At 70.3% G+C, this 57,671-nt stretch carries 46 protein-coding genes and 2 pseudogenes (2 of these 48 cut by a window edge); 21 read left to right on the forward strand and 27 right to left on the reverse strand.

Annotation, left to right across the window (positions count from 1 at the left end):
• Together V6U86_RS15745 and V6U86_RS15750 are read right to left on the reverse strand one after the other, a co-directional pair.
• Positions 1–629, reverse strand: the 5' portion of a protein-coding gene (locus V6U86_RS15745) for an ABC transporter permease (RefSeq protein ID WP_334503749.1). It extends 277 nt beyond the left edge of the window; only the first 629 of its 906 coding nucleotides appear in the window; its start codon is at positions 627–629; the stop codon falls past the left edge of the window.
• Complete coding sequence (locus V6U86_RS15750; RefSeq protein WP_334503751.1) at positions 622–1,536, reverse strand: ABC transporter ATP-binding protein; 915 nt, start codon at positions 1,534–1,536, stop codon at positions 622–624. The genes V6U86_RS15745 and V6U86_RS15750 overlap by 8 nt, the downstream gene beginning before the upstream one ends.
• A 238-nt stretch (positions 1,537–1,774) precedes the next feature.
• On the opposite strand from V6U86_RS15750, the gene V6U86_RS15755 reads away from it, so the two are divergent.
• From V6U86_RS15755 to galT, 4 genes are all read left to right on the forward strand, one after another.
• Positions 1,775–3,289, forward strand: coding sequence for a glycosyltransferase family 2 protein (locus tag V6U86_RS15755; RefSeq protein ID WP_334503752.1), 1,515 nt, complete (start codon positions 1,775–1,777; stop codon positions 3,287–3,289).
• A gap of 88 nt (positions 3,290–3,377) precedes the next feature.
• Positions 3,378–4,907 carry an adenylyl-sulfate kinase gene (gene cysC / locus V6U86_RS15760; protein ID WP_334503753.1) on the forward strand — a complete coding sequence of 510 codons (1,530 nt, stop codon included), beginning with the start codon at positions 3,378–3,380 and terminating at the stop codon, positions 4,905–4,907.
• A 111-nt stretch (positions 4,908–5,018) separates the two neighbouring features.
• Entirely contained in the window at positions 5,019–5,828 is an 810-nt protein-coding gene (locus V6U86_RS15765) for a DeoR/GlpR family DNA-binding transcription regulator (protein WP_334503755.1), read from the forward strand.
• A gap of 12 nt (positions 5,829–5,840) precedes the next feature.
• Entirely contained in the window at positions 5,841–6,917 is a 1,077-nt protein-coding gene (gene galT / locus V6U86_RS15770; RefSeq protein WP_334503757.1) for a galactose-1-phosphate uridylyltransferase, read from the forward strand.
• 315 nt (positions 6,918–7,232) lie between these two features.
• On the opposite strand, the gene V6U86_RS15775 is transcribed toward galT, so the two are convergent.
• Positions 7,233–8,450 (reverse strand): NADP-dependent isocitrate dehydrogenase, encoded by a 1,218-nt coding sequence (locus tag V6U86_RS15775; RefSeq protein ID WP_124773753.1) that lies wholly within the window; start codon positions 8,448–8,450, stop codon positions 7,233–7,235.
• 137 nt (positions 8,451–8,587) lie between these two features.
• Here V6U86_RS15775 and V6U86_RS15780 point away from each other — a divergent pair.
• Positions 8,588–9,379 (forward strand): annotated as a pseudogene (locus V6U86_RS15780) (MBL fold metallo-hydrolase); the annotation flags it as partial.
• A 496-nt stretch (positions 9,380–9,875) separates the two neighbouring features.
• Here V6U86_RS15780 and V6U86_RS15785 read toward each other — a convergent pair.
• Both V6U86_RS15785 and V6U86_RS15790 read right to left on the reverse strand, forming a co-directional pair.
• Positions 9,876–10,826: a malate dehydrogenase gene (locus V6U86_RS15785; protein WP_334503762.1), complete on the reverse strand. Its 951-nt coding sequence runs from the start codon at positions 10,824–10,826 to the stop codon at positions 9,876–9,878.
• Between the two features lie 126 nt (positions 10,827–10,952).
• Entirely contained in the window at positions 10,953–11,813 is an 861-nt protein-coding gene (locus tag V6U86_RS15790; protein ID WP_334503765.1) for a bifunctional methylenetetrahydrofolate dehydrogenase/methenyltetrahydrofolate cyclohydrolase, read from the reverse strand.
• A 483-nt stretch (positions 11,814–12,296) separates the two neighbouring features.
• Here V6U86_RS15790 and V6U86_RS15795 point away from each other — a divergent pair, with 483 nt between their 5' ends.
• From V6U86_RS15795 to V6U86_RS15815, 5 genes are all read left to right on the forward strand, one after another.
• On the forward strand, positions 12,297–13,898 hold the full coding sequence (locus tag V6U86_RS15795; RefSeq protein ID WP_334503767.1) for a peptide ABC transporter substrate-binding protein: 1,602 nt from the start codon (positions 12,297–12,299) through the stop codon (positions 13,896–13,898).
• 197 nt (positions 13,899–14,095) lie between these two features.
• A complete protein-coding gene (locus V6U86_RS15800) occupies positions 14,096–15,034 on the forward strand; it encodes an ABC transporter permease (RefSeq protein WP_334503770.1) in 939 nt (312 codons plus the stop codon).
• Positions 15,035–15,040: 6 nt separating this feature from the next.
• On the forward strand, positions 15,041–15,997 hold the full coding sequence (locus V6U86_RS15805) for an ABC transporter permease (RefSeq protein ID WP_334503772.1): 957 nt from the start codon (positions 15,041–15,043) through the stop codon (positions 15,995–15,997).
• 70 nt (positions 15,998–16,067) lie between these two features.
• Positions 16,068–17,099: an ABC transporter ATP-binding protein gene (locus tag V6U86_RS15810; RefSeq protein WP_334503774.1), complete on the forward strand. Its 1,032-nt coding sequence runs from the start codon at positions 16,068–16,070 to the stop codon at positions 17,097–17,099.
• Positions 17,080–18,114: an ABC transporter ATP-binding protein gene (locus tag V6U86_RS15815; RefSeq protein ID WP_334503776.1), complete on the forward strand. Its 1,035-nt coding sequence runs from the start codon at positions 17,080–17,082 to the stop codon at positions 18,112–18,114. The genes V6U86_RS15810 and V6U86_RS15815 overlap by 20 nt, the downstream gene beginning before the upstream one ends.
• Before the next feature lie 152 nt (positions 18,115–18,266).
• Here V6U86_RS15815 and purH read toward each other — a convergent pair whose 3' ends face one another.
• On the reverse strand, positions 18,267–19,838 hold the full coding sequence (purH, locus tag V6U86_RS15820) for a bifunctional phosphoribosylaminoimidazolecarboxamide formyltransferase/IMP cyclohydrolase (protein WP_334503778.1): 1,572 nt from the start codon (positions 19,836–19,838) through the stop codon (positions 18,267–18,269).
• Positions 19,835–20,455, reverse strand: a complete 621-nt coding sequence (gene purN / locus V6U86_RS15825) for a phosphoribosylglycinamide formyltransferase (RefSeq protein WP_334503781.1) — start codon at positions 20,453–20,455, stop codon at positions 19,835–19,837. The genes purH and purN overlap by 4 nt, the downstream gene beginning before the upstream one ends.
• A 289-nt stretch (positions 20,456–20,744) precedes the next feature.
• Here purN and V6U86_RS15830 point away from each other — a divergent pair, with 289 nt between their 5' ends.
• Complete coding sequence (locus V6U86_RS15830; protein WP_334503783.1) at positions 20,745–21,299, forward strand: DUF4190 domain-containing protein; 555 nt, start codon at positions 20,745–20,747, stop codon at positions 21,297–21,299.
• Between the two features lie 60 nt (positions 21,300–21,359).
• On the opposite strand, the gene V6U86_RS15835 is transcribed toward V6U86_RS15830, so the two are convergent.
• The gene (locus V6U86_RS15835) at positions 21,360–22,643 is read right to left on the reverse strand and encodes a cell division protein PerM (RefSeq protein WP_334503785.1); all 1,284 of its coding nucleotides are present in this window, start codon (positions 22,641–22,643) and stop codon (positions 21,360–21,362) included.
• Positions 22,644–22,843: 200 nt separating this feature from the next.
• On the opposite strand from V6U86_RS15835, the gene V6U86_RS15840 reads away from it, so the two are divergent.
• The gene (locus tag V6U86_RS15840; protein ID WP_110563003.1) at positions 22,844–23,110 is read left to right on the forward strand and encodes a DUF4190 domain-containing protein; all 267 of its coding nucleotides are present in this window, start codon (positions 22,844–22,846) and stop codon (positions 23,108–23,110) included.
• Between the two features lie 73 nt (positions 23,111–23,183).
• Here the strand turns inward: V6U86_RS15840 and sucD are convergent, their stop codons facing one another.
• The 3 genes from sucD to V6U86_RS15855 all read right to left on the reverse strand — a co-directional run bounded on the left by sucD (position 23,184) and on the right by V6U86_RS15855 (position 26,091).
• Positions 23,184–24,071: a succinate--CoA ligase subunit alpha gene (gene sucD / locus V6U86_RS15845; RefSeq protein WP_334503790.1), complete on the reverse strand. Its 888-nt coding sequence runs from the start codon at positions 24,069–24,071 to the stop codon at positions 23,184–23,186.
• A 2-nt stretch (positions 24,072–24,073) separates the two neighbouring features.
• The gene (sucC, locus tag V6U86_RS15850; RefSeq protein ID WP_124777605.1) at positions 24,074–25,252 is read right to left on the reverse strand and encodes an ADP-forming succinate--CoA ligase subunit beta; all 1,179 of its coding nucleotides are present in this window, start codon (positions 25,250–25,252) and stop codon (positions 24,074–24,076) included.
• Positions 25,253–25,686: 434 nt separating this feature from the next.
• Complete coding sequence (locus V6U86_RS15855; protein ID WP_124777603.1) at positions 25,687–26,091, reverse strand: cobalamin B12-binding domain-containing protein; 405 nt, start codon at positions 26,089–26,091, stop codon at positions 25,687–25,689.
• Between the two features lie 484 nt (positions 26,092–26,575).
• Here V6U86_RS15855 and V6U86_RS15860 point away from each other — a divergent pair, with 484 nt between their 5' ends.
• Positions 26,576–27,283 carry a M23 family metallopeptidase gene (locus tag V6U86_RS15860; RefSeq protein ID WP_334503798.1) on the forward strand — a complete coding sequence of 236 codons (708 nt, stop codon included), beginning with the start codon at positions 26,576–26,578 and terminating at the stop codon, positions 27,281–27,283.
• Between the two features lie 273 nt (positions 27,284–27,556).
• Entirely contained in the window at positions 27,557–28,327 is a 771-nt protein-coding gene (locus V6U86_RS15865) for a M23 family metallopeptidase (RefSeq protein WP_334503800.1), read from the forward strand.
• 103 nt (positions 28,328–28,430) lie between these two features.
• Here V6U86_RS15865 and pcrA read toward each other — a convergent pair whose 3' ends face one another.
• Complete coding sequence (gene pcrA, locus V6U86_RS15870; protein ID WP_334503802.1) at positions 28,431–30,836, reverse strand: DNA helicase PcrA; 2,406 nt, start codon at positions 30,834–30,836, stop codon at positions 28,431–28,433.
• A 326-nt stretch (positions 30,837–31,162) separates the two neighbouring features.
• Here pcrA and V6U86_RS15875 point away from each other — a divergent pair, with 326 nt between their 5' ends.
• A complete protein-coding gene (locus V6U86_RS15875) occupies positions 31,163–31,552 on the forward strand; it encodes a chorismate mutase (RefSeq protein ID WP_334503805.1) in 390 nt (129 codons plus the stop codon).
• Between the two features lie 138 nt (positions 31,553–31,690).
• Here the strand turns inward: V6U86_RS15875 and V6U86_RS15880 are convergent, their stop codons facing one another.
• The 7 genes from V6U86_RS15880 to V6U86_RS15910 all read right to left on the reverse strand — a co-directional run bounded on the left by V6U86_RS15880 (position 31,691) and on the right by V6U86_RS15910 (position 39,961).
• Positions 31,691–32,704, reverse strand: a complete 1,014-nt coding sequence (locus tag V6U86_RS15880) for an ABC transporter ATP-binding protein (RefSeq protein WP_334503808.1) — start codon at positions 32,702–32,704, stop codon at positions 31,691–31,693.
• A complete protein-coding gene (locus tag V6U86_RS15885; RefSeq protein WP_334503876.1) occupies positions 32,697–33,725 on the reverse strand; it encodes an ABC transporter ATP-binding protein in 1,029 nt (342 codons plus the stop codon). Before V6U86_RS15885 ends, V6U86_RS15880 begins: the two co-directional genes overlap by 8 nt.
• Positions 33,726–33,750: 25 nt before the next feature.
• Positions 33,751–34,719 carry an ABC transporter permease gene (locus V6U86_RS15890; RefSeq protein WP_334503810.1) on the reverse strand — a complete coding sequence of 323 codons (969 nt, stop codon included), beginning with the start codon at positions 34,717–34,719 and terminating at the stop codon, positions 33,751–33,753.
• Positions 34,712–35,638 carry an ABC transporter permease gene (locus V6U86_RS15895; RefSeq protein ID WP_334503812.1) on the reverse strand — a complete coding sequence of 309 codons (927 nt, stop codon included), beginning with the start codon at positions 35,636–35,638 and terminating at the stop codon, positions 34,712–34,714. Before V6U86_RS15895 ends, V6U86_RS15890 begins: the two co-directional genes overlap by 8 nt.
• A gap of 149 nt (positions 35,639–35,787) precedes the next feature.
• Complete coding sequence (locus tag V6U86_RS15900; RefSeq protein ID WP_334503814.1) at positions 35,788–37,425, reverse strand: peptide ABC transporter substrate-binding protein; 1,638 nt, start codon at positions 37,423–37,425, stop codon at positions 35,788–35,790.
• Between the two features lie 578 nt (positions 37,426–38,003).
• Complete coding sequence (locus V6U86_RS15905; protein ID WP_030337843.1) at positions 38,004–38,690, reverse strand: response regulator; 687 nt, start codon at positions 38,688–38,690, stop codon at positions 38,004–38,006.
• Positions 38,691–38,692: 2 nt separating this feature from the next.
• Positions 38,693–39,961, reverse strand: a complete 1,269-nt coding sequence (locus V6U86_RS15910; protein ID WP_334503880.1) for a PspC domain-containing protein — start codon at positions 39,959–39,961, stop codon at positions 38,693–38,695.
• Between the two features lie 155 nt (positions 39,962–40,116).
• Between V6U86_RS15910 and V6U86_RS15915 the strand changes: the two genes are divergently transcribed.
• The 3 genes and pseudogenes from V6U86_RS15915 (at position 40,117) to V6U86_RS15925 (ending at position 44,037) form a co-directional block, all read left to right on the forward strand.
• Positions 40,117–41,922 (forward strand): PspC domain-containing protein, encoded by a 1,806-nt coding sequence (locus tag V6U86_RS15915; RefSeq protein ID WP_334503816.1) that lies wholly within the window; start codon positions 40,117–40,119, stop codon positions 41,920–41,922.
• Positions 41,919–42,158, forward strand: a pseudogene (locus tag V6U86_RS15920) (hypothetical protein); the annotation flags it as partial. The gene V6U86_RS15915 and the pseudogene V6U86_RS15920, both read left to right, overlap by 4 nt.
• A 625-nt stretch (positions 42,159–42,783) precedes the next feature.
• Entirely contained in the window at positions 42,784–44,037 is a 1,254-nt protein-coding gene (locus V6U86_RS15925; RefSeq protein WP_334503818.1) for a phosphatidylserine decarboxylase, read from the forward strand.
• Between the two features lie 57 nt (positions 44,038–44,094).
• Here the strand turns inward: V6U86_RS15925 and V6U86_RS15930 are convergent, their stop codons facing one another.
• The 3 genes from V6U86_RS15930 to V6U86_RS15940 form a co-directional block, all read right to left on the reverse strand.
• A complete protein-coding gene (locus V6U86_RS15930; RefSeq protein ID WP_334503820.1) occupies positions 44,095–45,045 on the reverse strand; it encodes a CDP-alcohol phosphatidyltransferase family protein in 951 nt (316 codons plus the stop codon).
• 344 nt (positions 45,046–45,389) lie between these two features.
• Entirely contained in the window at positions 45,390–46,310 is a 921-nt protein-coding gene (locus tag V6U86_RS15935) for an NUDIX hydrolase (RefSeq protein ID WP_334503822.1), read from the reverse strand.
• 231 nt (positions 46,311–46,541) lie between these two features.
• On the reverse strand, positions 46,542–47,492 hold the full coding sequence (locus tag V6U86_RS15940) for an NUDIX domain-containing protein (protein ID WP_334503824.1): 951 nt from the start codon (positions 47,490–47,492) through the stop codon (positions 46,542–46,544).
• 143 nt (positions 47,493–47,635) lie between these two features.
• On the opposite strand from V6U86_RS15940, the gene V6U86_RS15945 reads away from it, so the two are divergent.
• Positions 47,636–48,004 (forward strand): PspC domain-containing protein, encoded by a 369-nt coding sequence (locus tag V6U86_RS15945; RefSeq protein WP_334503826.1) that lies wholly within the window; start codon positions 47,636–47,638, stop codon positions 48,002–48,004.
• 7 nt (positions 48,005–48,011) lie between these two features.
• On the opposite strand, the gene guaA is transcribed toward V6U86_RS15945, so the two are convergent.
• Both guaA and V6U86_RS15955 read right to left on the reverse strand, forming a co-directional pair.
• Positions 48,012–49,568, reverse strand: coding sequence for a glutamine-hydrolyzing GMP synthase (gene guaA / locus V6U86_RS15950; RefSeq protein WP_334503828.1), 1,557 nt, complete (start codon positions 49,566–49,568; stop codon positions 48,012–48,014).
• A 151-nt stretch (positions 49,569–49,719) separates the two neighbouring features.
• On the reverse strand, positions 49,720–51,417 hold the full coding sequence (locus V6U86_RS15955; RefSeq protein WP_334503830.1) for a GMC family oxidoreductase: 1,698 nt from the start codon (positions 51,415–51,417) through the stop codon (positions 49,720–49,722).
• Between the two features lie 144 nt (positions 51,418–51,561).
• On the opposite strand from V6U86_RS15955, the gene V6U86_RS15960 reads away from it, so the two are divergent.
• Positions 51,562–52,680: an LCP family protein gene (locus V6U86_RS15960; protein ID WP_334503832.1), complete on the forward strand. Its 1,119-nt coding sequence runs from the start codon at positions 51,562–51,564 to the stop codon at positions 52,678–52,680.
• Between the two features lie 7 nt (positions 52,681–52,687).
• On the opposite strand, the gene V6U86_RS15965 is transcribed toward V6U86_RS15960, so the two are convergent.
• Positions 52,688–54,145: a M1 family metallopeptidase gene (locus V6U86_RS15965; protein ID WP_334503834.1), complete on the reverse strand. Its 1,458-nt coding sequence runs from the start codon at positions 54,143–54,145 to the stop codon at positions 52,688–52,690.
• Positions 54,146–54,255: 110 nt separating this feature from the next.
• Entirely contained in the window at positions 54,256–55,662 is a 1,407-nt protein-coding gene (locus V6U86_RS15970) for a M1 family metallopeptidase (protein WP_334503836.1), read from the reverse strand.
• Positions 55,663–55,865: 203 nt separating this feature from the next.
• Between V6U86_RS15970 and V6U86_RS15975 the strand changes: the two genes are divergently transcribed.
• On the forward strand, positions 55,866–56,981 hold the full coding sequence (locus tag V6U86_RS15975; protein ID WP_334503839.1) for a sugar phosphate isomerase/epimerase family protein: 1,116 nt from the start codon (positions 55,866–55,868) through the stop codon (positions 56,979–56,981).
• Between the two features lie 72 nt (positions 56,982–57,053).
• Here the strand turns inward: V6U86_RS15975 and V6U86_RS15980 are convergent, their stop codons facing one another.
• Positions 57,054–57,671 carry the 3' portion of a GuaB3 family IMP dehydrogenase-related protein gene (locus tag V6U86_RS15980; protein ID WP_124778268.1) on the reverse strand. The gene runs 501 nt beyond the window's last position, so only the last 618 of its 1,119 coding nucleotides appear in the window; its start codon lies beyond the right edge, outside the window; its stop codon occupies positions 57,054–57,056.

Here is a 57,671-nt window from a genome sequence, read left to right on the forward strand (position 1 = left end):
GCGGCGAAGGCGCGCTTGCCGGTCAGCGAGGCGACCAGCAGCCCGACCGAGGCGAAGACCACCGCCCACAGCCCGGCGTAGAGCAGCCCGGGCAGCAGGTCGAGCAGCTCGTTCCACACCCCACGCAGGCCCTGCTTGGTGGTGAACGCGGCACCCAGGAACATCAGCAGCTGCGGCCCACCGAGCAGCAGCCAGAGGGCGGTGACCAGCGCGAGCAACTTGGCCAACGCGTAGTCGGCGCGCGGCAGCGGCCGGGAGAAGTACAGCGGCAGCACACCGCTGCGCAGGTCCCGGGAGACCAACTCCGGAGCGACGACCGCGACGAAGAAGATGACCAGCCAGCTCATCGCGTCGGCGAACTGGGCGTACGTGGCGACCGGCTCACCGATCTGGCTGCGTACGGCGGCCAGGACCACCGCGACCAGGGTGACGATGCCGACCACCAGCCACGGGAAGATCTTGGCCTTGGCGCTGCGCCCGAACCCGAACGCGGTGCGCAGACCGTGCAGGTAGAGCGCGCCGAAGACCTGTCGACGGCCCAGCCTCGGACCCTCGTAGCGCTGGTAGCCGATGTCGTGGATGACGCCGGACGGCGTGGGGCGCACGGCGGCGGTGGACGGCTCAGGCATGAGCGAGCTCCCTCGTGGCGAAGAGTTCGGCCACCCGGTGCCGGCGCTGGTCCAGTCGGTGCAGTGGCAGGTCCAGTTCGGCGACCGCACCGAGGATCAGGTCGTAGGTGCCGTCGTCGGCTAGCGGCACGAGCAGCAGCCGCCCGTCCCGGGCGACCGGCAGTTTCAGCTCGGCGAGTCGGGCGGCGAGCTCCTCGGTGCCCTCGCTGACCTCCACGGCGAGCACGTCGGTGGCCGTGGTCATCGCGGAGATGTTGTCGGCGCGCAGCAACCGGCCGCCGTCGATGGCGATCAGCGTGTCGCAGATCCGCTCGACCTCGCCGAGCAGGTGCGAGCAGACCAGCACGGAGATGCCGAACTCGGTGCCGATCCGGTGTACCAGGGCCAGCATGGCGTCGCGGCCGGCCGGGTCCAGGCCGTTGGTCGGCTCGTCCAGCAACAGCAGATCCGGGTCGTGCACGAGAGCCTGGGCCAGCTTGACGCGCTGCTTCATGCCGGTCGAGTAGCCACCGACCGGACGATAGCGCTCCTCGTAGAGCCCCACGTGCCGCAGCGCCTCGGAGGCCCGCTCCCGAGCCGCGGTACGGGGCAGGCCGCTCATCCGGCCGAGGTGGGTCACCAGCTCGGCGGCGGACAGGTCCGGTGGGAGGCAGTCGTGCTCCGGCATGTAGCCAACCCGGTTGCGGACAGCCGCCGGGTTTGCGGTCGGGTCGATGCCCAGCACCGACACCTGACCACTGGTTGGTGCGATCAGGCCGAGCAGGATCTTGATCAAGGTGGATTTGCCGGCGCCGTTCGCGCCCACCAAGCCGATGATCCCGGGCTCGACGGCGACGGTGAGGTCGGCCAGCGCGGTGACCCGACCTCCGTACGTCTTGGTGAGCGACTGGGTCGCGATCAGTGTCACTCGCCCAGAGTAGGGAGTCGATGCCCAGCATGGACACCGGCGCGCCCCCGGCGCTCCCCTGATCCTTTGTCAGCTGGACCCCTAAGGTGCGCGTCGGGGCCCGCGCGGCGTTTTCGCCTGTCCTGCGTTCGGCCGGACCCCGCTTCCGGAAAGCCCCATCCGGGGTGACACCATTCACCTCTCGTTCATCAGGCAGCGACCCGCCGGGTGATCGACCGATGACGCGGGAGGAATCCTGATGGCCGAGGTCAGCGTCCCCAAGGTGAGCGTCGTGGTGCCGGCGTACAACTGCGGCCCGCACATCGAGAAGCTCGTCGCCTCGCTGCTACGCCAGTCACTGCCCGCCGACGAATTCGAAACGATCTTCGTCGATGACGGCTCGACCGACGAGACGGCCGAGCGGCTGGATCGGCTGGCCGCTGAGCACCCACACATCACTGTGCTGCACATCGAGAACTCCGGCTGGCCGTCGCGTCCCCGCAACCTCGGTATCGAGCAGGCCCGCGGCGAGTACGTCTTCTTCGCCGACGACGACGACTGGTTCGCCCACGAGGCGCTGGAGCGGCTGCACGCCTGCGCAAAGGTGAACGACGCCGACATCGTGATCGGGAAGATGGCCGGGTACGGGCGCCCCGTCCCGCGGGAGCTGTTTCGGAAGAACCGCTTCGACGCCACCCTGGGCAACTCCCCCCTGATCGACAGCCTGACCTGCCACAAGCTGTTCCGACGGTCGTTCCTCAACGAGCACGGTCTGCGGTTCCCGGAGGGCGGCAAGCGTCGGCTGGAGGACCATTCGCTGGTCGTCCGGGCCTACTTCCTGTCCCGGCGCACCTCCGTTTTGTCCGACTACACCTGCTACCACCACGTTCAACGGGGCGACGCACGCAACGTCACCGCAGGCCCGCTGGACCCGTCGAGCTACTTCGCCAGCGTGCGGGAGGCGCTGGACGTCGTGGACGCCAACACCGAGCCGGGCCCGCTGCGGGACCGGCTGCATCGACGCTGGCTGCGCAACGAGATGCTCAGCAAGCTGCGCGGCAAGCGGCTGCTGAACGTCCCCGAGGCATGGCTGGAGCAGGTTGCGCTGGAGACCCAGAAGATCATCCAGGACCGCTTCGCCCCTGGCGTCGCCGGCGGGCTGCCGCCTCTGCTCCGAGCCGTGGCGTACCTGGCGGAGCGGGGTCGCGTCGCGGACCTGCGCAGACTCGCCCACTGGGAGGCGGGCATCGCCGCACACGGCACCATCGACGAACTTCGGCAGGCCGACCACGCCGTCACGGTGACCGTCGCCGCCGAGCTGCGCTCCGCGGACCAGCCGGTCGGCTTCCGCGCCGACGGTGACCGCGACGTGCTGATACTCCCGATGGAGGAGATCGCCCCCGAGGTGCTCGATGCCACCGCGCAGGTGCGCAAGGCCCGCCTGGACCTGGTGGCCCGCCACCGGGAGACCGGCATCGAGATCTTCCTGCCGAACACCTTCCAGACCGAGCGGATCACCGGTACGACCGGAGCGGACACCGTCCACCTGGTGCACCGGGCCACCGCCACCATCGACTTCGCCGCCCTCAACGGCGGCCGGACCAAGGGCAGGTGGCTGCTCAAGGCCCGGATCACCAATGTGGGCTGGACCGAGGACGCGCGACTGCCGCTGGTGCTCATCTGCCGGGCCGACGGCTCACGGCCCCGGATCCGCGACGAGCGGAAGGTGTGGAACCGGCTGCGGTCGGCGGTAGGCCGGCGGATCAGACGCTGATCCGCCCGCGGGGGTCCTAGAGTGGCACCCTCGACCGATCGGCGGTCGGCTGCGAAACTGTGTGCCGGTCAGCGAGTGGGGAGCGTGGATGAGCAACGGCTGGGTGCTGCCCGACGAGGTGCTACGGGACGCGCCGGCGTACACGCCACGTCCCGGTGAGCTCGCGGATCTGGAGCTGCTGCTGACCGGTGCGTACGCTCCTCTGACCGGCTTCATGACCCGCGCCGACCTGGTCTCGGTGAGCCGACGCGCCCGACTGGCCGACGGCACACCGTGGCAGGTCGCGGTGGTGCTCCAGGTGCCGGCCGCACTGGCACAGAGCTTCGACCCGCGCGACCCGGCCCGCCGGGCGCTCGTGCTGACCGACGGGGAGGGCGCGCCGGCGGCCGCCCTGGACGTGGCCGACGTCTGGCCGATCCGCGACGGCGTGGCGGGGGTGGGCGGCCAGGTCCGGCGACTGGGCGACGGTGGGCACGGCCCGTTCCAGCGACTGCGTCGTACCCCGGAGGAGGTCCGCGCGCTGCTGCCCCCGGGCCGGGTGCTCGGGGTGATCGCCGATCGGCCGCTGCATCGTCCGCAGCTCGCCCAGATCGCCCATGCCGCCCGCACTCTGGCCGCGCATCTGCTCGTGATGATCCCGGTCGGCGAGGGCGGCGTCGGCGGGCTCCCGCCGGAGGCGTTGGTCCGTACGATCTTCGCCGCCCGGGACCGGATGCCGCCCGCCACCCTGGTCGCGGTGCCGCTGTCGCACCGAAACGAGGAGATCAGCGACGCGTTGCTGCGCGCCCGGGTCTCCGCCGCGTACGGGGTCACCCACCTGCTCTCCACCGGGGAGATGCTCTCCGGCGCCGGGCTGCGGGTGCTGGTGCCGCGCGAGCTCGCCTACGACAACCGCGACGGGCAGTGGCGCTGGCGGGAGGACATCCCACCGCGCAACCGCCGGCTCGCGCTGACCCAGGCAGAGATCGACGACCTGCTCGACCGGGGTTTTCCGCTACCGGAGTGGCACACACCGCCCGCCGTGGCACGGGAGTTGGCCCGGGCCCGGCCACCACGTCGGCAGCGAGGGCTGGTGGTCTTCCTGACCGGCCTCTCCGGTTCCGGCAAGTCGACGGTCGCCCGAGGGCTGGCGGACGCGTTGCGGGAGAGCGGCGACCGCACGGTGACCCTGCTCGACGGCGACGTGGTGCGCCGGGAGCTCTCCGCCGGGCTGAGCTTCAGCAAGGCCGACCGGGATCTCAACGTCCGGCGGATCGGCTGGGTGGCCGCCGAGATCGCCCGGCACCGTGGGGTGAGCATCTGCTGCCCGATCGCCCCGTACGCCGCGGCCCGCGCCACCGCCCGGGAGATGGCACTCGCCGCCGGGGCGGGTTTCGTGCTGGTGCACGTGGCCACCCCGTTGGAGGTGTGCGAGCGGAGGGACCGCAAGGGCCTGTACGCGCGAGCGCGGGCCGGTCTGCTCACCGGGATGACCGGCATCGACGACCCGTACGAGGAGCCGACGGACGCTGATCTGGTTCTCGACACCAGCGACGTGAGCGTGGCGGACGCGGTGCAGGCCGTGCTGCACCACCTGACCGAGACCGGCTGGGTGGAGCTGACGATCGCGTCCACCTGAGGCGTCGCTGTACCCGTTCCTTCCACCGCTGACCCGCACGCGCTAGTGTTCATCTTTGTTGGAACACGTTCGACCACGTGAGAGTACGTGGACCCCGGGGAGGCACGGCGGATGCTCGCTCAGCAGCGGCAGGCGGCCATCCTGGAGCGGGTCCGCTCGACCGGCGGCGTCCGGGTCAGCGAGTTGGCAGGCGAGTTCGGCGTGTCCGACATGACCATCCGGCGTGACCTGGATGCGCTGCACGAGCGCGGCCTGCTGGCCAAGGTGCACGGCGGTGCCACCACGACCGGGCCGAGCTCGACCGACGAGCCGGGCTTCCACGCCAAGTCGGTCCGCCAACTGTCGGAGAAGGCGGCCATCGCCGACCGGGCCGCTCAGCTGGTCCGGCCGGGCGCGGCGGTCGCGCTCTCCGCGGGCACCACCACGGCCGAGCTGGCCCGCCGCCTGCTGGACGTGCCCGAGCTGACCGTGGTGACCAACTCGCTGCCGGTGGCCGAGATCATGCACGCCGGCGGCCGCCCGGACCAGACGGTGGTGCTCACCGGCGGCGTACGCACACCGTCGGACGCGCTGGTCGGTCCACTCGCGGTGGGAGCCGTCCGGTCGCTGCACCTGGATCTGCTCTTCCTGGGCGTCCACGGCATCACCGAGCGGGCCGGCTTCACCACCCCGAACCTCATGGAGGCGGAGACCGATCGGGCGCTCGTGGCCGCGGCGGACCAACTGGTGGTGCTCGCCGACCACACCAAGTGGGGCACGGTGGGCATCTCCTCGATCGTCGAGCTGGCGGCGGCCCACGTACTGGTCAGCGACGACCGGTTGCCCCCACCCGCGCGACGGGTACTCGGCGAACGGGTGGGCGAACTGATCATGGTGAAGGCAACAAGGGGCGGGCCGCGTGACGCGCACGCCGACAACTGAGGGGAAAGCGCCGTGAAGCGCACCGCGATCGACCTGGCCGACGGCCGGGAGCTGATCTACTTCGACGAGCGCGACGACGCGGTCCGCGACCAGCCGGACCGCCGGGACCTGCCGCCGCCTCCCCCCGCGTCCCAGCTGCGCTACGACCCGCTGACCGACGAGTGGGTGGCGGTCGCCGTGCACCGGCAGACCCGCACCTTCCTCCCGCCGGCGAACGAGTGCCCCCTCGACCCGTCGGTGGGCGACCGGCTGACCGAGATCCCCGCACCCGACTACGACGTGGTGGTCTTCGAGAACCGGTTCCCGTCGCTGAGCGGTCGGGTGGCCGAGGAGCCCGGGGAGATCACCCCGTTCACACCCGTCCGGCCGGGCCTCGGCCGGTGCGAGGTGGTCTGCTTCACCTCCGACCACAACGCCTCCTTCGCGAGCCTGCCGCCGAGCCGGGTTCGCACCGTGCTGGACGCGCTCGCCGACCGCACCGAGGTGCTCGGCGACCTACCCGGTGTGGAGCAGGTCTTCTGCTTCGAGAACCGCGGCGTCGAGATCGGTGTCACGCTGCACCACCCACACGGGCAGATCTACGCGTACCCCTTCGTGACGCCGCGCACCCGCGCGATGCTGGCCGCGGCACGCCGGCACGCCGAGCGGACCGGCGGGGGCAACCTGTACGCGGACGTGCTGGCCGCCGAGCGCGCCACCGGTGACCGGGTGGTGGCCGAGAACGAGCACTGGACGGCGTTCGTCCCGGCGGCGGCCCGGTGGCCGTTCGAGGTGCACGTCGCGCCGCACCGGGTGGTGCCGGACATCCCGGCGCTCAGCGACAGCGAACGGGACTCGTTCGGGCCGCTCTACCTGGATCTGCTGCGCCGCTTCGACGGCCTGTTCGACATGCCGATGCCGTACATCTCGGCCTGGCATCAGGCACCGGTACGGATCGATCGCGAGCTGGGTTATCTGCACCTGCAGCTGTTCAGCATCCGGCGGGCCCCGGACAAGCTGAAGTACCTGGCCGGCTCCGAGTCCGGGATGGGCGTCTTCATCAACGACATCGCGCCGGAACGCGCCGCCGACCTGCTGCGTGCCGCCTGAGCAGGCCTGCTCTGGCAGGTGTCTGAGCTCGGCCGGGCCCGAGCGGTGGGAAACAGGGCGCGGGGGGCCCGGGACAGGGCCCCCCGCAGGGAAGGGACGGCTGGCTGTGCACGGCACAGCCGGGAAGGCTGGCTGATCGGCGCACGGGTGCCGCGGGTCGACCGAAGTCAACCTTCCTGGACTCGACTGGCATCTCGTCCATCCTGGTCAACGAGGCGCGCCGGGGGCAGTGACGCCGATCGGCGCGGCGGCGCCGGACACGCCGAAGCCCGCCGGCAGAGTGCCGGCGGGCTCCGATGACGCGGTACGCCTGGGTCAGGCGGCGATCTTGCGGGCCAGGTTCTCGTCGAGCGCGTTCATGAACTCGTCGGTGGTCAGCCACGGGGCGTCGCGCGAGATGAGCAGCGCGAGGTCCTTGGTCATCTGGCCGCCCTCGACGGTGTCGACGATGACCTGCTCCAGGGTGTTGGCGAACTCGGTGACCGCCGGGGTGCCGTCCAGCTTGCCCCGGTGGGCCAGGCCCCGGGTCCAGGCGTAGATCGACGCGATCGGGTTGGTCGAGGTCTTCTCGCCCTTCTGGTACTGCCGGTAGTGCCGGGTGACCGTGCCGTGCGCGGCCTCGGCCTCGACGGTCCGGCCGTCCGGGGAGAGCAGGACGGAGGTCATCAGACCCAGCGAGCCGAAGCCCTGCGCGACGGTGTCGGACTGCACGTCACCGTCGTAGTTCTTGCAGGCCCAGACGTAGCCGCCCTCCCACTTGAGCGCGGCGGCGACCATGTCGTCGATGAGCCGGTGCTCGTAGGTGATGCCGGCGGCGGCGAACTCGGCCTTGAACTCGGTCTCGAACACCTCGGCGAAGATGTCCTTGAACCGGCCGTCGTACGCCTTGAGGATGGTGTTCTTGGTGGACAGGTAGACCGGGTAGTTGCGGTCCAGCCCGTACCGGAAAGACGCCCGGGCGAAGTCCCGGATCGACTCGTCGTAGTTGTACATGCCCATGGCGATGCCGCCGCCGGGGAAGTTGGCGACCTCCATCTCCATCGGCGCGCCGCCGTCGGCCGGGGTGTAGGTGATGGTCACCGTGCCCGGGCCGGGGACGACGAAGTCGGTGGCCTTGTACTGGTCACCGTGGGCGTGCCGGCCGATGATGATCGGCTTGGTCCAGCCGGGGACCAGCCGCGGCACGTTGGACATGATGATCGGCTCACGGAAGACGACGCCGCCGAGGATGTTGCGGATGGTGCCGTTGGGCGACCGCCACATCTTCTTCAGGCCGAACTCCTCGACCCGGGCCTCGTCTGGGGTGATGGTCGCGCACTTGACGCCGACGCCGTGCTCCTTGATGGCGTTGGCGGCGTCGATCGTGACCTGGTCGTCGGTCTCGTCGCGGTGCTGGATCGACAGGTCGTAGTAGTGCAGGTCGACGTCGAGGTAGGGCAGGATCAGCTGCTCCCGGATCTGCTTCCAGATGATCCGGGTCATCTCGTCGCCGTCGAGTTCTACGACCGGGTTGTTTACCTTGATCTTCGCCATCGGCCGGCGCTCCTCTCGGGGGACACGTGCTCAAGCAGTACGAGCGTACTGCAATTGGGCCGGCAGCCCCCAGCCGGCCTCGGCCGGCCGGCGGAACCGGACAACGCGGAACAGGAACGCCCTGGGATCATCGCCCGATGCCACTGAGCCGCACCCTCGGGTCTATCACGGTCACCGCGCTCACCGACGGTGAGGGTGCCTTCTTCCAGCCTCGCGCGGATGCGTTTCCGCAGGCAACGGCAGCGCACTGGGCGGAGGCCGACCGGCGCGACCCCGGCGCGGTGACCGCCGACGGCCGGTGGTGGCTGCCGTTCCGCAGCTTCGCGATCCGCGCTGGCGATGGCCCGGTCACACTCGTCGACGCCGGGATCGGCCCGGCCGACTCACCCGCCGCGAGCTGGGCGCCGGTCCCCGGCCGGATGCCCGCCGAGTTGGCCGCCGCGGGCATCGACCCGGCCGACGTCGACACTGTCGTCCTGACCCACCTGCACAGCGACCACATCGGGTGGGCGGTCACCGGCACGGCCGGGCGGCCGTACTTTCCGAACGCGAGCTACCTGGTGCAGCGCGCCGAGATCGACGCGGCGGAGTCGCTCAACCCTGGGCTACCGGCCGGCCTCATCGCGCCCCTGCGCGCCGCCGGCCAGCTCCGGGTGGTCGACGGCGAGACCGCTCTCACCCCGGCGGTACGCCTGCTGCCCACCCCCGGCCACACCCCCGGTCACCAGTCGGTGCTCCTGACCTCGGCCGACGATCGGATGCTGCTCACCGGCGACCTGCTGGTGCACATGGTGCAACTCGTCGACCCCGACCTGGCGTACGCCCACGAGGAAGACCCGGACGAGGCCCGCACCTCCCGCCGAACCACCCTGCAAACCCACTCACCCACCGTCCTGGCCACCCCCCACCTCGGAACCCCCTTCACCCCCCGCCCCCCAGTCCCCCGCCCCCCTGCCCCCCAGTCCCCCGGGCCTCACAGCCCGTTGATCATGAAGTTATTGCCACGACACGCCGATCCGGAGGGCAATAACTTCATGATCGAAGGGGTGCCGCGAAGGGATCACCCATCGGAGCGGTCGAGCAAGCCCCTCGATCCTGGATAGAGGGGTAACGCGAGCCCGGGAGACCACTACAACCAGGATCGAGCACGATCTCGATGGAAGATCCGCGCAACATCACCGACGCTGCGCCCACCCCGTCCGCCGACCCACCAACCGACGCCCTCCCTCGCCACCCACCCCATCCTCGTGATCAAGAGGTTCGCGTCACCAGGGCCGCGGTTCCTGACGCAAACCTCTTGATCAACTGGCGAACGGCGGGGATGGACGGCGGGGATGGACGGCGGGGATGGACGGTGGGGATGGACGGCGAAGGGCGCGCCGGGTTTGCCGGCGCGCCCTTCGCTGATGCTGTGGTTCGGGGGAACTACATGCTGGAGATGTCGGCCTGCTTGGCGCGGACGGCCTCGGCGGCCTCCAGGAGGCTGGCGCGCTCGTCGGCGTCCAGGTCGGTCTCGACGACCCGCTTGACGCCCTCGGCGCCGATCTGGGCCTCGACACCCAGGTAGACACCGGAGATGCCGTACTCGCCGTCGACCCAGGCGCAGACCGGCATGACGTCGCCGGAGTCCTCGGCCACAGCCTTCGCCATCCGGGCAGCCGCGGCGGACGGGGCGTAGTACGCCGAGCCGGTCTTCAGCAGCGCGACGACCTCCGCGCCACCGTTACGGGTCTTGACGACCAGTTCCTCGATCTGCTCGGCCGGCATCACGTCACGCAGCGGCTTGCCGTTGACGGTGCTCTTCGACGGCACCGGGACCATGGTGTCGCCGTGCGAGCCCAGGGTCAGCGTGCGTACCGACGCAACCGGCACGTTCAGCGCCTCGGCGACGAAGTTGCTGAACCGGGCGGTGTCGAGCATGCCGGCCTGGCCGAGCACCCGGTTCTTCGGGAACTGGGTGGCGAGCTGGGCCAGCGCGGTCATCTCGTCCAGCGGGTTGGAGACCACGATGACGACGGCGTTCGGGGCGTACTTGGCGACGTTCTCGGCGACCTGACGGACGATCTTGGCGTTGGTCTCCAGCAGGTCCATCCGGCTCATGCCGGGCTTCCGCGGCAGACCAGCGGTGATCACGACGACGTCGGAGCCCTCGATGCCCTCGTAGCCCTCACCGTTGGGGCCGGTCGTCACGCCGACGACCTTGGTCTCGAAGCCCTCGATGGCGCGGGACTGGTTGAGGTCGAGCGCGAGACCCGCGGGCTTACCTTCCACGATGTCGGTGATCACTACGGTGTCGAAGACGTCGTACTCGGCCAGGCGCTGTGCGGTGGTGGAGCCGTAGAAGCCAGCCCCGACGACAGTGACCTTCTTACCCATGGTCGTCCCACTCCCTGATACCAGTCGGTTTTCCGGACCGTATCAGTCATCCTGGCACCGATCAGGCCAGGGGCGGCGGCCATCGCCGGGATGGGGCGAACGTCACCGGTGTCGCCGGCGCACGCTTCAGCCGCGTTCGGCGCGCTCCACGACGTTGGTGAGCAGCATGGCCCGGGTCATCGGGCCCACGCCGCCGGGCATGGGGACCAGCGCGCCGGCCGTCTCCACCACCTCCGGGTCCACGTCGCCGGTGTAGCGGCCCTTGCCGTCGGCGCCGATCACGCGGGTGATGCCGACATCCACCACCACCGCACCCGGATTGATCATGTCGGCGGTGAGCAGACCCGGCACGCCGGCCGCGACGATGACGATGTCGGCGGCGCGGGTGTGCGAGGCGAGGTCCAGGGTGCCGGTGTGGCACAGGGTGACAGTGGCGTTCTCGCTGCGCCTGGTGAGCAGGAGGCCGAGCGGACGGCCGACGGTGTTGCCCCGACCGACCACCGCGACGGTGGCCCCGCGCAGCGCCACGTCGTGTCGGCGGAGCAGCTCGACGATGCCGCGCGGGGTGCACGGCAGCGGGCCGTCGTAGCCGAGCACCAGCCGACCCAGGTTGACCGGGTGCAGGCCGTCGGCGTCCTTGTCCGGGTCGATCAGCTCCAGCACGCGCTGGGTGTCGAGGTGGGCCGGCAGCGGCAACTGGACGATGTAGCCGTGGCACGCCGGGTCGGCGTTCAACTCGGCCAACACGTCGTCGACCTGCTGCTGGATGGCGTCGGCCGGCAGTTCGCGGCGGATCGAGGCGATGCCCACCTCGGCGCAGTCGCGGTGCTTGCCGTTGACGTACGCCTGGCTGCCCGGATCCGCCCCGACCAGGACCGTGCCGAGCCCGGGGATGATGCCGCGTTCCGCGAGCGCCTTCACCCGTATGCGCAGCTCGTCCTTGATCTCCGCTGCGGTTGCCTTGCCGTCCAGAAGCGTCGCCGTCACGACCAGATCGTCTCACGGCGGGCCCCCACGGTTCGGATGACCTCAGCTCAGGGCCGTCCGCCGCCACTGGCGGGCGCCGCTCGCCGAACGGCCGGGCCGAGTTGAGCCGGTCGCCGCCAGAGTGACCGTGTGTGACGTGTTGCTAGTCACCCTCGGTCACCATTCGTGGATTCGATCACAGGCAGACCGGACAGACCGCGCCGGCACTGCGGAAACCCGACTCCCAACCCAGGCGGCATCAAGCCCATCCAGCCGGGCTCAATCAGCCCATCACTCAACCAGATATTCGCAGGGTATGCCGACAAGTCCGGTTTGGGGTAGCAGCACTTCTCGTCTGCGACAACTGAAGCGACCCCAGACCGTTACCCATCCGCGACCGCGTCGTTGTCGAAGGCTCGCCGCCGACCTACCGTTACCGCTTGTTGCGCAGCGTAAACCCAGCGTCGGGCCTGACTGCGCAGCGTGAGGAGATGAGGAGGCTCAATGCGAGTTCGTAGACTCGCCGCCTGGACCGCCCTCCCGCTCGCGGTGACGCTGGGCCTCGCGGCCTGCGGCAGCGGCGGAGACGGTGGATCCGGCGGCAGCAACAGTTCGGCGGTCAGCATCCAGATCGCCGAGCCGAAGCACCTGGTTCCCACCAACACCACCGAGACGTCCGGGGCGCAGGTGCTCACCGGCCTGTTCAGCCCGCTCGTCGACTACGACGCCCAGAACAAGCCGTACGAGGTCGCAGCGCAGTCGGTGACCTCGTCCGACAACAAGGTCTGGACGATCAAGCTCAAGGACGGCTTCACCTTCCACAACGGTGAGAAGGCCAAGTCCGACAACTACATCAACGCCTGGAACTACGGCGCGTACGCCCCCAACGGTCAGGACAGCAACTACTTCTTCGAGAAGATCGCTGGTTACGCCGACCTGCAGGGCAAGGCGCCGAAGGCCAAGGAGATGTCCGGTCTGAAGAAGGTCGACGACCTCACCTTCACCGTGACGCTGTCCGACCCGTACATCGACTTCAAGACGGTGCTCGGCTACACCGCGTTCTACCCGATGCCGGACGCCGCGTTCTCGGCCCCGGGCGTGCTCAAGGACTCCTACGAGCAGGCGCCGATCGGGCAGGGCCCCTTCAAGATGAAGGGCACCTGGCAGCACGACAGCAAGATCGACGTCGAGCGCTACGACGCGTACCCGGGCGAGAAGCCCAAGGTCAAGAACATCGAGTTCCGGATCTACCAGCAGCTGACCGCGGCCTACGCGGACGTCCTGGCGGACAACCTGGATGTGCTGCCCACGATCCCGTCCGAGAGCCTGAGCACCGCGCCGAGCGACCTGGGCGACCGGTACAAGACCAGCCCGATGTCGTCGTTCCAGTTCCTGGCGTTCCCGACGTTCGACAAGGACTACAGCAACCCGGACGTGCGTAAGGCCATCTCGATGGCGATCGACCGTGACGAGATCACCAAGTCGGTCTTCAAGGGCTCGCAGACGCCGGCGCGCTCCTTTGTCTCGCCGGTCCTGCCGGGCTACCGGGACAACACCGCGGGCAAGGCCGCCGAGTTCAACCCGACCGAGGCCAAGAAGCTCTACCAGGCCGCCGGTGGTCCGTCGAAGATCGTCATCTCCTACAACGGCGACGGCGGTCACAAGGACTGGGTCGACGCCACGGTCAACCAGCTCAAGGCCAATCTGGGTGTCGACGCCGTCGGTTCGGCCGAGCCGAAGTTCGCCGACCTGCTGACCAAGGTCGAGAAGAAGACGCCGGTGGGTATGTTCCGGATGGCCTGGGTCATGGACTACCCGACCATGGAGGACTACCTCGGCCCGCTGTACACCACGAACGGCTCGTCGAACTATTACGGCTACAGCAACCCGGACTTCGACCGGCTGGTCAAGGAGGGTTCCGCTGCCAAGACGCAGGAAGAGGCGATCGCCAAGTACCAGCAGGCGGAGGACATCCTGGCCAAGGACATGCCGGTGATCCCGCTCCGCTTCGGCGAGAACGTGTTCGGCACCTCGTCCAAGGTCAAGAACGTGGAGATGGACCTGTTCCAGCGGGTCAACCTCGTCAAGATCGAAGCAGCCAGCTGAGCTGACCATGGTGCGGGCCACCTGGGCGACGACGCCCGGGTGGCCCGGACCGCACCACCGGGGCCGGGCCGCAGCAGCGCGCCCGGCGTCGGTGGTGCCGGCTCCCCCGGGCCGGACGGCACGTCTCGGATATTTCGGGTACGACCAGAGATGCCGTCCTGCGACCCTTTCGCACATTTCCGGAGAGACTGCTAAGCATGTTCCGCTACATCCTGCGGCGCCTACTGCAGATGGTCCTGGCGTTCTTCGGGACCACCCTGATCGTCTACGCGCTGACATTCGCCGGGCAGGGCGACCCCATCCAGGCGCTCGCCGGCGAACGGCCGGTCACGCCAGCCCAACGGGCCTACCTGACCGAGAAGTACCACCTGGACGCCACGGGCGTCGGCGGCTTCTTCTACCGCTACTTCGACTACGTGAAGAACCTGCTCCAGGGCAACCTGGGCGAGTCACTCACCGGTCGGAGCATCGGTGACATCCTCCAGCAGGCCTGGCCGGTCACCGTGCGGCTCGCGCTCATCGCGCTCGCAGTGGCGATCATCTTCGGCGTCACCGCCGGGGTTCTCGCCGGCATCCGCCGGGCCAGCATCTTCGACAACTCGACGCTGGTGCTGACCCTGCTGGTGCTGGGCGTCCCGACCATCGTGCTGGCGCCGCTGGCGCAGTATTTCCTGGGCGTCAAGTGGCAGCTCTTCCCGCCCACCGCCGGCTCCGACCCGACGTTCTACGCGCTGCTGCTGCCGGGCATCGTGCTCGGCTCGCTGTCGCTGGCCACCGCCCTACGCCTCACCCGGGCCTCGGTGGCGGAGAACCTGCGCGCCGACTACGTCCGGACCGCCCGGTCCAAGGGCCTCGTCAAGCGGCGCATCGTCATCGTCCACGTGCTGCGCAACTCACTGATCCCGGTGGTCACCTTCCTCGGTGTGGAACTGGGCAACCTGATGAGCGGCGCGATCATCACCGAGGGCGTCTTCAACATCCCCGGCGTGGGCTTCAACCTCTTCCGCGGCATCCGCACCGAGGACGGCCCCCTGGTGGTGGGCATCGTCAGCGTGCTCGTCGTGGTCTACCTGGTCTCGAACCTGGTGGTGGACGTCCTGTACGCCGTACTCGACCCGAGGATCCGCTATGAGTGAGCAGGCATGAGCGACTTTGAGACTGTGGCGGCCACCGAGAACCAGGCCGCGCGACGTGGCCCCTCGGGCGAACCGGGCACACCCAACCAGATCGGCGCCGCGAACAAGCCGCGCAGCCTGGCCGGGGACGCCTGGCGCGACCTGCGCCGCAACCCGATCTTCTGGATCTCGCTGGCGCTGGTCGTCATCTTCACCCTGATGGCGCTGCTCCCCGGGGTGTTCACCGCGAACGACCCGAACGACTGCGTGCTCTCCCGGCAGCACGCCGGGCCGTCCGGCGGCGCGATCTTCGGGTACGACTTCCAGGGCTGCGACACGTACTCGCGGGCGGTCTACGGCACCCGGGCTTCGCTGCTGGTCGGCGCGCTGGCCGCGTTCGGCACCGGAATCATCGCGCTGGTGGTCGGCATGTTGGCCGGTTACTTCGGCCGCTGGGTCGACGCGGTGCTCTCCCGGGTGATCGACGTGGTGCTCGGCATCCCGCTGCTGCTGGCCGCGATCGTGCTGCTCAAGCGGGTGTCCAGTGACAACCAGTGGGCTCGGGTCGGCGCTGTCGTCTTCGTGCTGGCTCTCCTCGGCTGGACCACCGCCGCCCGGGTGGTCCGCTCCTCGGTGATCACCGCCAAGGAGCAGGACTACGTCGCCGCGGCCCGGATGCTCGGCGCCGGCAACAGCCGGATCATGTGGCGGCACATCCTGCCGAACTCGCTGGCCCCGGCGATCGTCGTGCTGACCATCGCGCTCGGCTCGTTCATCGCGACCGAGGCGACCCTCTCCTTCCTGGGCATCGGCCTGAAGGCGCCCACCATCTCGTGGGGCCAGGACATCGACACCGGCCGGATCCACATGCGGGAGGCCGCCACCCCGTTGATCGTCCCGTCGGCCTTCCTGGCACTGACCGTGCTGGCGTTCATCATGCTCGGCGACGCGATTCGTGACGCCTTCGACCCGAAGCTGCGGTGAGAACCTCCATGCCAGCGCGAGGAGTGAGCGAAACGAGCCCCGCAGTCGCGAGCGAAAGGCAGGCACAGTCATGACGGTTCAACCCACGCCCGCCTCCGCCACACCCGAGGGCGGTCACCTGCTGGACTTGCGGGACCTGCACGTCGAGTTCCGCACCAACGAGGGTGTCGCCCGGGTGCTCAACGGCGTGTCGTACCACCTGGACGCCGGCGAGACCCTGGCCGTGCTCGGCGAATCCGGCTCGGGCAAGTCGGTCACCGCCCAGGCGATCATGGGCATCCTGGACAGCCCGCCCGCGTTCGTCCGCTCCGGCCAGATCCTCTACCAGGGTAAGGACCTGCTCACCCGCTCCGAGGAGCAGCGCCGGCAGGTACGCGGCAAGGAGATCGCGATGATCTTCCAGGACGCGCTCTCCGCCCTCAACCCGGTCTTTCCGGTGGGTTGGCAGATCGGTGAGACGCTGCGCCAGCGCGCCGGAATGTCCCGAGCCGACGCTCGACGTCGGGCCATCGAGCTGATGGATCTGGTCAAGATCCCGGGTGCCGCCAAGCGGATCGGTGACTACCCGCACCAGTTCTCCGGTGGTATGCGTCAGCGCGTCATGATCGCCATGGCGTTGGCCCTGGATCCGAAGGTGCTGATCGCCGACGAGCCCACCACCGCACTCGACGTGACAGTGCAGGCCCAGATCATGGACCTGCTGGCCGACCTGCGCCGGGAACTCAACATGGCGATGATCCTGATCACCCACGACCTGGGTGTGGTCGCCGGTGTCGCGGACCGGATCGCGGTCATGTACGCCGGCCGGATCGTCGAGCACGCCGACGTGCGCTCGCTCTACAAGGCGCCCGCCCACCCGTACACCAAGGGGTTGTTGGAGTCGATCCCGCGCCTGGACGTCCGCGGCCAGGAACTGTCGACGATCAAGGGGTTGCCGCCGAACCTGATGCGCATCCCGTCCGGCTGCCCGTTCCACCCCCGGTGCCCGTACGCGCAGCAGGTCTGCGTGGACGAGTTTCCGCACGACCTGGTCCTTGGCGACGGCCGGACCAGCGCTTGCCACTTCGCGCAGGAGGTCCGTGATGACAGCGTCGCCCGCTAACCCCACCAAGGTCCGCGGCGAGACCATCCTCTCCGTCGACAACCTGGTGAAGCATTTCCCGATCACTCAGGGCGTGCTGTTCCAGCGTCAGATCGGGGCGGTGAAGGCCGTCGACGGGGTGAGCTTCGAGCTGCGTCGGGGCGAGACGCTCGGCGTGGTCGGCGAGTCCGGCTGCGGCAAGTCCACCCTCGCCCGGCTGCTGATGCGGCTGGAGACGCCCACCTCCGGACGCGCCACCCTGGAGGGCAAGGATCTGTTCAAGGCTTCCGGAGGCGCGCTGCGCCGGTTGCGCCGCAACATGCAGATGGTGATGCAGGACCCGTACACCTCGCTGAACCCGCGGATGACCGTCGGCGACATCATCGGCGAGCCGTTCGACATCCACCCGGACGCGGCGCCGAAGGGCAGCAAGCAGAAGCGGGTCCAGGAGCTGTTGGACCTGGTCGGGCTCAACCCGGAGCACATCAACCGGTACCCGCACCAGTTCTCCGGCGGTCAGCGTCAGCGCATCGGCATCGCCCGCGCGCTCGCGTTGAAGCCCGAGGTGATCGTCTGCGACGAGCCGGTGTCGGCGCTGGACGTCTCCATCCAGGCCCAGGTGATCAACCTGCTCAAGCAGCTACAGGGCGAGCTCGGGCTCTCGTACATCTTCATCGCGCACGACCTGTCCGTGGTACGGCACATCGCCGACCGCGTCGCGGTGATGTATCTCGGCCGGATCGTCGAGATCGGCACCGAGGACGAGATCTACGAGCGGGCCACCCACCCGTACACCCAGGCTCTGCTCTCTGCGGTGCCGGTGCCGGACCCGGAGGCCCGCGACCAGCGCAACATGATCCGGCTGGTCGGCGATGTGCCCAGCCCGGCCGACCCGCCGAGCGGGTGCCACTTCCGGACCCGCTGCTGGAAGGCCCAGGACATCTGCGCCGTGGAGGACCCGCAGACGGTCCCCCGGGCAGCGGACCCCCACCCGTCCGCCTGCCACTTCGCCGAACTCCGCCCCACCCCGGCCTGACCCCGCCCCACCCCGGCCTGACCCCGGCCCACCCCGGCCGGGGCCGGCCCCGGACCGGCCCTGGCCGTTGATCATGAAGTTATTGCCCTGACACGCCGACGCGCAGGGCAATAACTTCATGATCGACCGGATTTCGCGGCCCCGGCGGTGGGTCAGTGGAAGAAGTGGCGGGTTCCGGTCAGGTACATCGTCACGTTGGCCTTCTTTGCCGCTTCGATGACCTCTTCGTCGCGGATCGAGCCGCCCGGCTGCACGATGGCGCGGACCCCGGCGTCGATCAGGATCTGCGGGCCGTCGGCGAACGGGAAGAACGCGTCCGAGGCGGCGACCGACCCCCGGGCGCGGTCGGCACCGGCGCGGGTGACCGCGAGCTGCGCCGAGTCGACCCGGTTGACCTGCCCCATGCCGACCCCGACGGTGGCACCGTCCTTGGCGAGCAGGATCGCGTTGCTCTTCACCGCGCGGACCGCCCGCCACGCGAACGCGAGGTCCCGCAGCAGCTCCTCGTCGGCGGCCTCGCCGGTCGCCAACTGCCAGGTCGCCGGGTCGTCGCCGGGGGCGTTCACCCGGTCGGCGACCTGGGCCAGCACGCCACCGGTCACCGACCGCAACTCCACCAGCGCCGGCGTCCAGGCCGGTGCCCGCAGCAGCCGGATGTTCTTCTTGCCCTGCAGCACCTCGACCGCGCCCTCGTCGAAGCCGGGGGCGACCACCACCTCGGTGAAGATGTCGGCGACCTGCCGGGCCAGCTCGACCGATACCGGCTGGTTGACAGCGATCACACCACCGTATGCCGACACCGGGTCGCAGGCGTGCGCCTTACGGTGCGCCTCGGCCACGTCCGCGCCGACAGCGATGCCGCACGGGTTGGCGTGCTTGATGATGGCCACCGCCGGCTGGTCGGCGAAGTCGTTGGCGGCCCGCCAGGCGGCGTCCGCGTCGACGTAGTTGTTGTACGACATCTCCTTGCCGTGCAACTGCTCGGCCTGGGCCAGCCCCGCCGGGGCGTTCGGGTCGGTGTAGAGCGCGGCCGGCTGGTGCGGGTTCTCGCCGTAGCGCAGCGCTGTCGACTTGCGCAGCGTCAGCCCCGCGAACTGCGGCCACCAGTCGTCGGCCGGGGCCAGCTCCTGGGCGCACCACTGGGCCACCGCGACGTCGTACTCGGCGATGTCGGCGAACGCCCGGGCAGCCAGCGCGCGACGCTGGGCCAGGGTGAAGCCACCCTCGCTGAGCGCGCCGATCAGCGCCGGGTAACCGGCCGGGTCGGTGAGCACGGCGACCGAGGCGTGGTTCTTGGCGGCGGCCCGCACCATGGCCGGGCCACCGATGTCGATCTGCTCCACGCACTCCTCGACGCCCGCGCCGGACGCGACGGTCGCCTGGAACGGGTAGAGGTTGGAGACCAGCAGGTCGAACGCCGCCACGCCCAGCTCGTCGAGCTGCGTGACGTGGGTGTCCTTCCGCAGGTCCGCGAGGAGACCCGCGTGCACCTTCGGGTGCAGGGTCTTCACCCGGCCGTCGAGCACCTCGGGGAACCCGGTCACCGTCTCCACCGGCGTCACCGGCACCCCGGCGGCGGCGATGGTGCCCGCCGTGCTGCCGGTGGAGACGATCTCCACACCGGCCGCGTGCAGGGCCTGAGCCAGCTCGACCAACCCGGTCTTGTCGTAGACGCTGACCAGCGCCCGCCTGATCGGGCGGCGCCCGTCCTGAGTGGGACTCACGGAACCGTGACCTTCCTTCCGGTGATGGTCCAGCCTTCGCGGACCAGGCGACCGACCTGCTCGACGAGCTGGCGCCGCTCAGCTTCCTTGATGCGCTCGGTGAGCGCGTCCACGTCGTCGTCGTCCAGCACCGGCACCGCGACCTGCGCGACGATCGGCCCGGTGTCCATGCCGGCGTCGACGAAGAAGAGGGTGGCTCCGGTGAGCTTCACGCCGTAGGCGAGGGCGTCACGCGGGCCGTGGATGCCGGGGAACGCCGGCAGCAGCGTGTTGTGGGTGTTCAGGTAGCGGTCGCCGAAGGCGGCGAGGAAGTGCGGGCCGACCAGCTTGAGGAAACCGGCGGAGATGACCAGGTCGGGTTGGTGCTTCGCGACGTGCGCGGTGAGCGCGCGGTCCCAGTCTTCCCGGGTGTCGTGGTCGCGGACCCGCTCGACGAACGTCGGCACCCCCGCCGCGTCGGCCCGGTCCAGGCCCGCGATGCCGTCGCGGTCCGCGCCGACCGCGACGACCTGTGCGCCGTACGCGGGGTCGGCGGCGGCATCCAGCAGCGACTGAAGGTTGCTCCCGGAGCCGGAGATGAGGACGACGATGCGGGCGACAGACGCAGGCTCGGTCACCGGGCCACCCTATCGGCAGGTCAGCGGCGCCCTTCGGCTGGGCGGCACGCCGATCTTCGGCGTGCACAGGTGCATCGACCCGGTACGCTGCCGCTCGCTCGGGCCGAACATCGCAGCGGCCCACACACCGCCGCTGATCGGGCACGTGAAGCGGTCGATATGTTGCAGTTCACGTGCTTTGGCGGACATGTCCTCCCGCTGCTCTACTGGGCTTTAGGAGGACTGACCGCGATCATGGATGGAAACAAAGAGCACCAACTGACAGAACCCACTGCAAGGAGCTTCTCGAATGCAGCCCGGTAACCCCGGTCAGGACCCGTACGGCCAGCAGCCCAACCAGGACCCGACCGCTCCCCCGCCGCCGGCCGCCCCGTACGGCCAGCAGCCCACCTCCGGCCAGCCGTACGGCCAGCCGTCGCAGGATCCGTACGCCGCACCGCAGGCCCCGTACGGTCAGCAGCCCACCTCGGGGCAGCCGTACGGCCAGCAGTCGCCGTACCAGGACCCGTACGCCCAGCAGCAGCCCTCGTACACCGCCGGCCCGACCTACCCGAACGCCGGGTACCCGCAGGCGCAGGGGCAGAACAACACCCTCGGCCTGGTGTCGATGATCCTCGGTATCGCGTCGATCCCGCTGCTCTGCTGCCTGTACCTGGGCATCCCGGTCGGCATCGCCGCCATCGTGACCGGCTACCTCGCCAAGCAGAAGGTGGCCCAGGGGCAGGCCAACAACGCCGGCCAGGCCAAGGCCGGTCTGATCTGCGGCGCGGTCGGCGTCGGGCTGGGCATCCTGCTGCTCATCCTGAGCGTCGTGGCGCAGGTCAACCTGCCCACCCAGCCCTGACGGGCTCGGATTCAACGGGGCGCTCCGGGTTCACCCGGGGCGCCCCGCGCTCGTCTAGGTCTAGGACCGACGGGTCAGCACCCGGGTGGCTGCGGCACCGAGGAGTGCGCCGGCCGCGATGACACCGGCCGCCACCGCCCCGACCTGCCAACCCACCGGCCCGACCTGCGTCAACCGACCGGCACCAAGCGGCCCACCGGAGACCGCGGCCGCCGCACCGAGCACCACCCCGGCCACCGGCCCGGCCAGCGCCGCCGGGGCCAACAACTCGGCCCAGCGCTGCGCAGCCCGCTCCGGCCCGGCAAGTCGAGCCACCCGACGGGCGAGCAGCCAGCCGGCGACCATCCCGGCCAGCACCGGCACCGCGAGCAGCAGAGCGCCGAAGCCGTCCACCGGGCCGCGCGGCAGGCCAGCGAGCAGCGGCACGGCCGGCAGCGCACCGACCGACACCTCGCTGGTGCGGACCGCGGTGTCGGTTCCGACCGCGAAGCCCGGCCCGAGCAGGTAACTGGTCGACCAGACCGCGGCGTTGGGCGCGTACGCGACGCTGACCAGGGTGATGCCGGCCTGCCCGGCGACCCCGGTCCGGTACGCCCCGATCATGTCGGCCGCGTCGCCGCCACCGGTGGCCACCGCCAGGCCGGCTGCGCCCGCGCCCGCGCCGAGCAACAGCAGCCCGGCCACCAGGCCGGTGCGCACGCCGTCGCGCACCGGGCCCGGCAGCCACACGATGAGCAGCCGGGTCACGGCAGTGATCCGGACCGCGCCGACCAGCGCGGCAAGGGCGCCGACCGCCGCGAACGTGACACCCGCCCGGATCACTGACACATCCGGCCCGCCGGTGCCGACCAGCACCGCCGCGAGCACGCCGAGCAGCGCGTACGCGATGCCGACCGCAGCCGCGGCGAGCAGTGCCCGGCGCGGTGAGCGGGTGTCGCGAGCGCCGATCGCACGGCTGACGTGCACGCCGGCGCGGGTCAGCCGCCAGAGCGCGAGCACGCTCAGCGCGAGCGGGGCGAGCCCGAGCGGACCGGACTCGGTGTGCAGTGGCACGCCGTGCCCGAGCAGCCAGCCGGCCAGCGCGGTGCGCAGGGTGCCGGTCAGGGTGGTGGAGTCCGCGCCGAGCTGCACCAACCCGAGCACGACGGCGACCGGCAGGTACGAGGTGAGGGCGGCCCCGCAGGCGGCCACCCCGGCGGCGACGGGCAGCGGCGCACGCCCGCGCGGCGACCCACCCGCGCGGGGCGCGGGCACCCGCCGGGCCGATGCGGCACGGTCGACCGGCCGGTCGTTGGCGCTCACACCGCCGGGACGGCTGGGACGGTCAGGGGTGACGGGGGACATCAGCTCTACTCTGGCACGTCGCGCGGGCGGTGGCAGTCCGTTAACCCCTCCTAAGGACGACGAGTTCACCGAACCCGCGTCCTGCCCACCCGGGCCGGTCTAGCCTCGGCCCAGAGGGGGCGCGAGTCGCCGCCACCCGGGACGGGTCCGCCAGTCGCCGTCCGGGCCGGCACGTCGCCCATGACCGCTCGGAGGAAGCCGTGACGACGCCATATCCGCCTCCCCCACCACCACCGGCCCAGGGACGCGACCGAACCACCCTCTGGGGCGTGCTGGGCATCGTGCTGGGACTGATCTGCTGCGGCATCCTCGGCATCATCTTCGGCTACCTGTCCATCCGCGACGCCCGGCGGTACGGGCAGTCGCCGCTGCTCGGTTACCTCGCCATCGTGTTCGGCGTGATCAACATCATCGGCGGGGCGATCCTGCGCGCGACCGGCAACTATCCGTTCTGGAACAACGACTGACCGGCCGGGAGCGCGCGTACGCCGAAGGGGGTCGACCGTGACCGGTCGACCCCCTTCGTGTTGCCTGACCGGCTCAGCTGCCGGACATGATCTCCCGCATCAGCTTCGCCGTCTCGGTCGGCGTCTTGCCGACCTTGACACCGACAGCCTCCAGCGCCGCCTGCTTCGCCTCGGCGGTGCCGGCCGAGCCGGAGATGATCGCCCCGGCGTGACCCATGGTCTTGCCGGGAGGAGCGGTGAAGCCGGCGATGTAGCCGACCACCGGCTTGGTGACGTTGGCCTTGATGAACTCGGCGGCCCGCTCCTCGGCGTCGCCACCGATCTCACCGATCATGACGATGGCGTCGGTCTCCGGGTCGGCCTCGAACGCCGCGAGCGCGTCGATGTGGGTGGTCCCGATGATCGGGTCACCGCCGATGCCGACGCAGGTGGAGAAGCCGATGTCGCGCAGCTCGTACATCATCTGGTAGGTCAGCGTGCCGCTCTTGCTGACCAGGCCGATCCGGCCGGAGCCGGTGATGTCGGCCGGGATGATGCCGGCGTTGGACGCGCCCGGCGAGGCGATGCCCGGGCAGTTCGGCCCGATGATCCGGGTCCGCTCGCCCTGCGCCACGTTGTACGCCCAGAACGACGCGGTGTCGTGCACCGGGACGCCCTCGGTGATCACCACGGCCAGGTCGATCGCGGCGTCGATCGCCTCGACCACGGCGGCCTTGGTGAACTGCGGCGGCACGAAGATGACGGTGACGTCGGCCCCGGTCTCGGCCATCGCGTCCGCGACGGACGCGAAGACCGGCAGCTCGGTGCCGTCGAAGTCGACCTTCTGGCCCGCCTTGCGCGGGTTGACGCCACCCACCACGTTGGTGCCGGCGGCAAGCATCCGCCGGGTGTGCTTGGAACCTTCGGAACCGGTCATCCCCTGGACGATGACCTTCGAGTCCTTGGTCAGCCAGATAGCCATGATCAGACCCCCGCAGCTGCCAGCTCGGCGGCCCGCTCGGCCGCACCGTCCATGGTGTCCACCCGCTGCACGAGCGGGTTGTTCGCGCTGTCCAGGATCGCCCGGCCAGCCTCGGCGTTGTTGCCGTCGAGCCGGACGACGAGCGGCTTGGTCACCTGCTCGCCGCGCTGCTCCAGCAGGGCCAGCGCCTGGATGATGCCGTTGGCGACCTCGTCGCAGGCGGTGATGCCGCCGAAGACGTTGACGAAGACGCTCTTCACGGCCGGGTCGGAGAGCACGATCTCCAGACCGTTCGCCATCACCGCGGCGCTCGCGCCGCCGCCGATGTCGAGGAAGTTGGCCGGCTTGACGTTGCCGTGCCGCTCACCGGCGTACGCGACCACGTCGAGGGTCGACATGACGAGACCCGCGCCGTTGCCGATGATGCCGACCTCGCCGTCGAGCTTGACGTAGTTGAGGTCCTTGGCCTTGGCGGCCTGCTCCAGCGGGTCCACCGCGGCCTGGTCGACCAGGGCCTCGTGGTCCGGGTGCCGGAACGCCGCGTTCTCGTCCAGGCTGATCTTGGCGTCGAGCAGCAGCATCCGCCCGTCGCCGTTCTTGGCGAGCGGGTTGACCTCGACCAGGGTGGCGTCCTCGGCGACGAACGCCTGCCACAGGCCAACGGCGATCTCGACCACCTGGTCGGCGACCTCGGTCGGGAAGCCGGCAGCGGTCACGATCTCGCGCGCCTTGGCCTCGTCCACGCCCTTCACGGCGTCGATCGGGGCCTTCACGACCTTGTCCGGGGTCTCGGCGGCGACCTGCTCGATGTCCATGCCGCCGGCGACGCTGGCGATGCAGAGGAAGGTGCGGTTCGCCCGGTCGAGCAGGTACGAGAAGTAGTACTCCTCGGCCACGTCCGCGGTCACCGTGATCATGACCTTGTGGACGGTGTGACCCTTGATGTCCATGCCGAGGATGTCCGTGGCCCGGGCCACCGCCTCATCCGGGCCCTCGGCCAGCTTGACGCCGCCGGCCTTACCTCGGCCGCCGACCTTTACCTGCGCCTTGACGACCACACGGCCGCCGAGGCGTTCGGCGATCGCGCGGGCCTCTTCCGGGGTAGTGGCGACGCCGCCGGCCAGCACGGGCAAGCCGTGCCGCTCGAACAGGTCCCGCCCCTGGTACTCGTACAGGTCCACGATTGCGCGTCCCGTCCCGTCTCCGCGGCGCGCCGTCGCGCCGCCACCAGCGTTCAGAAAACAGTTTGACGCCTGTCATCACTTGAAACAGGCCATTGGCCGCAGCCTAGCGAGGTCGGCACCGCCGGCAACCGAGCGGGTGCACGGTGTGCGGTAATGCACAACCGGACATCAGATGTGGCTGGTTTTCGGCCATGACTCGGGTGACATCCACCGTCCGGGCGATGTTGCCAGGCTTGCGTAACCCCGCCGTGGGGGCGTCGTTGAGTCAGGTGTCGGAGCGCTGAACAGCGCAAAGACGGGATACGGCCGATGCCCTGTCGGTCGAGGGGTGGCGGCGGGGCATCGTGCATAGAGGGGCCGGACGTGTGAGGGGTGCGTCCGGCCCCTCCCCCGTGCCCGGATCCGGTCGTCGCAGCAGACCGGCGGGTGTTTCAGGAAACCGGCTGGGCCACGTTCTGTCGGACCCACTCGACAATCGCCTGAGTGGTGGCGCCCGGCGTGAAGATCTTCGCGACGCCCAGCTTCTCCAACTCGGGAATGTCGCCGTTCGGAATGATGCCGCCACCGAACACGACGATGTCGCGGGCGTCCCGCTCGGCGAGCAGTTCCAGCACCCGCCGGAAGAGCGTCATGTGCGCGCCGGAGAGAACGGACAGGCCGACCGCGTCGGCGTCCTCCTGGATGGCGGTCTCCACGATCTGCTCGGGGGTCTGGTGCAGGCCGGTGTAGACGACCTCCATCCCGGCGTCCCGCAGGGCACGCGCGACGACCTTCGCGCCCCGGTCGTGGCCGTCCAGGCCGGGCTTGGCGACGACGACCCGAATACGAGAGCTCATCAGCGCACACCTTTCACCGGCTTGACCGCCTTCACCTTAACGAACGGTAACCCGCCGGGCCCGGCCCGAGAAATCCGGGCTCCGTCACCGGCCGTTACCCGGTGTGTCCGCCTCGCAACCCGGAGGTATCCGGCCCGGCGTCGTCCCAGCATCGCGAGAGCCACGCCGCCGGCAGGGCCGGGACACCATCCCGGCGCCGTCCGGAGTCAAGCCGGACGACTCCGCCGGAACGGTCACGCTCGGCGACGAACGGGCAGCGACGGGGGCACCGTTCGGCGTCGCGATGCGTGACAATAATGGACGCAAACGGACAGATCGACACGCCAATTTTCCGCTCTAGCTTGTGACTCGCCTGACGGTTGGCTAACGTGTCCACGGTTGTCATCAGGTCCATGGACGGGTGACGACGCGGTCAGCGGAGGTTCACTGGAGCTTCAGGGGACGCCCGCCGGCCGCTTCGGAACCCCGACAACGGAGGGTGTGCGTGCGCCAGCGCCTGTCGTCTGAGCCCGATCGATATCGCGGTCGCCGCCGCGTACCCACCCCACCCCGCAGCCGCTACGCCGCTGTCGTCACCACCGCGTTCGTCGGTGCCGGCATCGTGGCCCTCGGCGCGAGCGCCCTACCGGACGCCAAGGACGTCAGCCCGACGGTCCTCGACGAGCTCAAGCAGGCGTCGGTCACCAGTCAGGACGTCCAGGCCCGTTCGGAGAACGCCGACCGCCCCTCCCGGGACAGCCGCAGCAAGGACAACGCTGAGCCCGAGGTCTGGCTGCTGCCGCTGCAGGGTTACGACTTCAACTCCCCGTACGGGATGCGCTGGGGCAAGCTGCACGGCGGCGTGGACCTGGTCGCCGGCGAGGGCACTCCCTATGTGGCGATCCACGACGGCCTGGTCACCAAGGCTGGTTGGTTCGGCGGGTACGGCAACGCGGTGATCGTCCAGCACGCCGACGGCAGCGAGGCCATCTACGGCCACTCCTCCGCGGTGAGCGTCAAGGAAGGCCAGCAGGTCAAGGCGGGCGACCAGCTCGGCCTCGTGGGCCAGACCGGCCACGCGTACGGCACCCACCTGCACCTGGAGATCCATGTCAAGGGGCAGCCGATCGACCCGGTGCCGTTCCTCCAGGAGCGCGGAGTGGACATCAAGATGCAAATCGAAGCAATCTACAACGAGGTAGCCGCCTCCTGACGGTGCGCAACGATCGTTGACCGCCCGGATCTGTCGATCCGGGCGGTTTTGCGTTGGGCGGTCCCGGCCGATGTATCCCGGGTCACAGCGGCGACTGTGACCGACGACTCCAGCCAGCATGATCACTTTTCCGGAAGTAGCGGCACACAGCTGGTCATATCCGGACAGCCGACCGTCCGCTCGCGGTCCGGTCGTTCGGTCCCCGCGCCTGCGTCAACTCGGCCCGACACCAGTATTTCGAGGTCAAGTGCCCCTCGACTGTGAAGGTCCGCCGTGCAGGAAGACAGCCCCGTCCAGAACGAGAACACCCCCGACACCAGCCAGACCACGCAGCCGCAGCGCACCGGCCGGCGGAACCGCCTCATCGTGCTCGGGGCCGCCGCCCTGGTAGCCCTCGGCCTCGGTGGTGTCGCCGTCGCCACCAGCGGCACCGACCGCCCGGCACCCGCCGCCGTCTCCCTCGACGCCCAGTCCCGGGCCGAGGCCGCGAGCCGGGCCGACCGCTCGGTGCGCGAGTCGAGCACGCCGGTCACCCCCTCGCTCAGCCCGACGCCGAGCCCGTCCGCGGTCAGCGCCAGCCCGACCCCCACCAGGACGGCCGTCGCGAAGGTCAAGCCGAAGCCGAAGAAGACCACCAAGCCCACGCCCGCCTGGGTCGACCCGATGCCGGGCGCAGCCGTCACGTCCTGCTATGGGCAGCGCTGGGGCACCCTGCACGCCGGTATCGACCTGGCGCTGCCCTCGGGTACGCCGATCCGCGCCGCGGCCGCAGGGACCGTGACGCAGGCCGGCGACGCATCCGACGGGTACGGCAACTCCGTCTTCATCGACCACGGGAACGGCTACCTCACCCACTACGCCCACCAGAGCCGCATCGCGGTCACGGTCGGCCAGAAGGTCAAGGCCGGCCAGGTCATCGGCTACGAAGGCGCCACCGGCGACGCCACCGGCCCGCACCTGCACTTCGAGGTGCACCAGGGCATGTGGAACCAGATCGACCCGGCACCGTTCATGCGGGCGCGCGGCGTCGACCTGGGCTGCTGAGGCGACATCCCTGCGCGATCCGGAACAACATCAAGGAAAGAGTGGCCTCAGGCACCGCTGAGACCACTCTTTCCTTGATTTAGTGCGATCTTGGGGCGACGGGTCAGAGCTTGTCGACCGGCGCGTGCCGGAGCACCAACCACATGGTCTGGTCGCCGAAGTCGATCTGCGCGCGGGCACCCGGGCCGTGCCCCTCGACGGCGAGCACCCGTCCCAACCCGTACCGCTGGTGATTGACCCGGTCGCCCGCCGACACCTTCGGCCCCTGCGGCAGCTCGCTGGCCGTGGTCAGCCGGCTGGCGTCCACGCCGAGCCGCTGGGCCAGCTGGGCCGCCTTCGGCGTGCCACCGGTGAAGGTGCCACGGCCGCCGGGCACGCGGTCCGCACGACCGCCGACACCGCCGCCCCCGCCAGCCCACGAGGTGTACGACCCTTCGGTGCGCTCCCAGTGCACCAACTCGGTCGGCAGCTCCTCCAGGAAGCGCGACGGCGGGTTGTAGGACGGCTGCCCCCAGGCCGAGCGGGTCACCGCCCGGGAGAGGTAGAGCCGCTGTCGGGCGCGGGTGATGCCGACGTACGCCAGCCGGCGTTCCTCCTCCAACTCGCGGGTGTCGCCGAGCGAGCGCAGGTGCGGGAAGACGCCGTCCTCCAGCCCGGTCAGGAAGACCACCGGGAATTCCAGCCCTTTGGCGGTGTGCAGGGTCATCAGGGTGACCACGCCCTGATGGTCGGGGTCGTCGGAGGGAATCTGGTCGGCGTCGGCGACCAGCGCCACCTGCTCCAGGAAACCGGCCAGGGTGGCCCGTTCCCCCTCCTCGCCCAGCGCCTCGATCCGCTCGGTGTACTCGCGGGCGACACTGACCAGCTCCTGGAGATTGTCCACCCGGCCGGCGTCCTGCGGGTCCAGGCTCTCCTCCAGCTCGGTGAGGTAGCCGGAGCGGGTCAGCAGCGCCTCCAGCACCTCCTCCGGGGTGCCGGTCTCGGCCAGCTCACGGGCGCCGTCGAGCAGCGCCACGAAGTCGGCGATGCCGTTGGCCGCCCGGCTTGAGATGCCCGGCGCCTCCCGGGCCCGCCGCAACGCCGCGCCGAACGAGATCCGGTCACGGCTGGAGAGCGCCTCGACACACGCCTCGGCGCGGTCGCCGATCCCCCGTCGCGGGGTGTTGAGCACTCGCCGCAGGCTCACCGTGTCGTCGTCGTTGACCACCGAACGCAGGTACGCCAGGGCGTCGCGGACCTCCTTGCGCTCGTAGAAGCGCACCCCACCGACCACCTTGTAGGGCAGGCCGACGCGGATGAACACCTCCTCGAAGACGCGGGACTGGGCGTTGGTGCGGTAGAAGACCGCGACGTCGCCGGGGCGGGTCTCGTCGGCGTCGACCAGCCGGTCGATCTCCCGGGCCACCCAGTCGGCCTCGGCGTGCTCGGTGTCGGCCACGTAGCCGACGATCTGCTCGCCGGCGCCGGCCTCGCTCCACAGCCGCTTGGGTTTGCGGGAGGTGTTGCGGTCGATCACCGCGTTGGCCGCGTTGAGGATGGTCTGGGTGGAGCGGTAGTTCTGCTCCAGCAGGATCGTCCGGGCGTCGGTGAAGTCCCGTTCGAACTCCAGGATGTTGCGGATCGTCGCACCCCGGAAGGCGTAGATCGACTGGTCGGCGTCGCCGACGACGCACAGCTCGGCGGGCTCCAGCCCGTCGGTGCCGGAGACCAGCTCCTTGATCAGGACGTACTGGGCGTGGTTGGTGTCCTGGTATTCGTCGACCAGCACGTGCCGGAACCGCCGGCGGTAGCTCTCCGCGACGTGCGGGTGGGACTGGAGCAGGTGCACCGTGGTCATGATCAGGTCGTCGAAGTCCAGGGCGTGTGCCTCACGCAACCGACGCTGGTAGAGCGTGTAGGCCTCGGCCAGCGCCCGCTCGTTGGGCCCGGTGGCCCGCGCCGCGAACTGCTCCGGGTCGACCAGCTCGTTCTTGAGGTTGGAGACCTGGGCGGCGAGCCCTCGCGCCGGGTAGCGCTTCGGGTCGAGATCCAGCTCGCGGGTCACCAACTGCATCAACCGGCGGGAGTCGTCCGCGTCGTAGATCGAGAACGTCGACTTGAGCCCGGCGTGCTCGTGCTCGGCGCGCAGGATCCGCACGCAGGCCGAGTGGAACGTCGACACCCACATCAGGCGGGCCCGGGGGCCCACCAGCGCGGCGACGCGCTCCTTCATCTCACCGGCGGCCTTGTTGGTGAAGGTGATCGCGATGATCTCACCGGGGTGCACGTCGCGAGCAGCGAGCAGATAGGCGATCCGGTGCGTGAGCACCCTGGTCTTGCCGGACCCGGCGCCGGCCACGATCAGTAGCGGCGAGCCGGCATGGCTGACCGCGTCGCGCTGCGGCCCGTTCAGCCCGTCGAGCAGCTGCTGCGGATCGAGACGCGCGGCGGCTGCCCCGGGTCGGTGCGGGCGGGCCGGCGCGGACTCCGGCGCAGGCGGGGACGCGGGGATGTCGAAGAGAGGATGCATCGCCCGACAAGTCTATGCCGCCGGTCGGACACTGCGCCTTTGGCGCTCAGCAGCTCGTGCCCGACGGCGAGCACCACCACCCGGCACGCCCACCGCCGAGAAAGCCGCCCTTCACGATGCGGAATGCTTGCGCACCCGGCAACGACGTGGGCATACTCGACGGCGTGATCACTGCGCGCTACTACTTTTACTATGGCACCGGGAGTCCGGCTGCCGTAGGTCGCGCCTGATCGATTCAGACCTGCTAAAGCCCCGGGCTCCTGGAGTCCGGGGCTTTTTCCGTCCCAGGTTCCGGGCACCGGGCACCACAGTGCGAGAGGTACCCGATGATGGCAGACGTGATGGAGCAGAGCGGCAGCCCGACCCGACCGGGGCAGCCCGCAGCGCAGGGGGCCGAGACGGCGGCGGCCACACCGCCGACGGGTGGGAACACCGAGCCGGCCGAGCAGCAGACCGGCACCGAGGAGCCGTCCGCCTCCGCGCGGATCGTGCAGATCAGGGAACGGATCGACGAGATCGACAATGCGTTGATCACGCTCTGGCAGGAGCGGGCCGCGTTGTCCCAGGAGGTCGGGGCGACCCGGATGGCGTCCGGTGGGACCCGCCTGGTGCTCTCCCGGGAACGCGAGATCCTGGAGCGGTTCCGGGTCGCGCTCGGCGCCGATGGCACCCAGCTGGCCCTGCTGCTGCTCCGCGCGGGCCGCGGCCCGCTGTGAGCCGTACCGGCCCCACCGCCGATTCACCCGGCCCGCTGACGCTGCGTGGATTTGTACGGCACGTGGTCGATCCGGGTCGTTGACACACGAAAACCGCCTGCCGTCATCGTGGCGACGACGGCAGGCGGTTTCGGTGACTCACGCCTCGTGGGTGGCGACGATCTCGCGCTTCTCCGCGAAGTGGCAGGCGCTCGGGTGGTCCGAGCCCTGCCGGATCTCCAGCAGCGGGAGCTGCTCGGCGCAGACGTCCTGCGCCTTCCAGCAGCGGGTCCGGAACCGGCAACCCGAGGGCGGGCTGATCGGCGACGGCACGTCACCCGAGAGCCGGATGATCGCCTTGTTGTTCCGCTGCGTCGGGTCCGGCACCGGCACCGCAGAGAGCAGAGCCTGGGTGTACGGGTGGGTCGGCCGCTCGTAGATCTCGTCCTCGGTGCCGATCTCCACGATCTTGCCGAGGTACATCACCGCGACCCGGTCCGAGAGGTGGCGAACCACCGACAGGTCGTGCGCGATGAAGACGTACGAGAGCCCGAACTCGCCCTGCAACTGCTCCAGCAGGTTCATGACCTGGGCCTGGATCGAGACGTCCAGCGCCGACACCGGCTCGTCACAGACGATGATCTCGGGCCGCAGCGCGAGCGCGCGGGCGATGCCGATGCGCTGACGCTGACCGCCGGAGAACTGGTGCGGGTACCGGTTGATGTGCTCCGGGTTGAGCCCCACCAGGTCGAGCAGCTCCCTGACCTTGGCCCGGCGGCTGCCCTTCGGCGCCACCTCCGGGTGGATCTCGAACGGCTCACCGAGCAGGTCACCCACGGTCATTCGCGGGTTCAGCGAGGTGTACGGATCCTGCATCACCAGCTGGATCTGCCGGCGCAGGCGTCGCAGCGCCCCACCGGACAGCTTGGAGATGTCCTGACCCTTGTAGACGACGCTGCCTTCGGTCGGCTTCTCCAGGTTCATCAGCACCCGGGCGAGGGTCGACTTGCCGCAGCCGGACTCGCCGACCACGCCGAGCGTCTCGCCGGCACGCAGCCCGAACGAGACCCCGTCGACCGCCTTGACCTGACCGACGGTCTTCTTGAACACCACACCCTGCGTCACGGGGTAGTGCTTGACCAGGTCACGGACCTCGAGGATGTTCTCAGACACGGTTCACCAGCTCCTCGGCGAAGTGGCAGGCGCTGGCCCGGGCGGTGCCCACCTGCAACAGCGGCGGGACCTTCTCGCGGCACACCGGCTGAGCCATGGGGCAGCGCGGGTTGAACGGGCAGCCCGGCGGGATGTTCATCAGGTTCGGCGGGAGGCCCTTGATCGTCCGGAGCTGCTGCCCCTTCTCGTCCATCCGCGGGATCGAGTCGATCAGACCCAACGTGTACGGGTGCGCCGGCTTGGCGTACAGGTCGTACACGTTCGCTTCCTCGACGATCCGGCCCGCGTACATGACCGCGATCCGGTCCGCGACGTCGGCGACCACGCCGAGGTCGTGGGTGATCAGGATCATGCCCATCTGCCGCTCACGCTGAAGCTCGGCCAGCAGGTCCATGATCTGGGCCTGCACCGTCACGTCGAGGGCGGTGGTCGGCTCGTCCGCGATCAGCACCTCCGGGTCGAGCGCCAGCGACATCGCGATCATCGCGCGCTGCCGCATACCGCCGGAGAACTGGTGCGGGTAGTTGTTGAACCGGCCCTTGGCGTTCGGGATCTTGACCTGGTCGAGCATGTCGATCGCGCGCTTCTTGGCCTCCGCGCGGCCCATGCCCCGCCGGACCCGGAACTGCTCGGCGATCTGGAACCCGACGGTGAAGACGGGGTTCAGCGCGGAGAGCGCGTCCTGGAAGATCATCGCGATGCCCTCGCCGCGAATGCGGCGGCGCTCCTCGTCGGACATGCGGAGCATGTCCTTGCCGTGGAAGCGGACCTGCCCACCGGTGACGAAGCCGGGCGGCGTGTCGAGGATGCCCATGATGGTCTGCGCCGTGACGCTCTTACCGGAGCCGGACTCGCCGAGCACGGCGAGGGTCTCCCCCGCGTCGACGTGGTACGTGACTCCGTTGATGACCTTTGCGACGCCGTCCCGGGTACGGAACTCCACCCGCAGGTCGTCGACCTCGAGCAGCCGGCCGGAGGGACGCCCGGACCCGCCGGATCCCGGCGCTGACTGCTCGGACACGAGAATGTCGGACACTGGATCTCCCCTAGCGGAGTTTCGGATCGAGGGCCTCGCGGACCGACTCACCGAGCATCACGAAGCTCAGCACTGCGGTGACGAGGAACGCGGCGGGGAAGAACACCAGCCCTGGCGCGACCCGGACAAAATTCTGCCCATCACTGATCATGATGCCCCAGGACACCACCGGCGACTTCAGACCGACGCCCAGGAAGGACAGGGTGGCCTCGGCGCCAATGAACGAGCCGACCATGATCGTGCCGTAGACCAGCAGCGGGGCCAGGCAGTTCGGCAGCAGGTGCTTGAGGATGATCCGGCCGGTGCCGGCACCCAGCGCGCGGGCCGCCACGATGTAGTCGGCCTCCTTGGTGGCGAGCACCGAGGAGCGCATCAGCCGCATCACGACCGGCCAGCTCAGCACGATCAGTGACGCGATCACCAGGCCCATGATCTGGGCCTTGCTGTTGCCGGAGCCCGACCCGTTGAAGGTGGTCAGGATGACGATCGCGCCGAGCACGAACGGCAGACCGAAGAAGACGTCGGCGATCCGGCTGAGCAGCGCGTCGACCCAGCCGCCGCGGTAGCCGGCGATGATGCCCATGGTGCCGCCGATGAGCAGGGTGCCCAGCACGGAGAGCACGGCGACCACGATGGAGGCCCGTGCGCCGTAGATGACCCGGGCGTAGACGTCGCGACCCTGCACGTCGTAGCCGAACCAGCCATTGGCGGACGGCTTGTCGAGGCTGCGGGAGAGCGAACCGTTGACCGCGTCGCCCGGGGCGAACAGCGACGGGAAGGCCGCCATCAGCAGGAAGATCAGGATCAGCGTGGCCGAGATCCAGAACAGCGGCTTGCGCCGCAGGTCCCGCCAGGCGTCACCGAGCAGACCGCGCGGCTTGTCGTTGCTCTGCGGCTGGCCCGCGGTGGCGGGGGCGGCGGAGTCGGTCGGGTGTGCGCCAGGGGTGCTGACGACAGATGCGGTACTCGGGTCACTCATAACGGATCCTCGGGTCCAGGGCGGCGTAGAGCAGGTCAACCAGCAGGTTCATCACGAGATAGACCAGCACCAGGACGACCACGATTCCTACCACCGTGGCGCTTTCCTTGGTGATGATCGCCCGGAACACCTGGCGGCCGATTCCGTTGATGCCGAAGATTCCCTCGGTGACGATGGCGCCACCCATCAGGGCACCGAGGTCGGTGCCGAGCAGGGTCACCACCGGGATGAGCGAGTTGCGCAGCAGGTGCACGCCCACGACTCGACGCATCGGCAGGCCCTTGGCGATCGCGGTACGCACGTAGTCCGCGCGACGGTTCTCCGCGATGCTCGTTCGTGCCACCCGGGCGATGTACGCCACTGACGCGCTACCGAGCACGAAGCCCGGCACGATCAGCTCGGACCACCGCATCTCGGAGGAGACGGTCGGCTTGATGATGCCCCACTGCACGCCCAGCAGCCACTGCAGCACGAAGCCGACCACGAAGACCGGCAGCGCGATCAGGAAGAGGGTGGAGACCAGGACCAGGTTGTCCAGGAAGCCGTTACGCCGCAGGCCGCTCAGCACACCAGCGCCGAGACCGATGATCGCCTCGATGGCGAGCGCCACGACGGCCAGCTTCAGGGTGTTCGGGTAGGCAGTCGCGATGATGTCGCTGATCTCGCGTTGCTGGAACGTCTGACCGAAGTCGCCCTGGAGCAGGTTCTTCATGTAGTTGCCGTACTGCACGAAGACGTTCTGGTCGAGGTGGTACTTCTCGGTCATGAAGGCGATGTACTGGTCCGGGCAGCGACGCTCACCGCACTTGCCGGCGAACGGATCGCCCGGGACGGCCCAGACGAGCCAGTAGATCAGGAACGTCGTACCGATGAAGACCGGCACGAGTTGGAGCAGCCGTCTCAACAGATAACGGCCCATGGGGTGGTCCTCCAGACAGGGGGCGCGTCGGACGGCCGACACGGTGGTGACAACGTGGCGAGTGGAGTGTTGTAACACCCACTCGCGGAACGGCCCCGGGTCGGGCTCACCGGATGTGGCGAGCCCGACCCGGGGTCAGACCGTTCGGATCAGAGCTCGACCGAGGTGATGTCGATCTCGCCGACGTTGTTCAGCTCGAGCTTCTTGATCTTCTCCGAGTGGCCGGACTGCTGACCGTAGAAGTAGACCGGGATGCTCGGGACGTCCTGGTCGATCTTCTCGACGGCCTTGGCGAACGCCTCGTGCGAGGCCTCCAGGCTCGGCGCGCCGCTGGCCTGCTTGGCCAGTGCGTCGACCTCGGGGTTGCTGTAGAGGCCGTCGTTGGAGGAACCGCCAGTGATGAAGAGCGGGTTGACCCAGTTCTCCACGTCCGGGTAGTCCTGCTGCCAGGCAGCACGGTACGGGCCGTTCATCTTGTAGGCGTTGACGTTCTGGCGGAACACCGCGAACGTCGGCACACCCTCAGCCCGGGCGTTGATGTTGAGGTTGGTCTTGACCTGCTGCGCGACGGCGTCCATCCAGTCCTTGTGGGCGGAGTCCGAGTTGTAGTAGAAGACCATCTCACCGGTGAAGCCGCCGGCCTCAGCGAGCAGCGTCTTGGCCGTCTCCGGGTCGAACTTGCAGGCGGTGCAGTTGCCCGGCTTGGCGCCCGGGGTCAGCGGGTTCGCCCAACTGTCGGCCGGCTTGCGGGTACCGAAGAAGATCTTGTCAGAGATCTCCTGCCGGTTGACCGCCAGCGACACGGCACGACGCAGCCTGGCGTCCTTGAAGCGCTTGTCGTAGATCGGGAACGCGATGAACGCGGTCGACGGCGTCACCGTGTTACGGCCCCGGTCACCGAGGTCGGTCTTCCACTTGTCACCGGCGAGCGCCGCAGTGGGGACAGTCTCCATGAAGTCGAGGTTGTTGGCCAGCAGGTCGGCGTAGGCGGCGTTGTCGTCCTGGTACAGCTTGACGTCGACGTCCTTGACCTTCATCTTGTCGCGAAGGTTGTAGTCGTCGAAGCGCGTCAGCTTGATGAGGGCGTTGTCGTCCCACGACACGAAACTCACCGGGCCGTTGCCGACCGGCTTGCGGCCGAACTCTTCCGGCTTCTGGGTGAAGAACACGTCCGGCAGCGGCATGAAGGCGCTGTAGCCGAGCTTGGTCGGGAAGACCGCGGTCGGCGCTGCCAGGGTGACCTCGAAGGTCTGCTCGTCGATGATCTTCAAGCCGGACAGCTTGTCGGTCGTCGGCGTCGGGGCCTTCTTCGGGCCGTCCGGGCCATCCGGGTCCGAGGTGTAGGTCTGGTCGAAGCCCGCGATGTCCGCGAAGAAGCTGCCGTTCTGCGCGCCGTTCGGCGAGTAGGCGGCCCAGTTCCAGGCGTCGACGAAGTTCTTCGACTTGACCTCGGTACCGTCGTGGAACTTGGTACCGCTCTTGATCTTGATCGTGAAGACCTTGGAGTCCGTGGTGTTGATGGACTCCGCCAGCGCGTTACGCGGGGCCCCACCGTCGTTCGGGTACTCGACCAGGCCGGTCCACAACCAGTCGACGATCTTGCCGCCACCGGTCTCCGTGGTGTTCGACGGGACCAGCGGGTTCTCCGGCTGGACACCGTGAACAACGATCGAGCCATCCGCGCTCGCGGCAGTATCGCCGTCGCCGCCGCTCGAGCAACCGCTCGCGACAAGCGCGGCAGCCGCGCTGAGCGCGATGGCGCTCGTCGCCCGCTTCGAGACTCTCATTCCGAGGGGCCTCCTCTTTCTAACCAGGTTCCGTCGTGGGTTTCACGCACGTTTGGGGGTGACACCGCCCGACCACCCCGGGGCGCGGGTCGCCGGGACCACAGGGAAGTTGGGGACACCCCTGATGTTCCGATCCGCCGGGCTCCCCCACCAACGAGGCGCGACACGACGCAACCGACACAGCCACGGGCCGCCGTGATCGGCAGAATCGTGGTCGTGGGGCGTACGGAGTGCCACACACCGATGGTGAGGTGCTGCCACTGTGACACCCACTGGCCGCTTCCGTGAAGGTGCCGTTATCAAGCCGTTAGTTGCCCGCCACGTTGCCGATACTTGAAAAATGATCATAAAACGGTCGAGTCTGGCGGCAATGAGCAGGAAATACGTTGCGCCACCCGAACACCGGCCTCGACCCCGTGCGTGAGCAGCGGGGTCACCCCGGCCCGGGTGGGACCTCCGTCACCGCAAACGTTTCGACCCATCCGGATGAGGGCGCCCAGGGCTACCCGGACACGATCACCGGCCGGGTGTACGAGGGCGCGCCGGACGTTTCTCTGATCCTCGCCGCCGACCCACCGTCACACCAGCCGGCGATCAGCCGCCCAACGGGAGAGTTCGTAGCGGTTGGACATCTGAAGCTTGCGCAGCACGTTCGACACGTGCGTCTCCACCGTCTTGATGGAGATGAAGAGCTCCTTGGCGATCTCCTTGTACGCGTACCCCCGGGCCAGCAGCCGCAGCACCTCCCGCTCACGGTTGGTGAGCTGGTCCAGCTCCGGGTCGGCCACCGGCGCGTCCGGCCGGGCCGCGAAGGCGTCCAGCACGAAACCGGCCAGCCGTGGGCTGAACACCGCGTCCCCGTCGGCCACCCGACGGATCGCGGCAGCCAGCTCGTCCGGGGAGATGGTCTTGGTGACGTACCCCCGGGCGCCGGCCCGGATCAGCCCGATCACGTCCTCCGCCGCGTCGGAGACGCTCAACGCGAGGAACTTGACCTGCGGATGCGTACGCCGCATCGCCTCCAGCACCGCGCGACCGCCACCGTCGGGCATGTGCACGTCGAGCAGCACCACGTCCGGGCCGACGGCGGCGATCCGGGTGACCGCCTCGGCCACCGTGCTCGCCTCGCCCACCACCTCCACGTGGGCGCCCAACTCCGCGCGCACCCCGGCCCGGAACATGGCGTGATCGTCCACCAGGAACACCCGCAGCCGCTCGGGGCGGGCATCCGCCGGGTCGAGGTGCTCGGTCGACTGCTCGGCCATGGTCATCTGTTCCTCTCCGCTGCGGACGAGTCCCGGGAGATCGGCAGGATCAACCGGACCTCGGTCCCCTCCCCCGGGCCGGACCGGATTTCGGCCCGTCCGCCGTGCCGCTTCATCCGCCCGATGATCGAGCCGCGAACGCCGTGCCGGTGGTCCTCCACGGTATCCGGATCGAAGCCCTTCCCCCGGTCCCGAACGAAGACGCTGACCTGATCCGGCTCCACCTCGGCGTAGAGCGACACGGTCTGCACCCCGGCGTGCCGAGCCGCGTTGACCAGAGCCTCGCGTGCGGCCGCGACCAGCGCCCCGACCTTCTCGTCGGTCTCCCGGTCCCCCACCACCACCGTCTCCACGCTGATCGCGAAGGTGTCCTCGACCTCGGCTGCGGCCTGCTCCAGTGCAGCGGCGAAGCGCTCGCTCGGCGAGGCGGTCGGCTTGTAGAGCCAGTTGCGCAGCGAGCGTTCCTGCCCTCGGGCCAGCCGCTGCACGGTCTTGACGTCGCCGGCGTTGCGCTGGATCAGGGCCAACGTGTGCAGCACCTGGTCGTGCACCATGGCGGCCAACTCGGCCCGTTCCTGCTCGCGGATGCGCCCCTCGCGCTCCGAGCGGAGCTGGCTGTACGTCCGCCAGAGCACCGGCGCGGCGACCACGCCGACGCCCGCCAGCCCGACCAGCGCGAAGATCACGCCATTGATCACCGCGTCGAAGTTCTGTGCTGGCGAGTAGACGGCCGCGACACCGATGATGCCGACCGCGACCAGCACGCCCCCGCCGATGAACCGGAGCACGAAGGCCCGCCGGTCGCTCTCCTCGACGACCGCACCCAGCCAGGGCACCGGCATCGCGTCGCCCCACTGCCGCCGCCGCTCGGGCGCGGACTGATGCCAGATGACCCCGGCGCCGACCGCGATGATGGCCACCAGCCAACCGGCGGTGCCCGCCGCGCCCACCGAGTCGAAGACCATCACCTGGATCAACAGGACACCGAGCCCGATCCCCACGAACGGCAGGAGCTGGGCGACATCCCGCCGGGGCGGCACCGCGGTGTCACCGGGACGCAGCGGCACCACAGCCCAGAAGGCCGCGTAGAGCAGCAGGCCGAGCCCGCTCAGCCCGAGCAGAACCATGAACGCGACGCGCACCCGCAGCACCGAGATGCCGAGGTGGTCGGCGATACCGGCGGCGACGCCGGCGGCCATCCGGTGCTCGGGGGCGCGGTAGAGCCGCGAGGGCGGGGTCACGGTGCTGCTGATCGGAGGCTCCCTGGTCACGGTGGCGGACAGGTCGAGGTCGGTGACTCGATCGTCACACGCTGCGGCGTCGGTGACCACGGGGACGCCCCCGACATTCCGGCCGCCGGATCTCAGGGTGGGGTCAGGGTCGGGTCCTGAGGTCGTTCGGGTACACCGGGCAGCAGGATCGAAGCATGACCGAGGAAGCTGCCCCGCCGCCCCGACCGGGGTCGGCACAGCCGGGCGGTTCAGCACCGCCCCCGCCCGCCACCACGCCCACCGAGTGGACCGACCCCAGCACGTTCGGTCCACGCTCCGGCACCGGCGACACCACACCCGGCGATCCGGCCGACGGCTACGGCCCGCCCACGACGGGCTACGGTCCGGGCCCCGCGTTCGCGGCGGGCACCGGCTACGGGCCGGGCGGCACGCCACCCGGGCCGGGTGGTCCCGGGCCGTCCGCACCGCCACCGCCGCTGGGCGGCGCCGGCTTCACCTCACGGTACGGGCTGGTCCGACCGCGCGAGGGGCGGTATCTGGCCGGGGTCTGCGCGGCGATCGGGCGTGCCACCAACACCGACCCGGTGCTGTGGCGGGTGCTGCTCGCGGTGCTCGGGTTCTTCGGGGGCATCGGCATCCTGGTGTACGTCGCCGCCTGGCTGATCATCCCGAACGAGGGCGACACCGCGTCCCCCGTCGAGTCCATGCTCGGACGCGGTCGTTCCAGCATGTCGCCGGTCACGGTGATCGTCCTGAGCATCCTGGCGGCGGCCAGCTTCGCGTACATCGTCACCGACGCCTTCCGCGCGGTGCTGCTCGGCGCGGCCATCCTGGTCGCTGGCGCTCTCCTGCTCAACCGGGACGGCCGCAACCCACGGCCCGGCGCCCCGGGTGGTCCACCGCCGGCCGCACCGTCCGGCAACCCGGCCGGCCCGGTGCCGCCGGTGGCCTGGCCCGCACCGTCGTACGGCGCCGCGCCGTCCACCGGCCAGGCGCCGACGCCGACGCCGCCGATGTTCAGCACCGGTCCGGGGTACGCCACCGCGACGACCGGGGCAGCGCCAACCGTCACCCGCCCGGCGTACGACACGCCCCCGAGCAGCGGTCCGCTGCCGCCCAACCCGACGCAGCCGGTGCCCGGGGTGGGCCCGGTGCCCGGGCAACCGGCCGACACGACTGCTGCCCAGCCCCGCTGGCCGAGCACCGCCATGCCCAGCGCCGGCTGGCCGGCGCCGCCGGTGAGCAGCACACCCGCTGCCGCGGCCGGCTATCCGACCGCCCCACCGCCCTCCGGTTACCGCCAGCCGTTCGCGCCGCACGGCCCGTACGCTTCGCCGACCCCGGCCGCGCCTGCGCCGCGCAAGCCACCGAAGCCGCCGAAGCGCCCCAAGGAGCGTTCGCCGCTCGGCGCGGTGACCTTCTCGCTGATCTTCCTGGTGCTCGGTCTGGTCGCCCTGCTCGACCTGCTGGACGTCTTCGCCATCAGTGCCTCGGCGTACTTCGCCGCCGCGTTGGCCACGATCGCGTTGGGGCTGCTTGTCGGCACGTGGTTCGGGCGGGCTCGCTGGCTCATCGCGCTCGGTCTGGTGACCGCGGCGGCGCTGGGCACGGCGACCGTCGCCGAGTCCTACGACCGGATCCGGGGGGTCGACGGCGCGGTGACCTGGGCCCCCACCGACTACCGCGACCTCGCCGACCGGTACAAGAACAGCTTCGGTGACGCCGTGCTCGACCTGCGCGGGATCGACTTCGCGAAACGGGACAGCCAGGTGACCGTGGCCGTCAACTTCGGCCAGGCGACCGTGGTCGTGCCGCCGAACGTGGACGTCACGACCGTGGCCGACGTCAACGCGGGTGACGCCACCATCTTCGGCAACCGCTCCGGCGGGCTGGACGGCCGCCTGCAGGAATCCACCGACGTCGGCGCGGACGGGCCTGGCGGCGGGACCCTGCGCCTCTACATCCATGTCAATGCGGGCAACCTGGAGGTGACCCGGTGAAGGCTCACCGCACGGATCTGGTGTCGTTCGCCTTCGGGCTCGTGTTCCTGGCGCTGTCCGCCTGGTGGCTGCTCGCCCAACTGCTCGGGCTGGCGCTGCCCCCGGTCGGCTGGTTCCTGGCCGGCGCGCTCATCCTGATCGGGGTCTTCGGGCTGGTCGGCGCGCTGCGCTCGGGTCGGCCGAGCCAGCCGGAGCCGACCGCCGGGGCCGCCGATGCCGTCGCGCCGGTCTCCGGCACGTCCGTCTCCGGTGCGCCCAGCTCCGGGGTGCCCGTGCCGGTATCCGGTGCCGCCACGTCGACCTCCGGCGCGGCCCTGCCGTCCTGGGAAGCCGAACGGTCCACCTGGGACACTCCCTCCCCGGACCCGACGCTCATCTCGAACCCGACGCTCTCCTCAGACCCGCTGTTCTCCTCAGAGCGCCGGCTGGAGTCGCCGACCACCGAGGTGCGGGCGGAGGATGCGCCGACCACCGACGTGATCCACCCGGCCTGGCTGGCACATCCGCCGTCGGAGCCGTCGACCGAGCCGATCCGTGGCCGATCCGGCGGCGCGGACGAGGACGCGACGCTCGGGATCCTCGCCCGCCCGGCGACCTCCGAGGGGAACGAGCCGACCCACTCCGACCAACCGGGCGACGCCGCCGGCGACCAACCGGGCGACGAGCGGGACGGTCCGCGCGGGCAAGCCTGACCTCGGGCGCCTGACCCGCGTCGGTCCACCGCAGCCTGCGGCGGTGCGGCCGGCGCGGACGGACGCATATGCTGGCCGGTGGAGATCTCGCCTCCGCCGGCCGGCCCGTCCCGCCCATGGCGGCCCCGCCGCGATTCCCGTCTCTACCCCCGTCAGGAGCCCGCCCGACATGACCCAGTCCCCCGCCGTGCGTACCACCGGTCCGTCCGGTCCGGTCCGCATCGGCGAGCGAGCCGCCCGTACCCTCGTCGCCGAGCTGGCCCGGATCAACGACGCCAAGGCAGCCCTGCTGGTCGGGGTGAACCCGGACTCCGCGGTGCTGGCCGCGGCGGTCGAGGCGCTGCTCCCCGGTGACCGACTCACCGTGGTGCCCGTCGAGCCGTTCGGCGCTGCGGCGCTGCGCGAGCACGTCACCGCCCAGGGCCGCTGGGTCGCCGACCGGGTGAACGTCGTCGACTCGCTGGCCGAAGCCGAACCCGCCGAGGTCGTCGTCGCCGGCGAGGTGTTCACCGGCACCGCCGAGGCAACCCGCAGCGGCGTCGAGGGGCTGGCCAAGTATCTGTCCAACGGGGCGGTGCTGAGCGTGGCGACCGTCGCCACGCCCGGCCGCACCGAGGGCGCCGCCGCCGAGCTGGCCCGACAGGACGCCCTCTACGGCGTCGGCGCCGACCTGGTGCTGCGCAACTCGCCACCGGTGCGGGTCTACCGACTGCGGTTCACCCCGGCCAGCCCGGCCACCGCCGACAGTCTGGCCCCCGCGTACCGGCCGTCGAGTGTGCCGCTGACCCGGGGCATGCACATCGACTCCAACGGCGTGGCGGCGGCGGGCATCGCGCTGGGCCTCGCGGCGGTGGCCCGGGTGGCGCGTCCGTCGTCCAAGCTGTGGCTGCTGCCGGCCCTGGCGGCCGGGCCGGTCGCCGCGTTCTTCCGGGATCCCGAGCGGGACGTGCCGGAGGACCCGAGCGCCGTGGTCGCCAGCGCGGACGGCAAGGTCCTGTCGGTGCAGCGGCTGCACGACGAGCGCTTCGGCGACGGCGAGTGGCTGCGGATCGCTGTGTTCCTGTCGGTGCTGGACGTACACGTCAACCGCGCCCCGGTCGCCGGCAAGGTGGTCGACTACTTCGTCGCCGACGGCGGCTTCGTCAACGCGATGAAGCCGGACGCCGAGCACAACGTCGCCGCGTACACCGTGCTGGACACTGCTCGCGGCACCGTGGTGGTCGCGCAGCGGACCGGGCTGATCGCCCGCCGGATCGTGCAGCGCGCACCGATCGGCGCGCTGCTGGCCAAGGGCGAGCGCTTCGGGCTGATCCGCTTCGGCTCCCGGACCGACGTCTACCTGCCCGCCGAGGCGGCGGACCCGCTGGTCGGGCCGGGCGACAAGGTGGTCGGAGGATCCACGGTCATCGCCCGCTGGCGCTGACCCGCAAACGAGAAACGGGGCGCCGCTGTCCGCGGCGCCCCGTTCTGTCTGCTCGAATCAGGCGGTACGACGCTGCCGCAGCCAGAGAACCGGCCCGCTGACCAGGTAGCCCACCACGATCAGGGCGAACGTGAGCCGGATGTCGACCAGCGCGCCGATCACCGGAGCCAACCAGAGCCACGGCGGCAACTTCACCAGGCGGGCGAGCTTGGCGTACGGGAAGCTCGACACCATCGCGAAGGCCAGCAGCGCCACCCCGGCGACCAGCACGGCGCCGGGGACCGGCAGGCCGATCGCCACGGTCACGGCGAGCACCGCGGCCGCCATGGTGGTGGGCACCCCGCAGAAGAACCGGCCGTCCTTCGGCGAGACGTTGAAGCGCGCCAGTCGGATCGCGGCACACGCCGCGACCAGGGCGCACGCCACCGCCGCCGCGGCGGTGGAGACGGAGCCGGCGAGCGAGGCGTAGACCACGACCGGCGCGGCGAGACCGAACGAGCACATGTCGGCCAGTGAGTCCATCTGCGCGCCGAACGGGCTGGCCACACCGAGCCGTCGAGCCAGCGCGCCGTCCAGACCGTCGAAACCGACGCAGGCGATCAGGCAGAGCGCGGCGGTGCGAACCTCGCCCTGCATGGCCAGGAAGATGGCCAGCATGCCGAGCATCAGGCTGGCCAACGTGCAGGCGTTGACCAGGCCGAACTTCATCCGGCGCGCGATGGTGCGCTCGCCGGGGAGCAGCGGGATCGAGCGGGCCTCGTCGACCTGCGTCATCGGCGGCATCGCCGGGCTGACCGGCACGACCTCGTCGATGTCGGCTCGGGCCAGGCCCAGTGTCGGGTCCACATGCAGTGTCGGCCGGCTGAGCCGGTCCAGGCCGTAACGACGGCGCTGCCGATCGGCGTACCGGTGCTCGGTCGGGGCCAGGTCGGTCGGGGCCAGGTCGCCGTCGCGCCGACCGACCCGAACCAACAGCACCTGGCGGGCGAAGGTGCTGCTGCGGCGCAACCGGCCCGCCCAGCGACGCCCTGCGGGGCGCGGACTGTCAGTAGTACGACGCCGGCGCCATGGGGCTCTCGGCACGTTTCCTCCATCACCGGATCTGCTGGCCGCCCTGGGGCGGTGTCCGGCTGTCTCGTGCCGGACCTTGCATGGCCCGGCAGCCGTTTTGCGGAGTACACCATCGCATAGGGGAACGTGGCTTGGCGATAGCTGCCGGCGGTACTTATAACTGGCTTAAACCGCTCGAACCGCTCGCTTGTTCCCATCCCGGGCTTCATCGCCCGTTTCCTCCATCATTCCCGCCTTTGACTGTACCGGAGGGTCACCATCTCGGCTCGACGGGCCGAGTGCTATCGCCCCCTCTGTCCGATTGCCATCGCAGCGATGTCGCTCAACGGCAGGTCAACCGCCTCGGCCCGGGTGAACCACCCCGCCCGCGCCGTCGACCCTCCGGCCGATTCGGTGACCACGGCGTCAGTAGGTACGTCCACAAGCACCCGATAGATCACCCGTACGCCATGCCAGTCCAGCGGCCGGCCTTCCGGCCCGTACGCGGCCGGATTGTGCAGGTTGTTGACGCCAAGCAGTTCCACTACCCGGCCCACCTGACCGCCCTCCTCGACCAACTCCCGGAGCAACCCGGCGGCCGGCTGCTCACCGTGATCCGTGCCACCGCCGGGCAGATGCCAGAGGCCGGCCCCCGGATAGCCCTCCGCGATCTGGGTCAACAGAACCCGCCCAGCCGGGTCGGTGACCAGCCCGTACGCCCCAAAGCGGAGCCGACGATCGGGGTGCGGCGGCGCAGCCGGGTGCTGCGGCCGGTGCGTCCCGGGCGGCAGTGGGGTGACCGGCAGACCGAGCGCCTCAGCGGTGAACGGGGTCAGCGGCACCTCTGCCGCCTCCGCCGGGAAGAGCCAGCGGGCCCGATCGACCACGCCACCCCCGGCGGCCTGCGGCCCGCCCTGGGAAAGGGCGCCGGGGGGCACGCTGAGCTCGAACATCAGCCGGTCGGTGTGCAGCGAGACCTTGTCCTCGGGAGAAATGGCCACATCGGCGACCACCGCGAACAGTCGAGACACCGTCACCGTCAGTCCGACCTGTTCGGCGACTTCGCGGACCACGGCCTGCTCCGGGTCCTCGGCATGCCCGACGGCACCGCCCGGCAACCGCCAAACCCCCGGGAACTCGCCCTCGACCCCGTCCCGGACCACCAGGACCCGGCCCGATTCCCGCAGAAGCCCATAGACCCCGACCCGCCGCGCAAATTGCACCTTTGTTCGCCCCCCGAACTCTTGCCACTCAAACCCACGCGCCCAACGACCGCCAGTGACTCAAGATGCGCAACATCCAGGATGTAGTGGCATCGGCCCGTCGGTGAGGCCACTACATCCTGGATCAAGCACGATCTTGGCGCGAAACGCGCGGGACGACGCCCGAGCCCCCGACTGTCCGTGCCGAACGTGGGCACGGCGGGGCGCCGGCCCGTCGTGGGACGGGCGGGGTCAGGTGAGTTGGGCTGCTTGGACTGCTTCGGCGGTCACCTCGGTGAGGCGGTCGGTGGGGAGAGCGCCCAACTCCTCGCGGCCGAACCAGCGGGCCTCGCAGGTGGAGCCGCCCACGTCGGCCACGGTCAGTGGGTTGGGCTGGTCGACAACGACCCGGTAGAAGGCGCGTACGCCGTGCCAGTCGATCGGGTAACCCTCGGGGCCGAGCGAGGCGGCGTCGCGGTGGCTGGCGACTCCGAGCAGTTCGACGAGGCGACCGGTTTGCCCGGTCTCCTCGACCAATTCTCGGATCAGGGCCGCGCCGGGCTGCTCGCCGTAGTCGGTGCCGCCGCCGGGCAGGTGCCAGCAGCCGGCGCCGGGGTAGCCGTCGGAGACCCGGGTGAGCAGGACCCGGCCGGCGGGGTCGGTGCAGACCGCGTACGCGGCGAAGCGCTGGGCGCGGTGCAGCCCGTCGGGGCCGGGCACGGCGTAGAAGGAGGGGAACTCGGGTGCCTCGTCGGGCACCACGTCGGTCGAGGAGGCGGGCAACCCGAGGGCACGTGCGGTGAACGAGCGCAGCGGCAGCTCGCGCGCCTCGTCGAGGGTGTACCACCGGGCCAGGTCGGTGGGGCGCTCGCCGACCCGGTCCGCGAGGGTGCCGCCGCGCACGGCCACCCGGTAGATCAGCCGGTCGGTGTGGATGGTGATGCCGCGATCCGGAAGGGCCCGCATGTCGGCGAGCACGTCGGCCAGGCCGGAGACGGCGACCGAGAGGCCGGTTTCGGCGGCGGTCTCGCGAACGACCGTGTGGTTCGGGTCCTCGCCGTGGTCGACGGCCCCGCCGGGCAGCGACCACGCGCCGGGGGTGCCGGAGCGCTCCGAGGCGCGGACCAGCAAGACTCGGCCGCTGGAATCAGCACAAACTGCGTATGCCGCGATCCTGCGGAGCGGCTTGAGCAAGGTGGTCACGGAAGCAAATTCTCCCCGGGCCGCGTTACCGGAACGGAAAAGAGTCGGATTCCTGACTGTTTGGCCTCGATCAGGGATTGGTCAGGGTAATGATCCGGGCGGTCACTGAGGTCGGGGCGGGCGCCAGCGCGGACCGTGGGGGTATGACATCGACCACCGCTCCCCACGCCCCGTACAAGCAGCTTCGGCGACCCACCACCGACCGCATGGTCGCGGGGGTCGCCAGCGGCGTCGGCCGCTACTTCGACGTCGACCCCACCCTGGTCCGGGTGATCTTCGCGGTCACCGGCCTGCTCACCGGCGGGCTCGCGCTGTTCGCGTACCCGATCATGTGGTTCCTGATGCCGGAGGAGCCCACCGGCGCGCCGGCCTGGCCGCACGCCGCGGGCGTCGCGCCGCAGCACGGCCCGCCGCCCACCGCCGGGCCCGCGCCCGGCGGACCACCGCAGGGGTACGCCCCGACGCCGCCCTACCCGCCGACGACCCCGTCCAGCACGCCACCGGCAGCCTGAGCGGCGCTCACTCCCACTCGATGGTGCCCGGCGGCTTGCTGGTGACGTCCAGGACCACCCGGTTGACCTCGGCGACCTCGTTGGTGATCCGGGTGGAGATCCGGGCCACCACGTCGTAGGGCAGGCGGGACCAGTCGGCGGTCATCGCGTCCTCGCTGGAGACCGGGCGCAGCACCACGGGGTGCCCGTAGCTGCGCCCGTCTCCCTGCACGCCGACGCTGCGCACGTCGGCGAGCAGCACCACCGGGAACTGCCACACGCCGCGGTCGAGGCCGGCGGCGGTCAACTCCTCGCGGGCGATCAGGTCAGCCTGGCGGAGCAGGTCGAGGCGCTCCTGGTCGACCGCGCCGATGATCCGGATGGCGAGGCCGGGGCCGGGGAACGGGTGCCGCCAGACCATCGCCTCGGGCAGGCCCAACTGGAGGCCGAGCGCTCGGACCTCGTCCTTGAACAGGGTGCGCAGCGGCTCGACCAGCGCGAACTTCAGGTCCTCCGGGAGGCCGCCGACGTTGTGGTGGCTCTTGATGTTGGCGGTGCCGGTGCCGCCGCCGGATTCCACCACGTCGGGGTAGAGGGTGCCCTGGACGAGGAACTCGACGTCGCCGTGCGCGGCGATCTCGCGGGCCGCGGCCTCGAAGACCCGGATGAACTCCCGGCCGATGATCTTGCGCTTCTGCTCCGGGTCGGTCACCCCGGCGAGCGCGCCCAGGAACCGGTCGGCGGCGTCGACCACCTTCAGCTTGATGCCGGTGGCGGCGACGTAGTCCTTCTCCACCTGCTCGGCCTCACCGGCGCGCAGCAGACCGTGATCGACGAAGACGCAGGTGAGCTGGTCACCGACTGCCTTGTGCACCAGCGCCGCGGCGACCGCCGAGTCCACCCCGCCGGAGAGGCCACAGATGACCTCCTTGTCACCGATCTGGGCGCGGATCCGGGCGACCTGCTCGTCGATGATGTTCTCGGGCGTCCAGGTCGGCTCGATGCCGGCGATGTCGTAGAGGAAGCGGGTCAGCATCTCCTGGCCGTGCGCGGTGTGCCCGACCTCCGGGTGGAACTGCACGCCGGCCCGCCGCCCGGCCAGGTCCTCGAATGCGGCGACCGGGGCGCCCGCCGACTCGGCGGTCACCGTGAAGCCCTCGGGCGCCTCGGTGACGCAGTCGCCGTGGCTCATCCACACCGGCAGGTCCGCCGGCAGGTCACGCAGCAGCACACCGGGGTCGAGGAGGCGGGGGCGCAGCGGGGTGCCGCCGTACTCGCGGTTACCGGTCCTGGTGACCGTGCCGCCGAGCGCCTGGGCCATCGCCTGGAAGCCGTAGCAGATGCCGAAGACCGGCACGTCGGCGCTGAACACGCCCGCGTCGATCTGCGGTGCGCCCGGGGCGTAGACGCTGGCCGGGCCCCCGGAGAGGATGATCGCGGCGGGGTTCTTCGCCAGCATCTCGGCGATCGGCATCGAGTGCGGCACGATCTCGGAGTAGACCTTCGCCTCACGGACCCGACGGGCGATGAGCTGGGCGTACTGGGCTCCGAAGTCCACCACAAGGACGGGGCGAGGCAGGCTCATGTGCACGAAGCCTACCGACAGTCACCGCCGCCCCCGGCACCGGCTCGCCAGAAGCCCCACTTCCCGCGATCTTGCACTTTCTGTGCCGACAAAGGCCACGAATGCCGCGTAACGACGACCGAAAGTGCAAGATCGCGGAAGTGGCGGCGGGTCACTGTCGCAGCGCGCCGGGGGCGTTCGGGGGGACTGCCGGGTTGTTCGGGGGTACGGGGGCGAGGCGGCGGTACGGGGTGGCGAGGGGTGGGCGGGGGTCCTTTTCCCCCTTGTTGGGCCAGAAGGACATCGCTCGTTCCGCCTGGGCGGTGATCGTCAGGGAGGGGTTCACGCCCAGGTTGGCAGAGACGGCGGCGCCGTCGACCACGTGCAGCCCGGCGTGCCCGTACACCCGGTGCCAGGGGTCGATCACCCCGTCGGCCGGGGTCGCCCCGATGACCGTCCCGCCCAGGATGTGCGCGGTCACCGGGATGTCGAAGGGTTCGGTGAGCGAACCGCCGGCGGTGCCGCCGATCTCGTCGGCGAGCATTCGGGCCGCGGTGTTGCCGGCCGGGATCCAGGTCGGGCTGGGCGTGCCGTGGCCCGGCCCGGTGACCAGCCGGCGGCCGAGAGGGCCACGCCGCCAGCGGGTGGTCAGCGAGTTGTCCACGGACTGCATGACCAGGGCGATCACCGTTCGCTCCGACCAGCCACGGACCGACAGCATCCGGGCTGCCAACCGGGGCTGCCGCACGATGCTGCCCAGCCAGCGGCGTACGCGGTGCGGGCCGCCGTCGACCAGCAGCGACTGGAGCAGCCCCATCGCGTTGGAGCCGCGCCCGTAGCGGACCGGCTCGATGTGCGTCTGCGGGTCGGGGTGGAACGAGCTGGTGATGGCCACCCCCTCGGTGTAGTCCAACCGCTCGGACCGGGCCCGTTGCCGGGGCACCGAGGCGCCGAGGATCGCCTCCGAGTTGGTCCGGGTCAGCTCACCGAGGCGGGGCGAGAGCCCGGGTAGCGCCGCGTCGGCCCGCATCGCGTGCAGCAGCCGCTGGGTGCCGAGCGCCCCGGCGGCGAAGACCACCTGGTCGGCGTGGATGACCTGCCGAGCCTTGCGCAGCCAGGCGCCGGTGCGTTCGGTGTGCACCTGGTACCCGCCGCCGTCGGCGGGCCGGACAGCGGTCACCGTGGTCAACGGGCGGACCGTGACCCCGAGCCGTTCGGCGAGCCAGAGGTAGTTCTTGACCAGCGTGTTCTTCGCCCCGTGCCGGCAGCCGGTCATGCACGATCCGCAGTGCCGGCAGCCGGTGCGTTCCGGGCCGGCACCGCCGAAGTACGGGTCGGCCACCCGCTGGCCGGGCTGGCCGATGTGCACGCCCACCGGGGTGGCGTGGAAGGTGTGCCCCACCCCCATCCGCTCGGCCACCGCGCGCATGGCCCGGTCCGCGCCGGTGTGCACGGGGTACGTGGTGACGCCGAGCATCCGTTTCGCCTGGTCGTAGTGGCGGGCCAACTCGTCGCGCCAGTCGGTGATGTCGCGCCACTGCGGGTCGTTGTAGAAGGCCGGCAGCGGTTCGTAGAGGGTGTTCGCGTAGACCAGCGAACCGCCGCCCACCCCGGCTCCGGAGAGCACGAGCACCCCGCCGCCGGTGCGTCGGTCGGCGGGCCGGAGCAGGGTGAGCCGTTGGATGCCGTAGCAGCCCAGCTTGGGCGCCCAGAGGAACCGGCGAAACCGCCAGGACGTCTGCGGGAACTCGTCGTCGGCGAAGCGGCGGCCGGCTTCCAGCACCGCTACCGAGTAACCCTTCTCGGCCAGTCGGAGCGCGGTGACGCTGCCCCCGAAGCCGGAGCCGATGACTACCACGTCGTACCGCATGGACGCATCATTACTCGTGAATAGCCCTCGCGCCAGCGGCACTTTTGCGCGATCATGCTCCGGCCGACCGACCCGGCGCCTCCCGGCCGCAACCCGGAGCACCCGTCGGAGCGTTGTTCACCGGACGGGTGGAAGGAATCCAGGATGGTTCTCGGGTCGATGGCACCGCGCCGACGGTGGTTGCTGCTGGGGCTGACGGCCCTCGCCGCGGTCGCGCTGATCGCGGCCGGCGCGGTGGTGATCACCCGGCTGACCGGGGACAACAAGCCCGGCGGCGCTCCGGTGGCCGGCTCACCGACCCCGTCGCCGGTCGGCACGCCGACGCCGAGCCCCAGTGGTCCACCGCCGGGCGCGGACATCACCGGCCCGCTCAACCTGCTGCTGGTCGGTGTGGACACCCGGGTCAGCGTGCCCGGGTGGGAGCCGCACTCCGACGCCGTGCTGGTGCTGCACGTACCCAAGGGACTGGATCGGGCGTACCTCTTCTCGCTCCCCCGCGACCTGCTGGTGGACATCCCGGCGTTCCCGAAGGCCGGCTACAAGGGCGGCAAGACCAAGCTCACCCACGCGATGAGCTACGGCAGCCGGGTGCCGGGCAAACCCAAACAACCCAGCACAGCCCAGGGGTACGAGCTGCTGCGCAGCACGGTCAGCGGTTACACCGGGCTGCGCATCGACGCGGGCGCGGTGCTCACGTTCAACGGGTTCGACCGGCTGGTCGACGCCCTGGGCGGGGTCGACATCTACGTCGACCAGCGGGTCGCCTCGCTGCACCGTCGACCGGACGGCAAGTACCGGGAGAGCGCGCCGGGCGGGTACACCGGGCCGCAGCAGGTCTACGAGAAGGGCGATCGGCACCTCAACGGCTGGCAGGCGCTGGACTACGCGCGGCAGCGCTACATCACCGGCGGCGACTACGCGCGGCAGCGTCACCAGCAGCAGCTGATCCGGGCGATGACCCGCAAGATCCTGGACGAGGGCCTGGCCCGGCAACCGGAGCGGGTCGACCAGGTGGTCTCCGCGCTGGGCGACACGCTGGTCTACGTCGGTGGGCGCCGGATCGTCGACATCGCGTACGCCCTCAGTGGATTGCCGGAGAACCGTTTCACGCTGGTTGGGCTGCCCGGTTCCGGGGTCGGCAAGGGCAGCGCCTACCGGGGTGAACAGCTGACCGCCGAGGGCCGCAAGTTCCTCACCGAGTTGCGGGCCGGCCGCGCCGACGCGTACCTGGCCGCCCACCCCAAGCTGGTGGTCAAGAACTGACCGCAGCTCAGAGCCGCTTGGGCAGGGCGGGCTTCTCGGTGCCGTAGAGCCAGTCGTCGAAGAGCGCGTCGAGCTGCTTGCCGGAGATCCGCTCGGCCAGGGCCACGAACTCGGCCGTGGTGGCGGTGCCGTTGCGCTTCTCCGCCGCCCAGGTCTTGACGATCTCGAAGAACGCCTTGTCGCCGACGGCCACCCGCAGGGCGTGCAGGGTCATGCCGCCGCGCTGGTAGACCGACTCGCTGAACAGCTTGTCCACTCCCGGCTTGCCCGGCGGTGTCCTCCACACCTGCGCGGACAGCTCGACGTACCGGCTGTTGAACGCTTCCTTGGCGGTGTACGCCTTGGTGTGCTCGGCCCACAGCCACTCCGCGTACGTCGCGAAGCCCTCGTTGAGCCAGATGTCCTCCCACTTGGCCAACGCGACGCTGTCGCCGAACCACTGGTGGGCCAGCTCGTGCGCGACGACCTCGGTGTTCTCGCCCCGCCGGAAGAAGCTCGCCGCGTAGACCGGTCGGCTCTGCGTCTCCAGCGCGTAGGAGATCCGGCGGTCGGAGATCACCACCCCGCCGTACGCGTCGAACGGGTACGGCCCGAACACGCTCTCCAGGTAGTCGGCCACCTCGACGGTCCGCGCGATGGACGCGTCCGCGCTCCCCTTGGCCTCGGTGGTGGTGACCGCGCTGTAGACCGGGCGGCCCTTGTGCTCGCCCGTGGTGATCCGGAACTTGCCGATCACCAGCGTGCTCAGATAGCTGGCCATCGGCGACTTCTCCGACCACTTCCAGGTGGTCCAACCGCCCGAGCTGGCCTTCCCGCCGGGAACGCCGTTGCTGATCGCGGTCAGGCCGTCCGGAACGGTGACCTCGAAGTCGTACGCCGCCTTGTCCGACGGGTGGTCGTTGACCGGGAACCAGGTGCTGGCCGACTCGGGCTGACCCAGCGCGATGGCACCGTCGGCGGTGTGCAGGAAGCCGCCGTCACCGAGCGTCTCGTTCCTCAGCGGCTTCGGCTTACCGGCGTAGGTGATCTCGGCGACGAACCCGTTGCCGTTGATCAGGCCGGAGGCCGGCTTGATCACCAGCTCGTTGCGCTTGCGGCTGTGGGTCGCCGGTGCGCCGTCCACGGTGACCGCGCTGACGGTCAGGCCGGCCAGGTCGAGGTTGAACGTCGACAGGTCGGCGGTCGCGGTGGCCCGCACGGTGGTCGTACCCGTCAACTGGTCCTTGGCCGGGTCGTAGCGCACCTTCACCGTGTACCGGCCGACGTCGTAGCCGCCGTTGCCGTAGGTCGGGAAGTACGTGTCGCCGACTCCGTCGGCACCCGCGGTGAAGGTCCGCGCCGGTGTGGGGGACGCGCTCGGTGGCTGCGCCGTGGCCGGGCCCGTCGAGTCGCATCCGGACAGTGCGAGCGCACCGGCCACCAGCAGGCCGGCACCCATGCGCAGTCTGTCTCGCGTCCCCCGCATCCCACACCCTCTCCGCACGGTTGCCGGTCACGGCCTGTGCCGCTCCGCGCGAACGGGCGCCTACCCGCCGTTCACAGGCGGCAGCATATCGACCGGGCAGCCGGGTCGGATCACGGCAGTGTGGGGGCCGCTCCACCCACCAACCAGGCGTCGAAGAGCGGACGCAGTTGCCGCTGGGCGACCCGCTCGGCCAGCGAGACGAGGTCCGCGGTGGTCGCGTTGCCTCCCGCCCGCTCCGTGGTCCAGGTGCGCAGGATGCGGAAGAAGACGTCGTCACCGACGGTCCGGCGCAGCGCGTGTACGGCGAGCGCCCCGCGCTTGTAGACGGCCGTGCCGAACATCTGCTCCCGGCCCGGCTCGACCGACGGCTGCGCCCAGTCGGTCGACGCGTACTGGATCTCGAAGTTGTGCTGGGCGCTCCGACCGCCGTCGTGTTCCTCCCACAGCCACTCGGCGTAGCTGGCGAAGCCCTCGTTGAGCCAGATGTCGCTCCACCTGGTCAGTGACACGCTGTCGCCGAACCACTGGTGCGCCAGCTCGTGTGCGACGACGCCCGGGTTCGGCTGGTCGTCGGAGAAGAAGCCAGGCCCGTAGACCGGCCGGGACTGGGTCTCCAGGGCGTACCCGACCCGGTCGTCGGCGATCACGATCCCCCCGTACGAGTCGAACGGGTAAGGGCCGAAGCGGCTGGCCAGGAAGTCGACGATCGCGCCGGTGCGGGCCAGCGAGGTGGCCGCTCCGCCGGTTGCCGGCAGGCTCGCGGCCACCGCCGTGACCATCGGCCGGCCGGCGTGCGTGCCGGTAACCACCCGGTAGTCACCGATCACGAGCGTGCTCAGATAGCTGGCCATCGGGGTGCGCTCCGACCAGCGCCAGGTGGTCCAGCCGTCGGCGCTGCTCTTCGGCCCGGGCACGCCGTTGCTCAACGCGGCCAGGCCGTCCGGGACGGTCACCGCCAGGTCGTAGGTGGCCTTGTCCGACGGGTGGTCGTTGACCGGAAACCAGGTGGCGGCCGAGTCGGGCTGGCCGAGCGCTACCGCGCCGTCGGCGGTGTGCAGGAAACCGCCGCTGCCCAACGCCCCGTCGTCGACGGCCGTGGGTACGCCCGCGTAGTCGACGGTCACGGTGAACTGCCGACCACGCGACAGGCCGTCGCGGGGCGTCACCACCAACTCGCCGTCGCCGCGTCGGTGGTCGGCCGCCGCGTCGCCCACTCTGACAGCGCCGACCTCCAGACCGACCAGGTCCAGATTGAACCGGGACAGGTCCTGGGTGGCGGTGGCCCTGATGACGGCTCGACCGGTCAGCCGGTCGGTCGCCGGGTCGTAGCGGACGTCAAGGCCGTAGTGCGAGACGTCGTAGCCACCGTTGCCGTGCCCCGGCACGTAGGGGTCGCCGACGTCGGCCGCGCCGGGCCGGAAGCCGTCGCGGTCGTCGCCCGTGCAACCGGTCGCGACCAGCCCGAGTGCGCAGGTCAGCGCGGCGGCGACGCTCAGTCTCCGTCCGGTCAGGACCATGCCCACCCCTCCTGCGGCACTCCGGTTTCCTGCGGCCTTCCGGTCAGGACGAGCGTAGTCAGCATCACCGTCCACGCGGCCCGTATCGACGATCATCAGTGACTTTCGTCGGATCAAACGAAAGCTGCCCATGATCGGACCTTTCTTTCGACTTAGACCGACGTTAGTGTCTGGCTCCGACCACCGTCGCGAAAGGTGGAACCATGCCAGACCACACCGCCCCCGACGCCACCCCCACCAACCGACTCAGCCGTCGATCCCTGCTCGCCGCGTCCGCAGGCGCCGCCGCCGCGATCGGCGCGGCCGGCCTACCCGTCCTCGCCACCGGCGCCCCCGCGCTCGCCCACCCCGGCAAGGCGAGCAAACTGCGGGTCGAGCCGCTGATCCCGGCCAAGAACCGCGGCATCATCCTCTACAGCGTCCGCGACCGGATCACCGCCGCGCCCGACGACAGCGGAGTGCCGTACGGCTTCGAGCGCGTCCTCGCCCGACTCGCCGAAATCGGCTACAAGGAGATCGAGTTCGCCGGCTACACCCAGAGCACCGAGATCCTGGGCCGACAGATCACCCCCGCCGAGATCCGCAAGATCCTCGACGACAACGGTCTGGTGGCCAACGGCACCCACGCCACGATCCAGCCGGCCACCTTCCAGCAACAGCTGGACATCGCCGAGGAACTCGGCATGAAGAACATCGGCACCGGCAGCGACCCGACCAGCAGCCCGTACAAGGCCGAGTGGGACGCCGCCGCGGACATCTGGAACGAGCTGGGCCGGCAGGCCAAGGCCCGGGGCATGCGGCTCTACACGCACAACCACGACGCCGCGTACAGCTTCCTCATCGACCGGGGCCCGCGCGACGCGCAGGGCCGGCAGACCCGGTCCTCCGGCATCCGCCGGCTGGAGTACTTCTTCGAGATCACCGACCCGCGGTACGTCTTCTTCGAGCTGGACATCTACTGGGCCTACGTGGCCCGCTACAAGCACCAGAAGTACGTCAACCCGGCCGGCCAGGAGGTCACCGACCTGTTCGACCCGATCCTCACCGTGGCCGACCGGACCACCCGGTTCCCGCTCTTCCACGCCAAGGACGGTGACCGGGACACCAGCGTCCCCAACGGGTACCAGATGACCCCGCTGGGCGACGGCGACCTCAACTTCCAGCAGTTCTTCCAGACCATCGGCGAGCGCAACTTCCACCACGCCAACTGGGAGATGGACACCGCCCCGGGCGGCACCGACAACAGGGGCCAGTCGCTCGACTTCGCGGCGACCAGCTACCGCAACATGTCCGACCTGACCATCTACCTGGAGAAGTGACTCCGCGCTGAACGCGACGAAGGCCGGCCCCGCACCAGTGCGGGGCCGGCCTTCATGTCTCTGACGGATCGGTCAGCGGTCGAGGACCAGACCGACCTTCTGGAACTCCTTCAGGTCGCGATAACCGCACTTGGCCATCGCCCGACGCAGCCCGCCGAACAGGTTGAGCTGACCGTCGGCCTCGTCCGCCGGCCCGAAGAGCAACTGCTCCATCGACCCCAGCGGCTCACCGGAGACCTCGAAGGCGCCCCGGGGCAGCGACGGGTGGCTCGCCGCCGAGTGCCACCAGGCGCCACCGGCGGGGGCCTCGTCGCAGAGCGACAGCGGCTCACCGAGCATCACCGCGTCCGCGCCGCAGCCCAGCGCCTTCGCGATGTCGCCCGAGGTCTGGATGTCACCGTCGGCGATCAGGTGCACGTACCGGCCGCCGGTCTCATCCAGGTAGTCCCGGCGGGCCGCCGCGGCGTCGGCGATCGCGGTGGCCATCGGCACCCGGATGCCCAGCACCGACTCGGTGGTCGACCACTCGTCGCCACCGATGCCCACGATCACCCCGGCCGCGCCGGTACGCATCAGGTGCAGCGCCGTCTTGTAGTCGGTGCAGCCACCGACGATCACCGGCAGGTCGAGGTCGGCGATGAACTCCTTGAGGTTCAGCGGCTCGTCGGTGGTCGACACGTGCTCGGCCGA

Origin of the sequence: Micromonospora sp. CPCC 205558 (assembly GCF_036902955.1) — a bacterium.
In the GTDB taxonomy this organism is placed as follows: Bacteria; Actinomycetota; Actinomycetes; order Mycobacteriales; family Micromonosporaceae; genus Micromonospora.

What these genes read in the sequence shown, in the direction of transcription:
- V6U86_RS15755 (WP_334503752.1), top strand. Translation starts at nt 1,775, where the DNA reads ATGGCCGAGGTCAGCGTCCCCAAGGTGAGCGTCGTGGTGCCGGCGTAC.
- cysC (WP_334503753.1), top strand. Translation starts at nt 3,378, where the DNA reads ATGAGCAACGGCTGGGTGCTGCCCGACGAGGTGCTACGGGACGCGCCG.
- V6U86_RS15765 (WP_334503755.1), top strand. Translation starts at nt 5,019, where the DNA reads ATGCTCGCTCAGCAGCGGCAGGCGGCCATCCTGGAGCGGGTCCGCTCG.
- V6U86_RS15775 (WP_124773753.1), bottom strand. Translation starts at nt 8,450, where the DNA reads ATGGCGAAGATCAAGGTAAACAACCCGGTCGTAGAACTCGACGGCGAC.
- V6U86_RS15785 (WP_334503762.1), bottom strand. Translation starts at nt 10,826, where the DNA reads ATGGGTAAGAAGGTCACTGTCGTCGGGGCTGGCTTCTACGGCTCCACC.
- V6U86_RS15795 (WP_334503767.1), top strand. Translation starts at nt 12,297, where the DNA reads ATGCGAGTTCGTAGACTCGCCGCCTGGACCGCCCTCCCGCTCGCGGTG.
- V6U86_RS15800 (WP_334503770.1), top strand. Translation starts at nt 14,096, where the DNA reads ATGTTCCGCTACATCCTGCGGCGCCTACTGCAGATGGTCCTGGCGTTC.
- V6U86_RS15805 (WP_334503772.1), top strand. Translation starts at nt 15,041, where the DNA reads ATGAGCGACTTTGAGACTGTGGCGGCCACCGAGAACCAGGCCGCGCGA.
- V6U86_RS15810 (WP_334503774.1), top strand. Translation starts at nt 16,068, where the DNA reads ATGACGGTTCAACCCACGCCCGCCTCCGCCACACCCGAGGGCGGTCAC.
- V6U86_RS15815 (WP_334503776.1), top strand. Translation starts at nt 17,080, where the DNA reads ATGACAGCGTCGCCCGCTAACCCCACCAAGGTCCGCGGCGAGACCATC.
- V6U86_RS15830 (WP_334503783.1), top strand. Translation starts at nt 20,745, where the DNA reads ATGCAGCCCGGTAACCCCGGTCAGGACCCGTACGGCCAGCAGCCCAAC.
- V6U86_RS15835 (WP_334503785.1), bottom strand. Translation starts at nt 22,643, where the DNA reads ATGTCCCCCGTCACCCCTGACCGTCCCAGCCGTCCCGGCGGTGTGAGC.
- sucD (WP_334503790.1), bottom strand. Translation starts at nt 24,071, where the DNA reads ATGGCTATCTGGCTGACCAAGGACTCGAAGGTCATCGTCCAGGGGATG.
- V6U86_RS15855 (WP_124777603.1), bottom strand. Translation starts at nt 26,091, where the DNA reads ATGAGCTCTCGTATTCGGGTCGTCGTCGCCAAGCCCGGCCTGGACGGC.
- pcrA (WP_334503802.1), bottom strand. Translation starts at nt 30,836, where the DNA reads ATGCATCCTCTCTTCGACATCCCCGCGTCCCCGCCTGCGCCGGAGTCC.
- V6U86_RS15875 (WP_334503805.1), top strand. Translation starts at nt 31,163, where the DNA reads ATGATGGCAGACGTGATGGAGCAGAGCGGCAGCCCGACCCGACCGGGG.
- V6U86_RS15890 (WP_334503810.1), bottom strand. Translation starts at nt 34,719, where the DNA reads ATGAGTGACCCGAGTACCGCATCTGTCGTCAGCACCCCTGGCGCACAC.
- V6U86_RS15895 (WP_334503812.1), bottom strand. Translation starts at nt 35,638, where the DNA reads ATGGGCCGTTATCTGTTGAGACGGCTGCTCCAACTCGTGCCGGTCTTC.
- V6U86_RS15900 (WP_334503814.1), bottom strand. Translation starts at nt 37,425, where the DNA reads ATGAGAGTCTCGAAGCGGGCGACGAGCGCCATCGCGCTCAGCGCGGCT.
- V6U86_RS15905 (WP_030337843.1), bottom strand. Translation starts at nt 38,690, where the DNA reads ATGGCCGAGCAGTCGACCGAGCACCTCGACCCGGCGGATGCCCGCCCC.
- V6U86_RS15915 (WP_334503816.1), top strand. Translation starts at nt 40,117, where the DNA reads ATGACCGAGGAAGCTGCCCCGCCGCCCCGACCGGGGTCGGCACAGCCG.
- V6U86_RS15925 (WP_334503818.1), top strand. Translation starts at nt 42,784, where the DNA reads ATGACCCAGTCCCCCGCCGTGCGTACCACCGGTCCGTCCGGTCCGGTC.
- V6U86_RS15945 (WP_334503826.1), top strand. Translation starts at nt 47,636, where the DNA reads ATGACATCGACCACCGCTCCCCACGCCCCGTACAAGCAGCTTCGGCGA.
- guaA (WP_334503828.1), bottom strand. Translation starts at nt 49,568, where the DNA reads ATGAGCCTGCCTCGCCCCGTCCTTGTGGTGGACTTCGGAGCCCAGTAC.
- V6U86_RS15955 (WP_334503830.1), bottom strand. Translation starts at nt 51,417, where the DNA reads ATGCGGTACGACGTGGTAGTCATCGGCTCCGGCTTCGGGGGCAGCGTC.
- V6U86_RS15960 (WP_334503832.1), top strand. Translation starts at nt 51,562, where the DNA reads ATGGTTCTCGGGTCGATGGCACCGCGCCGACGGTGGTTGCTGCTGGGG.
- V6U86_RS15965 (WP_334503834.1), bottom strand. Translation starts at nt 54,145, where the DNA reads ATGCGGGGGACGCGAGACAGACTGCGCATGGGTGCCGGCCTGCTGGTG.
- V6U86_RS15970 (WP_334503836.1), bottom strand. Translation starts at nt 55,662, where the DNA reads ATGGTCCTGACCGGACGGAGACTGAGCGTCGCCGCCGCGCTGACCTGC.
- V6U86_RS15975 (WP_334503839.1), top strand. Translation starts at nt 55,866, where the DNA reads ATGCCAGACCACACCGCCCCCGACGCCACCCCCACCAACCGACTCAGC.